We start from the raw sequence: 55,985 nt of genomic DNA on the forward strand, positions 1-55,985 counted from the left end.
GCAGCGAGGAGGCGTTGGTGCCAGCGGCGCTTTGCACGGGCGCAAACCCGGGCTTCGGCGGGCAGTTCGCGCCCCAGCCAGGCCAGCTGAATTTCGCTGATCTGCACCCAGTCGATGCCCCGTGGTGCCTGGCTGCATTGCTTGAAGGCCAGGCATTTGCCATCAGCGTCAAGGCGGGCATAAGCGTTGTGACGCGGCCGTTTGAAGAGCTGAGTCCAGAGCGAGGTCATGGCGGCGAGTCCTTTGCGTTAGGGCTTGGCGCAAGGATAAGGGTGTGGCGATGAAACGATTGTGACAAGCGGATCGGGCCGATGACTGGTCTGTGCCTGGCTAGGTATACTGTGGGCCTTTGCCGCATTTTCTGGAGAAACGCGCATGTTGCAACGTCTGTTGTTCGGTTTGATCGCCGTGGCCAGCCTTAGCCTGGTCGGTTGTGCCCACAGCCCGCAACAACTCAACCCGCAACCCACGCTCAAGGCCCAGCTGGCCCCGGTCGGCCATGGCCAGCCGGTGGTGGTCCGGGTAGTGGATGGCCGGCCTTCGCCGTCCCTGGGTACCCGCGGTGGCATGTACCCCGAGACCAGCACCATCAGTGTCAGCGGTAATGACGTGGTGCCCAAGCTGCAGGCTCAGGCTGAAGCTGCTGTGCGCCTGCTCGGCTTCACCCCGACCCCGAACGCCTACAATGCGCCGCAGCTGACCGTGACCCTGGCCGAGCTGAAGTACCAGTCGCCGAAAGACAACCTTTACGTGACCGAGGCCACCATCGGCGCCACCTTCCGCGCTGATGTGACCAATGGCGGCCGCCGTTACAGCGGCCGTTATGGCGCTTCGCTGGACCAGCGTTTCGGCATGGCGCCGAATCAGGACACCAACACCCAGCTGGTGGGCGATGTGCTGAGCGATGCCCTGACCCGCCTGTTCAAGGACCCGAGCATCGGGCAGGTGCTTGGTCAGTAAGCTTCAGGTTGTGTCAGAAAACCCGCTGCCTGAGTGACAGGCAGCGGGTTTTTTGTTGTCTGGATGGCACAGATTTACGCCGCTTCTATGTGGAAATCCAGCAAGCTGAACCCTGTGCCTGCATCCACTTCGGGCAAGTCCTCATGCACATGTCCGCCAAGCGCACAGTAGACCAGCCACTGGCGGTCCTGCACATTGATGGCAAAACCATCGATCAGCGCCTGTTGTTCATCGCTCTGGGCAACGAGGTAGAGGCGGTCCTGGTTTTCGGCGTGCAACATGAAAAAGCTCCGGGTCATCAAAAGGTCGACAGGGTCGCCTGTATGGATGACGAGCGGATGACAGATGAAATTTAACAACAGTTTGTCGCCAAGGCCGGGCGCCACGGTGCGACTTGGGTAGAATGCTGGCCTTTGCCACTGCTCACACCGAGGTTGCGTGATGTCCTTGCAAGTGCTCTGGGGGTTCCTGGCCGCCCATCCCACCAAGCTGATCAACCTGCTGGCGCTGCTGCTGACCTGCCCGGGCGGTTTGCTGCTGCACAGTGCGCGGCGGCGCGAGGCCGAAACCCGCGCGTACATGGCAGTAGACGAGGGGGTAGTGGACGCATTCGACCTTCGGGTGCCGAAATACTTCTACATCCTGGGCTTTTCGTGCCTGGCGATGGCGCTGCTGCTGTCCTGGTTCAGCACCTGGATCTAAGAACCATCGGGGCCGCGTTGCGGCCCAATCGCGACACAAGGCCGCTTGTGTCTTGATGGGGGATTAGAATCTGGAGTGAGAGCGGTGAATGGCAAGCTGAATGCCGTAGGTGCCTTGAGCACGTGTGGGAGCACAAGCTGCCATTCACCGTTCCACTTTGGCGAGAGCCCGAACAGTTGGATGCGGCTCTGATCTCGAATCACAAGCGTGGGCCAAGCCAAAGTCCTCTCACTGTGTTGAGTTTAGGAGGTTTTGGTGATGGCTTCCTTCTTGGGTATCGATGTTTCCAGTCTCTCCCTTGATGCTGCGGTGCGGCCACAGGGCATCAAAATGCATTTAAGCAATGATCCCACAGGCTTTGAGGCGCTACTGGAGAGCCTTCGCAAGCTCAGTATCAAGCGCGTCCTGTTAGAGGCGACGGGTGGCTACGAGCGAGATGTCATGCGTTTTCTACAGGACGCTGGCTACAAGGTCATACGCGTTAATCCCAGGCGAGCCAGGTCATTCGCTGACTCTCTAGGCATCAAGGCCAAGACTGACGCCATCGACGCCGAGGTTCTGGCGCACTATGCCGAAGTCATTCCAGATCAACCCTCCCTGCGAATCAGCCCCGAACGAGCGCTTCTGCGAGAGTTGCTTCAGCAACGTGATCGGTTGGTTCAACAGCGAGATGACGACCTGCGGCGCCTGAAGCAGGTGCAATCGACTGCAGTTGCTAACTACCTGAATGCCAACCTGAAACACTTCAAAGCGCAGATCAAACTGGTTGAGCGTGAGATCGAACAGCAAACCGCGATGCTGAACGACGAACGGGTTACCCAACTGATTAAAGTGAAAGGCATTGGGATGGTGACAGCGGGCAAGCTAGTAGCGCTGCTGCCGGAGCTGGGTCGGGTTGAATCCAGAGAAATTGCCTCCCTGGTCGGAGTGGCGCCCTTCAACCACGACAGCGGGAAATTCATGGGCAAGCGCTCTATCTCTGGCGGACGATTTGCGGTCAGGCGATCGCTGTACATGGCATGCCTTGTGGCGATGAGATACAACCCAGCACTCAAGGCTCGTTATCAGTCACTGCGGGAGCGCGGAAAACTTCCCAAAGTCGCTATCGTGGCCTGCATGAGAACGTTCATCGTGCGGTTAAATGCCATGCTCAGAACGGGTACATCATGGCTCGATCTAGTGCTACCGCAGCCTGAAAGTACAACGTAAATCCAGAACGCAGCGTGAGCCGCGTGGAAGCGGGCTTGCCCGCGAAGCCAACACCGTGGTGGATTGCACGGGCTTCGCCCGTGTTCGCGGGCAAGCCCGCTCCCACAGGGAAGGCGCCAGCTTTTAGAAATTGAGCAAGACAGTTGCTCCCACAAGGTGGACTGCCCCCCAAAAGTTGGACAGTTTTAAGCTGCAGCCTGAGCCCTGTACTCCACAGGGCTCAGGCCATTGAGCCTCAGCTTGATGCGATCATGGTTGTAGTAGTGAATGTACTCATCCAGACCCGCTCTCAGCTCATCAATGCTCTCGAAACGCTTCAGGTAGAAAAACTCAGATTTGAGCGTGCCGAAGAAGCTTTCCATGGCCGCGTTGTCCAGGCAATTGCCTTTTCGAGACATGCTCTGCTTTACCCCACATTCGCTTAGCTTACGGCGGTATTGCGCCTGCTGGTAATGCCATCCCTGATCCGAATGCAGCACGAGCTTCGGTTTCTCTCCCAGGCAATCGAGCGCTTTGCCAAGCATGTTCCCAACCAGGCTATAGCACGGGCGGCTGGCCATTTCGTAGGCCACGATTTCGCCGTTGTACAAATCCATCACGGGCGACAGATAGAGCTTCTGCTGAGCTACTTTGAACTCGGTTACGTCAGTCACCCACTTCTGGTTTGGGCGTTGAGCGATAAAATTTCGCTCCAGTACATTCGCTGCCACTTTGCCGACGGTACCTCGATAGGAGCGATATTTCTTGGGGCGCACTACTGATTTCAATCCCTGCTCAGCCATCAGCCGTTCAATGACCTTCTTGTTCACCCGCTTTTCCTTCCTGATTACGAGTGCGATACGGCGATAACCATAAAGCCGTTTCTGCTCGTGATAGACGCGATGCACCAATGCCTTGAGCTCAGCATGCCGGTCTGGCTTCTGCTGAGCTTTGAGCTGGTAGTAGAAGGTGCTGCGCGCCAGCTCGACCAACTGAAGGAGGTCAGGCAAAGGAAACCTGCGCTTGAGTTTGGAAACGATCAGGGCTTTTTCCCGCGTGTTCGTTCCTTTTCCTCGCGCAGAGCCTTGAGCTCCTTTAGGACAGCATTCTCCATGCGCAGGTACTCAAGTTCAGCCATCAGCTGATCTCGAGACTTCTGATCATCATTGGTATCGGTGGGTTTGGCAGGCTTGATCTTCTTCGACACGTCGATTGGCTTTCTTGGCTTGATGGCAGTAGAGGGTGCAGGACTGCCACTGTAGTACTGCCGCTGCCAAATGCCTATCTGAGAGGACTGCCCAAGACCAAAGTGGGCAGCGGTCTGGCGCAGCGAAAGCCGATGCTCGTGCATATAGCTAAGCACCTGCTGTTTGAAATCACTGGTATAGCGCCGCCCATGCGAGCCTGTAACAATGCCATTATTGGCCTGATAACTGGCCACCCAGCGTCGAAGCAGGCTGAAATCGATACCTAAGTGTTGAGCCACCTTTCGGAAACCGTTGCTGCCATCCAGGTAGGCTGTGATCGCTGTGAGCTTGAATTGCTCGGTGTACTTACCCATAGATCCCCCAAGGGTTGGATTGGTGTCCAACTTCTTGGGGGCAGTCCAAGGGTGGACGCAATTCCCTGTGGGAGCAGCCTTGTGTCGCGATTGGGCTGCAACGCAGCCCCCGGGATCGATCAGGCGACCGGTGTCTGCTGCCTGACCTGATACTGGTTGCGCACCGGCGTCGCATACTGCAACACCAGGTACGGCCGCTGCTCTTGCGGGCAGGCATCCAGACGCCGTTGCCATTCTTCCTTGGCCTTGGCCAGCTCATCCGCCGGGAACACTTTCTCGGCGCTTGGCACCTGCAGGGCTTCGTCCTTGCCTTCCCACATCGCATACGCCAGGTAATGCACCGGGAACAGTCGGTAGCCCCCCAGAATCTGCCGGTCGATCTCTGCCGCCAGCTGTTTTGTGTCTTCGTGGTACTCGGTGACCGGCGGCGCGAAGTTGATGTGGACTCGGCCCTTGTAGCCGGTAATGCCTTTGGCAATGCTGTTGTCATCTTCGCCCGGCGCCTTCTTGTAGGTGCCGGTTGTGGCGCGGATGTACAGCTCGCGGGCCTTGGCCTGGTCGCACGGGTCGTATTCGTAGCTGATCGACACCGGGGTCAGGTTCAGGCTCTGGATAACCGCACCGAACGGCTCGTCCTTGCGGCTCATGTGGAACATCTTGAGGATTGCCGAGTCGGTGCGGTCGTCACCGTCCTTGGCCCGACCTTCGGCCTGGGCAATCCAGATCGAGGTGGCATCGTTGCGGATCGAGTGGTTGATGTAGGCCGATAGCAGTTGGTAGGCAGCCAGTTTTTCGCGCCGCCCGCTGATCGAACGGTGCACGATGAAGCTCTTGTTCAGGCGCATCATGTCGCTGACAAAGGGCTTTTGCAGCAGGTTGTCGCCAATGGCGATGCGCGGCGTGGGCAGGCCGGCGTGGTACACGGCATAGTTGACGAAGGCCGGGTCCATGACGATATCACGGTGGTTGGCAAGGAACAGGTAGGCGGTGCCTGCCTTGAGCTGTTCCACACCCGAATAGGTGACGCCGTCGGTGGCGCGATCGATGGTCTGGTCGACGTAGTACTCGACTTTGTCCTGCAGGGTCGAGACACAGGTAACGCCGGCGAATTCCTTGCGCAGGCGGCGTGCGATCAAGGGCTTGAGCAACCAGCCGAGAGCACCGGCCGCACGCGGAAAGCGGAAGTGAGTGAGGATATCGAGGAATGCCGGGTCGCTGAGCAGGCGTGCCAGAACGGCAGGGACCTCAGCGTCGTCGTACGGTCGGATGGCATCGAATTCGCCCATCATGCTCTCTTGTTGGAAACGGCTAGGGTAATAAGGTAGGGGCGGGCTCCGAAAAACGGCTCGGACGCACACAGACCCTGTAAACAGACCGGCAATTATACGCATAAGTCACTGCGGAGGCCGCGATGCTGGAAACCGACTTCTATGATTGCCCTTATTGTGGCGAACGTGTGGAAACTACCGTCGATCTGTCTGCGGGCGACCAGGTTTATACCGAGGATTGTCAGGTGTGCTGCCAGCCTGTGGTGTGCATTCTTCAGGTGCATGGTGACGAATGGATGCTTGAAGTCCGCCGCGAGGACGACGCCTGATGCAGCGCATCTACGAACCGGAAAGCCTGCTCGAGGCGCAAATGCTGGTGGGCATGCTTGCCAGCGAGGGGATCAATGTGCACGTGGTCGGCCGTGACCTGCTCGGTGCCGCCGGCGAGCTGCCCTTGCAGGGCCTGCTGGGGCTTATCGTGGCTGATGAGCAGGCCGAATGCGCACGGCAGCTGATCGATGCGTACAATGATGCCCAGCCACTGGTTGGCGACGAACCGGAGCATGTCCCCGGTACCTTGATCTGCTAGGTTCTGAATTCGCCCATGTGTGGACGTTATGCCCTGTTTCGCTGGCCCCAGGCCCTTGCCAGTCTGCCGGGTTTTCCCGTCGGCCAGCCGGCCCAATGGAATATATCGCCAGGGGCGTCGGTGCTGATCCAGCGCCAGCTTGATGGCCAGCAGCAACTGGCCAAGGCGCGCTGGGGGTTGACCCCGGCCTGGCTCACCGACCTGTCCCGTACCCCCGCCCATGCCCGGGCCGAAACGCTGGCCGAGCAACCGATGTTTCGCGATGCATTTCGCCAGCGTCGCTGCCTGATGCCAGCCAACGGCTTTTACGAATGGCGTGGCAACGTGCGCAAACGCCCGTTCTGGTTGACCCCGGGGGAGGGCGCGTCGCTGTATTTTGCGGCGGTGTGGGAGGCCTACCCGGTGCAGGACCAGGTATGGCTGAGTTGCGCGGTGGTGACCCAGGCGGCCATGAACCAGCGTCGGCCGCTGATACTGGACGAGGCCGGGCAGGCGGCCTGGCTCGACCCGGACACGCCGGTTACCCGCTTGCACGAGCTGCTGGCCAGCCCACCTGCGACGTTGCGTGAGCGGGCCCTGGCCAACTTCGTCAATGACCCGAAGCTGGATGCGCCGGAGTGTTTGACCCCGGCTTGATGGGGGGATGTGCCGGCCCTTTCGCGGGCAAGCCCGCTCCTACAATGATCGCGTTACCCCTGCGGTAGGAGCGGGCAAGCCCGCGCCTACCCACGGTTGTGTTACCCCTGTAGGAGCGGGCTTGCCCGCGAAGAGGCCGGTACAGGCGACGAAAATCTTCCCTGCGGCTATGGCAGCCACTGGCGACTCGGCCTAGGATACGCCGCATGTGGATAGGGAGTGTTTTCATGCGTAAGTCTTTTGTCGTCAGCCTACTGAGTGCTGGCATCCTGCTGGCCGGCTGCCAGGCGGTGAATACCACCAGCGGCGGTGCTGTTGGCGTCGAGCGCCAGCAGTACATGTTCAGCATGCTCTCGACCGATGAGGTCAACCAGATGTACGCCCAGTCGTATCAGCAGACCTTGGGTGAAGCATCGAGCAAGGGTGTGCTCGACAAGTCCAGCGCCGATGCCAAGCGTGTGCAGGCCATTGCCAACCGCCTGATCGCCCAGGCGCCCAAATTCCGCCCGGATGCCGCGCAGTGGGACTGGCAAGTCAACGTGATCAAGAGTGATGAACTGAACGCCAACTGCGGCCCGGGCGGCAAGATCATCGTCTACACCGGGCTGATCGATCAGCTCAAGCTCACCGATGCGGAAATTGCCGCAGTGGTGGGGCACGAGATTGCTCACGCCTTGCGCGAGCATAGCCGCGAGGCCATGTCCAAGGCATACGGTGTGGAAATGGCTCGTCAGGGTGCCGGTGCCATCTTCGGCCTCGGCCAGAGCAGCATGGCCATGGCCGACACGGTGGTGAACTACGCCATGACCTTGCCCAACAGCCGGGCCAACGAAAACGAGGCCGACCTGATTGGCCTGGAGCTGTCGGCCCGTGCCGGCTACGACCCGAATGCCGCGATCACCTTGTGGAACAAGATGAGCAAGGCTTCCGAAGGTGCACCGCCTGAGTTCATGAGTACTCACCCGGCGTCCGCGAGCCGTATTGCTTCGCTGCAGGCGGCGATTCCGAAGGTGATGCCGCTGTATCAGGCTGCAGCCAAGCAATAAATGCCTGAATCCTGGGGCTGCATGGCAGCCCCCGGTTTTCCCTTTATCCAATCCAGCCACTGGTCTTCATTGCCGAATAGACGGCCACGATCGCCAGCACGAAGAACGCCGTTGCCGCCAGGCGGCGAATCAGCGTCAACGGCAGTTTGTCAGCCGCGAAGTTACCCGCCAGTACCACCGGCACGTTGGCAATCAACATACCCAGGGTAGTGCCGATAATGACCATGATCAGGTGCGGATACTGCGCAGCCAGCATCACGGTGGCGACCTGGGTCTTGTCACCGATTTCGGCCAGGAAGAACGCAATCAGTGTCGTCAGGAACGGCCCGAAACGGCGAGCCGGGTTCTCGTCGTCATCCATCTTGTCCGGTACCAGGGTCCACAGTGCGGTGGCGGTAAAGCTCGCGGCCAGGATCCAGTGCAGTGCCGAATCGCTGAAGAAGCTGCCGACCCAAGCCCCCACGGCACCGGCTGCGGCATGGTTGGCCAAGGTGGCGGCGATGATGCCGGCGATGATCGGCCAGGGTTTGCGGAAGCGGGCAGCGAGAATGAGTGCGAGCAGTTGCGTCTTGTCGCCGATCTCGGCCAGGGCAACGATAGCGGTGGGGACCAACAGTGATTCCAGCATCAGGATTCCTACGGGGGCGGGTCGACACGGCTATGACACGTACAGCCTCCCCGCCCCGGGTAAGGTGTGCGTGTCATAGGTCTTGTCAAACCCTCGATCCGTCTATGCGGATCTCGCCATGCAGGCGTGCATGGTGGGTCGCACGCGCCATGGTCTGTGGACCAAGTATGTTGACGCGTACCGGGCGAGCTGGGTGCTCGCGGGAGACTACTCCCCTAGGACGGTGCGGATTCTGCCTAGACAAAACGCTTTCGGCAAGCGCTGTTTTTATCCGTGAGTGGCCTGGTAGATGCGGAAACCGTCGGCCTCGTCACGTACCTGGCAGTTGCCCAATGCCCCTTCGATCAGTGGCTGGTAACGCAGGAAACTGTTGGCCACCAAGCGTATTTCGCCACCTTTTCGCAGATGAACGGCGGATTTTTTCAGCAAGCTTTCCGAAGCCTGATAGTTGGTATGAACGCCGGTGTGGAATGGCGGGTTGCTCAGGATAAGGCTCAGTTCGGTAGGGGCGGCGTCGATGCCATCGCCACTGATCACTTCGCCTTCCAGGCCGTTGGCAGCCAGCGTCAGGCGGCTGGCGGCCACGGCGAAGGCATCCACGTCCAGCAAGGTCACCCGGCTTTGTGGGTAACGGCGTTTGAGCGTGGCCCCCAGTACCCCGGCACCGCAGCCAAAGTCCAGCATGTGACCACCGGGCAGGCCGTCAAGATGCTTCAGGAGCAGGGCCGTACCTCGGTCGAGTCGGCCATGGCTGAATACCCCAGGCAGGCTGACCACCTGCAGCGGGCCGTCTTCCAGGGCCAGCTCGAAGCGCTCGGCCAGGCTTTCCAGCGGTTTTGCCTGCGGCGCCTGGTCGATGGTCACTTGCCACAGCTGGCAGTGCCGGGCGCTGTCGAGCTTGCGTGGCTTGCCAAAGGCCGCCAACTGCTTGGCCGCGCCCTCGATGCCACCGCGCTTCTCACCGACCAGGTACAGCTCGCGGCCAGCCAGGCGCGACGCCAGGGTGTTGAGCAGATAGGCGGCCAGCTCGCGGGATTTGGGCAGGAACAGCACGGCGCTTTCGAATGCTGCGGCAGGGGCCTCGACGCCGTAATGGCTGCGGCCTGCGAAGCGGCTTTCGAGCATGGCCTGATCGCCGGCATGCCAAGTCCAGGCCTGGGCCTGAGGCAACTGGCCGAGCAGGTCGTCGGCGGGGGCGCCGGCGATCAGCAGCGGCCCCTGAAACAGCTCTGCCTGGCGGAGCAACACTTCACTGCGCGGGTCCATGGACGACGTCTCCTGGAAAAAAGTGGCGCAGTGTAGCAGAGGCGGGCGCCTGGCTCAGCTGACCACGCGGCGTGGCTGCCCGGCGAAGAAGGCCTGGGCGTTCTCGCTGAGCTGGCCGACGATGCGCTGGCGCGACTCCACGGCACCCCAGGCGCTGTGCGGGGTGATGATCAGGCGTGGGATGCCGGGCTCCAGCAGCGGGTTACCGTTGACCGGCGGTTCCACGCTCAGCACGTCGGTGGCCACGCCGCCCAAGTGACCATCGCGCAGGGCATCGGCCAACGCCTGTTCGTCGATCAGGCCGCCGCGGGCGGTGTTGACCACCAGTGCATTGGGCTTGAGCAGGGCCAGTTCGCGGGCGCCGAGCATATGCCGGGTGTGCTCGTTCAGCGGGCAGTGCAGGGTCAGGGCGTCGATTTGCGGCAGCAACTCGTCCAGCGGCAGCCGGTCGGCGCGCTCCGGGCGGCCAGGGATCTGCCCGCTCAATACGCGCATGCCGAAGGCTTCGGCCAGCCTCGCCACTGCGCTGCCCAGTTCGCCGTGGCCGAGCAGGCCGAGGGTTTTGCCCTCCAGTTCGACGATAGGAAAGTCCAGCAGGCAGAACTGGCTGGCCTTGGCCCACTGGCCATCGGCCACCGCCTGGTTGTAGTCGCACAGCCGGGTGGCCAGGGCCAGCAGCAGGGCCAGGGTATGCTGGGCGACAGACGGCGTGCCGTAGCCCTGGCAGTTACACACGGTGATGCCCTGGGCGCGGGCGGCGGCCAGGTCGACATTGTTGGTGCCGGTGGCGGCCACCAGGATCAGCTTCAGTTGCGGGTTGGCGGCCAGGGTAGCGGCGTCGAGCATGACTTTGTTGCTGACCACTGCCACGGCGCCCTGCAAGCGTTCCGCGACCTGGTCCGGGCGGGTGGCGGCGAACAGTTCGAACTGGTCGAACTGCTGCTTCAGGGGCGAAAGGTCGAGGTCGCCAAGGTCCAGGGACTGGTGATCGAGAAACACGGCGCGACGCGGGCTGGGCATGAAGATCTCCGGTGGCAGGCGGGATAAGGGTGTTGTGGCCATTCGCGGGCATGCCCGCACCCGCAAGGTCACCACAACCCTTGCAGGAGCGGGCTTGCCGGCGAAGAGGCCCTCGGCTTCAGCACCAACCTGAAGCCGCCGCCGCAGTGTCTAGCTCAACCTTGCTGCCCGTCAACGCCCGCCACTCATACCTCTGCCACGCAAATCATTCCTTCGGCTGATTTGGCCGTCACATTGGCGAACTACAGTAAACCCAGACTTGTCCGGCCCGCTTTTCAGAAAAGGGATCCCCATGTTGCAGACTCGCATCATCAAGCCCGCCGAGGGCGCCTATGCCTATCCATTGCTGATCAAGCGCCTGCTGATGTCCGGCAGTCGCTATGAAAAGACCCGCGAAATCGTCTACCGCGACCAGATGCGGCTGACGTATCCACAGCTCAACGAGCGCATTGCACGCCTGGCCAATGTGCTGACCGAGGCCGGGGTCAAGGCCGGTGATACCGTGGCGGTGATGGACTGGGACAGCCATCGCTACCTGGAATGCATGTTCGCCATCCCGATGATCGGCGCTGTGGTGCACACCATCAACGTGCGCCTGTCGCCGGAGCAGATCCTCTACACCATGAACCACGCCGAAGACCGCGTGGTGCTGGTCAACAGCGACTTCGTGGGCTTGTACCAGGCCATCGCCGGGCAGCTGACCACTGTCGACAAGACCTTGCTGCTGACCGATGGCCCGGACAAGACTGCCGACCTGCCCGACCTGGTCGGGGAGTATGAGCAGCTGCTGGCGGCGGCCAGCCCGCGCTACGACTTCCCGGACTTCGACGAGAACTCGGTGGCCACTACCTTCTACACCACTGGCACCACCGGTAACCCCAAGGGCGTGTATTTCAGCCACCGCCAGCTGGTGCTGCACACGCTGGCCGAGGCCTCGGTCACCGGCAGTATCGACAGCGTGCGCCTGTTGGGCAGCAACGACGTGTACATGCCCATCACCCCGATGTTCCACGTGCATGCCTGGGGCATCCCCTACGCCGCCACCATGCTTGGCATGAAGCAGGTGTACCCGGGCCGCTACGAGCCGGACATGCTGGTCAAGCTGTGGCGTGAAGAGAAGGTCACCTTCTCCCACTGCGTACCGACCATCCTGCAGATGCTGCTCAACTGCCCGAACGCACAGGGGCAGGACTTCGGCGGCTGGAAGATCATCATCGGCGGCAGTTCGCTCAACCGTTCGCTGTACCAGGCCGCCCTGGCGCGCGGCATTCAGCTGACCGCCGCGTATGGCATGTCGGAAACCTGCCCGCTGATCTCCGCAGCACACCTGAACGATGAACTGCAGGCCGGCAGCGAGGATGAGCGCGTCACCTACCGAATCAAGGCCGGTGTGCCGGTGCCGTTGGTCGAAGCGGCCATCGTCGATGGCGAAGGCAACTTCCTGCCCGCCGATGGTGAAACCCAGGGTGAGCTGGTACTGCGTGCGCCGTGGCTGACCATGGGCTACTTCAAGGAACCGGAGAAGAGCGAGGAGCTGTGGCTGGGTGGCTGGCTGCACACCGGTGACGTCGCCACCCTCGACGGCATGGGCTACATCGACATCCGCGACCGCATCAAGGATGTGATCAAGACCGGCGGCGAGTGGGTTTCCTCGCTCGACCTGGAAGACCTGATCAGCCGCCACCCGGCCGTGCGCGAAGTGGCGGTGGTGGGGGTGGCGGACCCGCAGTGGGGTGAGCGCCCGTTTGCCCTGCTGGTGGTACGTGACGGCCACGCTATCGACGCCAAGGCACTGAAGGAACACCTCAAGCCGTTCGTCGAGCAAGGTCATATCAACAAGTGGGCGATTCCAAGCCAGATCGCCGTTGTTACTGAAATTCCCAAGACCAGTGTCGGCAAGCTCGACAAGAAACGCATCCGCCAGGACATCGTCCAGTGGCAGGCCAGCAACAGCGCGTTCCTTTCCACGTTGTAACCGTTGTGCGGGTCGTGCACGTCAGAGCGTGACCCGCATGCTAGAGAGCCCGCCGCCTTGCCAAACGACAGAAATGCGCCATCCTTGAGCACTGCCAGCCCGCAACCGGAGCAAAACTGCAGCGAGTTGGTGGCATGGAGCGCAAATCACACTTTAGAGGGATCAAGCGCCTGTGCCTGCTGGCTATAGTCGGGGCCAGGGGATTTTCAGGAATGGGGGAGGGCGACATGCGCAAGCCGTGTCGCCGCAGGTGCAAGCCTGTAAACCGGTCGCTCGGGCCGTTCTTGAAAGGACTCACTGCCATAACAAAAAAGTACATGGAGTAGCGTCGATGAAATCTGCAAACCTGTTCTGGCGCCGGGCCAAGCTGCCCTTGGCCGTCAGCCTTGCTTCCACGCTCGCAAGTCCTGCTTTCGCTGTCAGCTTCAACATTGGTGAAATCGAAGGCCAGTTCGACTCGTCGCTCTCCATCGGCGCCAGCTGGTCGACGGCCAACCCCAACAAGAACCTGATAGGGGTGAACAACGGCGGCAAGGGCCTTTCACAGACATCCGACGATGGCCACCTGAACTTCAAGAAGGGCGAAACCTTCTCCAAGATCTTCAAAGGCATTCATGACCTGGAGCTCAAGTACGGCGACACCGGTGTGTTCGTGCGCGGCAAGTACTGGTACGACTTCGAGCTGAAGGACGAACACCGCGAGTTCAAGGACATCAGCGACTCCAATCGCAAGGAAGGCGCCAAGTCGTCCGGCGCAGAGCTGCTCGACGCCTTTGTCTACCACAACTACTCCATCGGCGATCAGCCTGGCTCGGTGCGGTTTGGCAAGCAGGTAGTAAGCTGGGGTGAAAGTACCTTCATCGGCGGCGGCATCAACTCGATCAACCCCATCGACGTGTCGGCGTTCCGCCGCCCCGGGGCCGAGATCAAGGAAGGCCTGATTCCCGTCAACATGTTCTACATCTCGCAGAGCCTGACCGACAACCTGTCGGCCGAGGCCTTCTACCAGCTCGAGTGGGACCAGACGGTCGTCGACAACTGCGGCACCTTCTTCTCCCAGCCGGACATCATTGCCGATGGTTGTACCGACAACTTGCGCGTGCTCAATAGCAGCCGCACGGTGCCGGGCGCTGCGCAGCAGTTCCTCGCCTCGCGGGGCGTGAACATCAACGAAGAGGGTGTGATGGTGCGCCGTGGTGCCGACCGCGATGCGCGTGACAGCGGCCAGTTCGGTGTGGCCATGCGCTATATGTTCGAGCCGTTGGACACGGAGTTCGGCGCCTACTTCATGAACTACCACAGCCGTGCACCCATCTTCAGTGCCACAGGGGCTCCGCCGTCCGTGTTCGCCGGGCTGAGCGCCCTGCCTGCACAGCTGCGCGCATTGGCGCCTCTGATTGTGGCGGGGAATTCCGAGTACTTTGTGGAATACCCCGAGGATATCCGCCTCTATGGCTTGAGTTTCTCCACCACGTTACCCACTGGCACCGCCTGGAGCGGCGAAGTCAGCTACCGCCCTAACGCGCCAGTGCAGCTCAATACCACGGATATCCTGTTCGCCGGTGTCCGTCCGATTGGCGGCGCGTTGAGCAACGCATCGTTGCTGACCGGTACGCCGGGGCAAGACCTGCATGGGTATCGCCGCAAGGAGATCACCCAGTTCCAGACCACCCTGACCCATTTCTTCGACCAGGTGATGGGCGCCAGCCGGATGACAGTAGTCGGTGAAGTAGGTGTCACCCATGTCGGCGGCCTGGAGAATGCCCACGATACCCGCTACGGTCGCGACCCGGTGTTCGGCCCAGGTCCATTGCCATCCACCGGTGGCGCCGATACCTGTCAGGCGCTCAATGGCAGCACCATCGCTGGCGCGGGTGCGGGGACATCCACCACCAACCTGAACCGCAAATGCGAGAACGACGGCTACACCACCAGCACTTCCTGGGGTTACCGCACGCGGGTCATCTGGGACTACAACGATGTCTTTGCCGGCGTAAACCTCAAGCCCAGCGTGGCCTGGTCGCATGACGTTTCTGGCTACTCGCCTGGCCCTGGTGCCAACTTCGAGGAAGGCCGCAAGGCAGTCAGCCTGGGCCTGGACGCCGAGTACCAGAACACCTACACGGCGAGCCTGTCGTACACCAACTTCTTCGATGGCAAGTACAGCACCGTGGATGACCGTGACTTCGTCGCGCTCAGCTTCGGCGTGAACTTCTAAGCATACAGATCCAGGACGACACGACATGAACAAGACCAGAAGTCTGCTGCAAGCCGGTGTACTGGGCCTGTCCCTGCTGGCGACCAGCGTCATGGCTGCGGTATCCGCCGACGAGGCGGCCAAGTTGGGCAGTACCCTGACTCCGATGGGGGCTGAAAAGGCCGGCAACGCCGATGGCTCGATCGGCCCTTGGGAGCCGCTGTCGAAGAGTGCGGGCAGCGTCGACGGCAAGGGCTTCCTGTCCGACCCGTACGGCAGTGAAAAGCCGCTGTTCACCATCACTGCGCAAAACGCCGAGCAGTACAAGGACAAGCTTTCGCCGGGCCAGCTGGCCATGCTCAAGCGCTATCCGGACACCTTCAAGATCCCAGTATTCAAAACCCATCGCGGCTCCACGGTACCTGCGGACGTGTTCGCCGCCATCAAGAAAAACGCCACCCAGACCACGCTGACGGAAGGCGGCAACGGTTTGAACAACTTCAACACGGCGGTGCCGTTCCCGATCCCGAAAAGCGGCCTGGAAGTGATCTGGAACCACATCACCCGTTACCGAGGGGGCAGTGTCAGCCGCCTGGTGATCCAGGCCACGCCACAGCAGAACGGCTCTTTCAGCCCGGTTTACTTCTCCGACCAGTTCGTCTTCCGCGACAAGATGAAGGATTACGACCCGAACAACCCAGGCAACATCCTGTTCTACTTCAAGCAGGAAGTGACCGCGCCAGCGCGCCTGGCCGGGACCGTGCTGCTGGTGCACGAAACCCTCGACCAGGTGAAGGAGCCGCGCAAGGCGTGGATCTACAACGCCGGCCAGCGTCGCGTGCGCCAGGCGCCGCAAGTGTCGTATGACGGCCCGGGTACCGCCGCCGACGGCCTGCGTACCTCGGACAACCTGGACATGTTCAACGGTGCGCCAGACCGCTACGACTGGAAGCTGGAAGGCAAGAAGGAGCTGTACATCGCATCGAACGCCTTCAAACTGGATGATCCGAAGCTCAAGTATGCCGACATCATCAAGGCTGGGCACATCAACCAGGACCTGGCCCGTTACGAGTTGCGCCGCGTCTGGCACGTAGTCGCAACCCTCAAGCCAGGCCAGCGGCACATCTACGCCAAGCGTGATTTCTACATCGATGAGGACACCTGGCAGGCCGCAGTGATCGACCAGTACGACGGCCGTGGCCAACTGTGGCGCGTGTCCGAGGCCCATGCTCAGCCTTATTACAACGTGGAAGTACCTTGGTACACCCTGGAAACCATCTACGACCTGCAGTCCGGTCGTTACCTGGCCCTGGGCATGAAGAACGAAGAGAAGCGCGCTTACGACTTTGGCTTCAGTGCCAGCAAGGCCGATTTCCAGCCTGCAGCGCTGCGTCAGTCGGGTATTCGCTAAGCTGAAATCACTGAACGCCGTGTGATCCCCAGAACGCCCCGGCTCGCCGGGGCGTTTCTATTTCCTGAACCGGCCTCTTCGCGGGCGAACCCGCTCCTACAGGCTCCGCGCAGCCCTGTAGAAGCGGGTTCACCCACGAAGAGGCCGGACAACGCAATAAGCCGCCTGAATACCTCCCCAAACCCCCGCCCCAGCCCCTGTCCATCAGCCATGTTGCTTTTTGTCGCAGTCTTTTCCATGCCAATTGCGTCCATCATCTTCAAATGCGCAGCGTTAACGGCTAGTCTCGCAAACATCCATACCGCCGTTGTCTTCCAACCAGAACGAGCCGGCCATGACAGATCTGTCCCGTACGCATGGATTCGCGAGTCAGGCCCTTGGCCTGCGGGACGGGCGTTTCTTCCGGCCGCCGCTGCCGGATGGCCATGTGCAGCGCCTGCGTTTGTGCCAGCGGTTGGAAGCCGGTTTGGGCGGGCGGCTGCTGCTGGTCAATGCCCCGGCGGGTTTCGGCAAAAGCTCCCTGGCCATCGAGTTTTGCGAAACACTGCCCGAGCACTGGCGTAGCCTGTGGCTTGGCCTGAGCCAGCGGGACGCCGACCCTGGCCGCTTCCTTGAGCGCTTGCTTGAAGGCCTGCAGCAATACTGCCCGGCACTGGGCGGCCAGGCCATGGGCCTGCTGAAAATGCGCCAGCGCCATCAGCCGTTTGCCTTTGAAGAGTGGCTCGACGGCCTGCTCGATGAGCTGGCGCTGTACCTGCAAGCTGATACGCCGCTGCTGCTGGTACTGGACGACTATCACCTGGCCCAAGGGCCGGTGCTTGACCGTTGCCTGCAGTTCTTCCTCAATCATCTGCCACCCGGCCTGGTGTTGCTGGTGACCAGCCGCCAGCGGCCAGACTGGCACCTGGCGCGGCTGCGCCTGTCCCGGCAGTTGGTCGAGCTTAACGAACAGGACCTGCGCCTCACTGCGGATGAGTCGTTGGCAGTGATCGGTCGCCAACCTACCGGCCTGCGCGGCCAGGCACTGGACAACCTGATCCAGCGCAGCGACGGCTGGGTCGCCGGGCTGCGTTTCTGGCAGCTGGCGGCCAGCGACAGCGCCGACGAGCAAGCCTTGCCCCAGGCGCTGCATGGTGGCGAGGGACTGATCCGCGACTACCTGCTTGAAGAAGTCATCGATAGGCTACCTGCAGACGTGCAGGCTTTCTTGTACGAAACCGCCTGCCAGGAGCGTTTCTGCGCTCCGCTTTGCGATGCGATGCGTGGCCGCCACGACAGTGCCGCCGTCCTGAGCTTCCTGCAGGCGCATCAGGTGTTCCTTGTGCCGCTGGACGAGCATGGGCACTGGTTCCGCTATCACCATTTGTTCTCCGACCTGTTGCGTAGCCGACAGGCGAGCGAATCGCAGGTCGCTCTGCATTTGCGGGCCTGCCGCTGGTTTGAAGCTCAGGACCTGCTGGACGAGGCGGTGGAGCAGGCTTTGCGTGCCGGCCACCTCGATGTTGCCGCCGACCTGGTGCAAAGTCTGTCCGAGGAGCAACTGCTGGCCGAGCAGAACGTCGGCATGTTGCTGCGTTGGAAGATGGACCTGCCCGACAGTCTGTTGATCAGCACGCCGCGGCTGATCGTGCTGTACAGCTGGGCGTTGGGCCTGGCTTGCCAGCTGGATGCTGCCGAGGAACTGGCCGGCTACCTCAGTCGCTTTCTGCCCGCGCCTTCGGCGACCGCGCAAAAGTCGATGCTGGCGCAATGGCTGGCGCTCAGTGGGGTCATTGCCCGTGGCCGTGGCGACCGCGAGCGCACCCTGGCCTATTGCGGCGAAGCGCTGCAGAGCCTGCCGAGCAAGCGCTACGGCCAACGCCTGGTGTGTTTGTCGACGCTGTCCAACCTGGCCATTGCCGATGGCGACTTCTGGCGGGCCCGAGGCTGGAACCGCGAGGCCCTGGAGCTGGCCCAGCGGGTCGGTAACCCCTTGTTCGAGGCGCTGGCGCATTACGACCGGGCGCGGGTGCTGCATGCCCGTGGCGAGGTGCTGCGCGCGCTGGACGAAGTGCGCCAGGGCCTGCAACGTCTGCAAGGGCTTTCGGCGCAGCGACTGTATGCCGTGCGTGCGCGGTTGACGCTTTACGAAGGTTACCTGCTGGTCTCGCGTCTGCAGCCAGCTCAGGGCCGCGCGCGTTTGCGCGCCGGGCTGGGTGAGGCGCGAGCGTGCCGGGACATCAGTGTGCTCATCGGTCATTGCGTGATTGCCACGCTCGATGGCCGGGAAGGTCACTTTGCCGAGGCCTTTGCCGAACTGGCCGAGGCCGAGCGCTTGATGCACATCTGGGATGTGCCCCCGGTCTACTACCTGGCCATGATTACCCTGGTCAAATGCGAACTGTGGCTGGCCCAGGGGCGAATCGACCTGGCGGAGTCCTGGCTGCAGCGCCTGGGCCAGACCTATGGCGGCGAGCAGCCGGCGGCGGCACCGGAATTCCATCCGCTGCTGCCGTTGCACATTGCGTTGCAGCAGGCATTGCTTGATCGCATCCAGTTGCGTAGCGACGATGCCGTGCAACGCCTGGCATGCCTGGTAAAGCGCGGCCAGGCCAGTGGCGGCATGATGCTCGCCGTCAACGCCTTGAGCCAATGGCTTTCCCTGCTGTTGGACGAAGGCAAGGAAGGGCAGGCCGCACAGTTGCTGCCAAGCTTGCTGGAAGCGGCGCATGGCGGTGTGATGCAGCCGATGCAGCCACTGCTGGAAAAACACCCGCAATGGCTTCATGAACAACTGCAGGCAGGTGCCGCTTGCCCGGTTCAGGCGGAACTGCTCAAGCACCTGCCGCCAGTGTCAATCGCCAGTACGGGCAACGGCGAAGCGCTGAGTGGCCGCGAAATGGCTGTGCTCGAACTGATTGCCCAAGGCTGTTCCAATCAGCAGATCAGCGAGCGGCTGTTCATTTCCCTGCACACGGTGAAGACCCACGCCAGCCACATCAACAGCAAGTTGGGCGTGGAGCGGCGCACCCAGGCGGTGGCCAAGGCCAAATCCCTGGGGTTGCTGGCGTGATACTGGCCCTGCAGGTCATTGCTCGTTAAAGTGATGGCCTGACGCCATGGTTTTTGGCCGACAATGCTCTACCCTCATCTTTCCCGACCAGCTGCCGATACAGCGATCGGTGGCATCGCCTCGCGCGATTTTTCAATCATTCCAAGGCAGGTCGTGTTGATGCTGCAGTACGGGCAAAAGAGCTTTCTGATCGTCGACGACTTTACCGACTTTCGTACGTCGACCCGTTCCATGTTGCGCGAGTTGGGCGTGCGCGACGTGGACACCGCTGACAGCGGCGAGCAGGCGCTGCGCATGTGCGCGCAGAAGCGCTATGACTTCATCCTGCAGGACTTCCATCTGGGCGATGGCAAGAAGAACGGGCAGCAGGTGCTTGAAGACCTGATCATCGACAAGCACATCAGCCATGAGTGCGTGTTCATCATGGTCACTGCCGAGAGCAGTCAGGCGATTGTCCTTAGCGCCATCGAGCACGAGCCCGATGCCTACCTGACCAAACCGTTCAACCGGGTTGGCCTGGCCCAGCGCGTCGAGAAACTGTTCCAGCGCAAGACGTTGCTAAAGCCGATCCTGCAGGCGCTGGACCGCAACCGTCCGGCCGAAGTACTGGCGGCCTGCGCCGAGCTGTGCAAGAAGGATCCGCGCCTGGCGCCCTTGTGCTTGCGCTACCGGGCCGATGCCCTGCGCAACCTCAACCGTTTCGAGGAACTGGAAAAATTCCTCAAGGCCATCCTGGCCAGCCGTCCGCAGCCGTGGGTATATGCCGCGTTGGGCGCACTGATGCACAAGCGTGGTCAGAATGCCCAGGCCCAGGGTGTATACGAGCAGGCGCTCAAGGCGTTCCCGATCATGCCAGGCCTTTACGATGGCATGGCCGAGGTGCTGGTGGCGCAGGGTGATACCCGGCGCGCGCAGAACTTGCTTGAAGAAGCCGTGCGCCTGTCGCCTTTGTCGGTGCGTCGGCAGTCGACGTTGGGCAAGCTGGCGCTGGAGAACGAAGACTTCGAGAGCGCATCGAAGGCGTTCCGCCATGCGGTGAACCAGGGGCAGAGTTCGCGCTACAAGGATGCCGAAAACAACCTTGGCCTGGTGCAGGCGCTGATGAGCAAGAATGCAGGCTTCGGCCTGGACGCCCGCACCCGGGTCGAGATCAACACCACGCTCAGCGAAGTGGCCAAGGAAAACCCCGAGGACCAAGGCCTGCAGGTACGTGCGCGGATGATGAAGGCTGCCAGCCTGCAGCAGGCCGGCGACCCGGAAACGGCCGGCAAGCTGACAGAACAGGCGATTCAGCGCCTGGACAAGATGAACCAGTTCTTCTCTGTCGATTCGGCCCTGACTGTCGCTGCGCAACTGCAGGCGATGGGGCAGGAAGCCGCCGCCATCGGCGTGCTGAAGAACTGCGTGGAAAGTTATGGCGATGACCCCAAGGTCATGGAGAAAGTGGGCAAGCTGACGGATGACCCCAGCGTGCTCAACGCCATTACCGAAGCGGTCACCCTCAATCGGCAGGGTGTGCGCAGTTACCAGGGAGGGCAGCTTGGCGAGGCGTTGCAACTGTTCCGAAAGGCATTGGGTTTACAGCCGAAGAACATCAGCATCGCCCTCAATACCGCCCAGGCGCTGCTGCGCATCGGCGGTGACAACCCTCAGCCTGCGATCATGCAGGAGTGCCGCGACGCCTTGACCAGCGTGGCCGGTATCCCTGCCAGCGACAATCGCTATGACCGTTACCGCAAACTGCACATCCGAGTGTTCGGCGCATGAATCAAGACAATCAGGGGCTGGATTTTTCCACGGTGATCGCCTCCACCGTGCACGACCTCAAAAGTTCGTTGTCGGCGCTGATCCAGTCCCACAGCCAGTGGGTGGAACGCTTGCCCGAGGAACTGCGCGGCGGTGCCGAACAGGGGATCATGGAGCATGAATTTCGTCACCTCAACGGCATGCTGGTGCAGTTGCTGGGCTTGTACAAACTGGGTGTGAACCAGTTGCCGGTATGCCCGGACTACCATGAGCTGGATGATTTCATCGAAGCTCAGCTGGCGGCGCACGAGGAAGTACTCAAGCACAACGACATTCTCGCCACTTGGCGCATCGACACCGACAACCCGCTGGGTTTCTTCGACCGCGAACTGGTGGCCTCGGTAATCGCCAACGTCATCACCAACGCCACCCGCTTTGCCGGGCACGCCTTGCTGATCACCATCGAAGAGGCCGACAACCAGTTGGCCATTTGCGTCAACGATGACGGCCCGGGTTATCCAAAGCACATGCTCGAGCGCCAGGAGGATTACATCCAGGGCATCGACTCGACCAGCGGCAGTACCGGCCTTGGGTTGTATTTTGCGGCGCGGATCGCCGCGTTGCATGAAAGCGGCGGGGTGCGCGGGCGGATCGAGATCTCCAACGGCGGGGCGCTTGGGGGCGGGTTGTTCAGGTTGTTTTTGCCTTGAGGTATTGGGTGCCTGGGCGATCGAGCGCCGCCCGCGCGGCGCATCGCGAGCAAGCTCGCTCCTACATTTGTTTCGGGCCAGTTATTCCTGAGGCGGAGGTGCGCGCCACCTTGGTGCCCACCTCGATATTGCGTGGAACAAACAAGGCGGTCGCGCGCGAGGGTGCAGGCAATACTGGCCCGAAACAAATGTAGGAGCGAGCTTGCTCGCGATGCGCCGCGCGGGCGGCGCTCGAGCTCACAGGCGCCACTTCGCTCAAGACATGAACCTCGTGCACCCACCCCATTTTCCTGTCAGGCTCCCAGTAGAACCCAGCTTCACCTGCGAGAACACCATGACCCAAGCCCCGCCTGCTCTCATCCGCGAAACCTTCCCCGTCGGCCCCTTGCAGTGCAACTGCACGCTGATCGGCGACCCCCTGACCAAGAAAGCCATGGTCGTCGACCCGGGTGGTGATGTGGACAAGATCCTTGCCCGCCTGCAGGTCCACGGCCTGACGCTGGTGAGCATCATCCACACCCATGCGCACTTCGACCACTTCCTCGCGTCAGGCAAGCTCAAGGAGCTGACGGGTGCCACGCTGCACCTGCACAAGGACGACCAGATGCTGTGGGACAACCTTGAGATGCAGTGCCAGATGTTCGGCGTACCTTACACCCCGGTACCGGCACCGGACCGCTGGCTGGGCGATGACGAAGAACTGGCCTGCGGCTGCGGTGTGGCGTTGCACACGCCAGGCCATACCCCGGGCTCGATGAGCTTCTGGTTCGCCGACGCCAAGTTGTTGATTGCCGGTGACACCCTGTTCCGCCGGGGGATTGGCCGCACCGATTTGTGGGGTGGTGACCAGCGGGCAATCGTGCGTTCCATCAAGGAGCGGCTGTACCGGCTGGACGAAGAGGCCATCGTGGTGACCGGCCACGGGCCCGACACCCGTTTGGGCGACGAGATGCGGGAAAACCCATTCGTGCGTGCCTGATGGCACATGAAGGCACTTTCATGGAATTTTTCGTTGCCGATGCGTTCCAAGGCTGGCATAGAACCCTTTGGGATCTGCCGCAATTATGAATTTCAGTAGGAGCTTGTCCATGTTCACCATGCGTCGTCTGATTATCGTCGCAACCGCCGCTGCACTGATGACCGGCTGTGCCGGCCAGAACCCCTACGACAACCAGGGTCAGGCGCAGGGCTCCACAGGGATGAGCAAGACCGCCAAGTACGGCGGCCTGGGGGCGCTGGCCGGTGCCATCGCCGGCGCTGCCATCGACCACAACAACCGTGGCAAGGGTGCACTGATCGGTGCTGCCGCTGTGGGTGCCGCTGCAGCCGGTTATGGCTATTACGCCGACAAGCAGGAAGCCGAGCTGCGCGCGCAAATGGCCAACACAGGTGTGGAAGTGCAGCGTCAGGGTGACCAGATCAAGCTGATCATGCCGGGCAACATCACCTTCGCCACCGACTCGGCCAACATCGCCCCAAGCTTCTACTCGCCGCTGAACAACCTGGCTGGCTCGTTCAAGCAATTCAACCAGAACACCATCGAAGTGGTTGGCTTCACCGACAGCACGGGCAGCCGCCAGCACAACATGGACCTGTCCCAGCGCCGTGCGCAGGCGGTCAGTACCTACCTGACTTCGCAGGGTGTGGATGCCTCGCGTATCTCTGTCCGTGGCATGGGCCCGGACCAGCCGATCGCCAGCAATGCTGACGCCAATGGTCGTGCGCAGAACCGCCGTGTGGAAGTGAACCTGAAGCCGATTCCGGGTCAGCAGTATGAGCAGCAAGGTCAGGTTCAGCAGTATCCCTGATTGACCTTCAGGGCTGCTTTGCGGCTCTGTGGGAGCGGGCAATCCCGCTCCCACAAAGCTTGCAAAGAAGCCTCTGCTTTTAGCGCGCCACGCTGGCCTGAATCGCCGTCAGGGCAATGGTATGCACGATATCGTCAACCTGCGCCCCACGCGGCAAGTCGTTCACCGGCTTGCGCAAACCCTGCAGCATCGGCCCCAGGCTGACCCCGTCGGCACTGCGCTGTACCGCCTTGTGCGTGGTATTGCCGGTATTCAGGTCGGGGAACACGAACACCGTGGCGCGCCCGGCCACCGGGCTCGCCGGCGCCAGCTCTCGGGCGATCGCCGGGTTGGCCGCTGCGTCATACTGCAACGGCCCATCGATCAGTAGCTCCTGGGCCGCGTCCTGTGCCAGGCGTGTCGCTTCGCGCACTTTCTCGACTTCTTCATCGCTGGCCGAATCGCTTGAATAACTGATCATCGCCACCCGTGGCGCGATGCCGAAGGCCTGCGCCGAGGCGGCACTCTGTTGGGCAATCTCCGCCAGCTCGGCAGCGCTTGGGTGCGGGTTCATCACGCAGTCGCCGTACACCAGCACCTGCTCGGGGAACAGCATGAAGAACACCGATGAGACCAGGCTCGAGCCGGGTGCGGTCTTGATCAACTGCAGGGCCGGGCGGATGGTGTTGGCCGTGGAGTGCACCAGGCCCGAGACCAGGCCGTCCACTTCGTCCAGGGCCAGCATCATGGTGCCGATCACCACCGGGTCTTCCAGCTGCTGCTCGGCCATCGGTGCGTTGAGGTTCTTGCTTTTGCGCAGCTCGACCATGGGTTCCACGTAGCGCCCGCGAATCAGTTCGGGGTCGAGAATCTCCAGCCCTGGCGGCAACGTGATGCCCTGGGCGCGGGCCACGGCGTCAACATCTTCGGGTTTGGCCAGCAGCACGCAGCGGGCGATGCCGCGGGCCTGGCAGATGGCTGCAGCCTGCACCAACAGTGGCTCGGCGCCTTCTGGCAGGACGATGCGCTTGTTGGCTTGCTGCGCACGCTGGATCAGCTGGTAGCGGAACACTGCCGGCGACAGGCGCAGTTCGCGCGGCGTGCCGCAGCGTTGGTGCAGCCAGGCCGCGTCGAGGTGGCTGGCGACGAAGTCGGTGATGAACTCGGCACGCTCGCGGTCGTCCACCGGGATTTCGCGGTTCAGCGAGTTGAGCTGGTTGGCGGTGTCGTACGAGCCGGTGCTGACCGAAAGGATCGGCAGGCCGGCCTGCAGTGCACCGCGGCACAGGCCAAGGATACGCACGTCAGGCTTGCTGTCGCTGGTCAGCAGCAAGCCGGCCAGGGGCACGCCATTGATCGCTGCCAGGCTGACAGCGAGGATGATGTCGTCGCGGTCGCCGGGGGTTACCACCAGGGTACCCGAGGTCAGTAGCGGGACTGTGTTGGCCACCGTGCGTGCACAGATGATGATCTTGCTCATGCGCCGCTGCTCGTAATCGCCTGCATTGAGCACCTGGGCGCCGAGCAGCTCGGCCACATCGCGTGTCCGCGGTGCGTTCAGCTCGGGCTGGTAGGGGATGCAGCCAAGCAGGCGGAAGTCATTGCCACGCAGCAATGGCGAGTGCTCGCGCAGGCGGGTGGCGAAGTCCGCCATGCTCTCGTCGGTACGCACCTTGTTGAGGATCACCCCGAGCACTTTCGGGTCGCGTGGGCCGCCAAACAGTTGGGCCTGCAGTTCGACCCGCCCAGACAGCTCGCTGAGCACTTCGTTTTCCGGGGCCGATACCAGGATTACCTCGGCATCCAGGCTCTTGGCCAGGTGCAGGTTGACCCGCGCTGCGTAGCTGGCGTGGCGCGTGGGCACCATTCCCTCGACCACAACCACGTCATTGCCGACGCAGGCTTGCTGGTAGAGGCGGATGATTTCTTCAAGCAGCTCGTCCAGCTGGCCATCGCCGAGCATGCGCTCGACGTGGGCCAGGCTCAGTGGGACCGGTGGCTTGATACCGTGGGTGCGGGCGACCAGTTCGGTGGAGCGCTCGGGGCCGGTGTCACCCGGGTGGGGCTGGGCGATAGGCTTGAAGAAGCCGACCTTCAGGCCGGCACGCTCCAAGGTGCGCACCAGGCCCAGGCTGATCGAAGTCAGGCCGACACCAAAGTCGGTCGGCGCAATGAAAAATGTCTGCATGCGTGCTTCTCGAAATAAGCGGTGCAAGAAATTAACGGTCAAGGGTAGCGCTATCGGCCCCTTGTGCGCACCAGCCGCAAGCGAAAGGCTGGCCGATGTGCTGCGCACGTTGTGCCGGGTCGAGCACCCAGGGGCGTGCTTGCCACGGCGGCTGGTGGCGCAGGTGCTGGGTATGGCCGCACGAAAGTTCCGCCACCCAGTGGCCTTCTTCGTCCTGATGAAAGCCGTTGATCCGACTGATGGGCCGTTGCTCGTCTGCACCACGTTCGCAATCGGACGATGGCAAGGTTACACTTGTCCGCTCTACATTCTTTTGCAAAAGGTCTTGCCCCATGCTGATCGCCGCCAACAAGGCTGTCTCCATCGACTATACCCTGACCAACGACGCCGGGGAGACCATCGACAGCTCCGCCGGTGGCGCGCCGCTGGTTTACCTGCACGGTGCCGGCAACATCATCCCGGGCCTGGAAAAAGCCCTGGAAGGCAAGCAGGCTGGTGACGAGCTGAACGTTTCCATTGAACCTGAAGAGGCCTACGGCGAGTACCTGGCCGAACTGGTCAGCACCCTGAACCGTAGCCTGTTCGAAGGTGTCGACGAGCTGGAAGTGGGCATGCAGTTCCACGCTTCGGCGCCGGACGGCCAGATGCAGATCGTCACCATCCGCGACATCGACGGCGACGACGTCACCGTTGATGGCAACCACCCGCTGGCCGGTCAGCGCCTGACCTTCCAGGTCAAGGTTGTGAACGTGCGTGACGCCAGCGACGAAGAAATCGCTCACCGTCACATCCACGGTGAAGGTGGCCATCACCACTGATTTTCTGCGCTAAGCTCAGAAAGTCGCCAGGCGCTCGGGCAAGCCGATTTGCCTTCCTACGGGAGGTGAACGGTTTGGACGAGCGCCTTTTTAGTGGGCGAAATTCGCCTGCACGGCAACCGGGAACCTGAGAGGGGATTTCATCATGAGTGCATTTCACGACCTGAAACTGGAAGCGCTGAACGGCGGAGAGCTGCCCCTCGCACCCTTCAAGGGCCAAGTGGTGCTGGTGGTCAACGTCGCCTCCAAATGTGGCCTGACGCCGCAATACAAGGCCCTGGAAAACCTCTACCAGATCTACAAGGACAAGGGCTTCAATGTGCTTGGCCTGCCGTGCAACCAGTTTGCCGGGCAGGAGCCGGGTAGCGAAAAGGAAATCCAGGACTTCTGCAGCCTCAACTACGGGGTCAGCTTCCCGCTGGGGGGCAAGCTGGAGGTCAACGGGCCGCAGCGCCATTCGTTGTACCGCCTGCTGGCAGGCGAGGGGGCCGAGTTCCCCGGTGACATTACCTGGAATTTCGAGAAGTTTCTGGTAGGCAAGGATGGCCGGGTGCTGGCGCGTTTCTCACCCCGCACGGCGCCGGATGACCCAGCAGTGGTGCAGGCCATTGAAAAAGCACTGGTCTGAATAGTGCCGTGCGCGATCATTGTGGCACCTGCGAAGCCGAGCGCCGCCTGCGCGGCGCTCGCTTTCACAGGCGCTGCACATACTGCGTCGAACGCCCAGCCGCAGCACTGACATTGCGACAAGCGCTATCCAGATACCCCTCGAACTGCTCGACAATCGCCGGCCAACCTTGGCGGCTGGCATGCTGTCGCGCATTCAGGCGCACCCTGCGCAACGTCTCCACTTCTTCCAGCAACCAGCACGCTGCATCGACAAACGCCGCCTGGTCCCCCGGCATGGCCAGCGCGCCACTGTGGCCATGGCGAATATGCTGCGCTGCGGCCGCCTCGTCATAAGCAACCACCGCCAACCCTGAGGCCATGGCTTCGAGCACCACATTGCCGAAGGTTTCGGTCAGGCTCGGGAACAGGAACAGGTCGCCGCTGGCATAGTGCTCGGCCAGTCGTTCACCGCGCTGGGCGCCGCAAAACACGGCATCTGGAACCTGTTGTTCAAGACTGGCGCGCTGAGGCCCGTCGCCGACCATGATCAGGCGCAGGCGCTTCTGTGGATAGGTCGTGCGTAATGCCTCAAAGCAAGGCCTTAGGAGGCCTAGGTTCTTTTCCGCCGCCAGTCGCCCGACATGCAGTACGGCGATATCCTCCGGGCCTAGCCCCCAGCTTTCGCGCAGGGCCTGGCTGCGCCGGGCTGGATTGAACAGGCAGGCATCGACCCCTCGGGCCAGCAGCTCCAGGCGTTCGAAGCCGCGACGCTCCAGCTCCAGGCGCTGGCTGGCACTTGGCACCAAGGTGATTGCCGTGCGCCGATGGAACCAGCGCAAGTAGTGAGTGAGCAGGCGCGCCAGCAGGCCAAGGCCGTACTGGCCGGAATACTGCGGGAAGTTGGTGTGAAAGCCACTGACCACTGCCACCCCCAGGCGTCGGGCCGCGCGTAGGGCGCTGAGCCCCAGCGGCCCTTCGGTGGCGATGTACAGTACATCCGGGCGCTGCCGGCGCCAGCGGCGCAACAGCTTGTGCATCGACACCTCGCCCCACTGCAAACCCGGGTAGCCAGGCAGCGCCCAGCCACGGCACAGCATCAGGTGCGGGTCGTTGTGCGCGTGCCCTTCGCCTGCCTGGCGTGGGCGCACCACCTCGACCTCATGGCCGCGTTGGCGCAACCCTTCACTGAGGCGGCCAAGGGTGTTGGCCACGCCATTGATCTCGGGTGGGAAGGTTTCGCTGACCAAGGTAATGCGTAGGGCGGGTGTATTCATGACAAAAAGTTTCCGCCTGCCGGGTTGCGCTAATGTGACCGCCTTGTGACGTAAAGATGACGCCTGACCGCTGGCACGTTTGCCTTCATGAATATTTCCTCGCACAGCACTCAAGAAGGTGTCCCCGGCAGCCGATGAAGATGCATTCGACTACGTGATGCGCTCCAGGAGAGCGGTGATGTTCAACAACAAGCTCAAGCAAGAAATCCGGCAACTGCGCGAAGACCTGATGTCCATCGAACAGGTCAAGAGTAGTCTCGACAGCGAGATGCTGGTGCTGCAGCTCGATCCTCAGGGACGGATCGAGATGGTCAACGGCAACTTCGAGAGCGAGATGCTCTACCGTGCCGAACAATTGCTTGGACGCAATATCGAGGACATCGTCCCTGCCCACGTAAAGTCGCTGGACTTCTACCAGCGCATGAAAAGCGCGATCAGCCGTGGCGAACACCTGAACGGTGCGTTCCGTCTTCTGCGGGGCAATGGTCAGGAAGCCTGGCTGCGCTCGATCCTGCAGCCGGTGAAGAACAGCGAGGGGCGCATCAAGTACTTCACCCTGCATTCCAGCGACCTCACCCGAACCATCGAGACCTCACGCGAGCACGAAAGCCTGATCAAGGCGTTGATGCGCTCTACTGCGGTGATCGAGTTCGACCTCGACGGCATCATTCTCACTGCCAACGATCGTTTCCTGGCCACCGTCGGCTATCGCCTGGAGCAGATTCGCGGTAAGCACCACCGCATGTTCTGCGAACCGCAGGAGGCCAACTCGGCCGGCTACCAAGCGTTCTGGGACCGGCTGCGCCGTGGCGAATATGTTGCCGAGCGCTTCAAGCGCATCGATGCCCATGGCCGGGTGATCTGGCTGGAGGCCTCGTACAACCCGATCTTCGATGCCCACGATGTGCTGTACAAGGTGGTCAAGTTCGCCACCGTGATCACCGATCAGGTCAACCAGGAGCTGGCAGTGGCCGAGGCGGCAGATGTCGCCTACAACACCTCGCTGGGTACCGATGTCAGTGCTCGCAAGGCCACCGAAGTGGTCACCCAGACTGTCACCGTGATGCGTGGACTGGAGGCTTCGATGCAAGAGGCGGCCGACGGGATCCAGGCGCTGGATACCCAGTCGCGGGTGATCGGTTCGATCATCAAGACCATCAGCGACATTGCCGGGCAGACCAACCTGTTGGCCCTTAACGCGGCCATCGAAGCCGCCCGTGCCGGTGAGCAAGGGCGGGGCTTTGCCGTCGTTGCCGACGAAGTGCGCCAACTGGCCTCTCGCACCAGCACCGCCACCGAAGAAATCGCCCGGGTGGTACAGCAGAACGAACAACTGGCGCAGGCGGCAGTGTCGATCATCGACACCAGCAAGCGCCAGGCCGAACAGGGGCTGGCGCTGGCGGATGAGACGGGCAGCGTGATTGTCGAGATCCAGGACGGGGCGAAGCGGGTAGTGGACGTAGTGGGGCAGTTTTCCAGCCGGCTGAGTCTTTGATATGGCTTGGGGTTTGTAATGGCCATGGGATCGAGCTTCGTCTGCGCGGCGCTCGATCTCAAGAAAGCCTTACCCACAGCAACAACTGAACAGCTGAACTTCGCCGAGCATGCCGGGAACGAAGTCGCATTTTCCTACAACTGACTCAGAAACCTCCGATCCGAATCCATGATGGGATTTCCCCCTGCACACGTTGTCAGGGAGACACCTCATGTACCTGGATTACCTCGTGCCCTCCTGGCACGAGATCGAGTCACGTGTCATCGCCATGGTGGGCTACCCAAGCGGTGGCCAGTTCCGCACCAGCCTCAATGAAGAGGTCGCCTCACTGGGCCTCAACCTGCGCCGGATCGAAGCTGTCCGCACAGCCTTCTACCACGCCGAATGGCAGGCGGCGCACCTGCTACGCCAGCGCTTCGCCGACCTCGACATCAACAGCATCGTCGACGAACTGCTGAGGGTCGTGCAGCAGATGGCGATGATCGTCGTCGGCAGCACCGTTACCGGTGGCCTGCTTGGCGCAGGGGTAGGCGCATTCGCCGGCGGCGCCGGAACCATTCCGTTCGCTGGCGCTGGCGCGGCCATGGGCCTCAAGGTCAGTGGTTGGATCCTTGGCGCGCTGGGGCTGGCTTGCATTGCCGAGTTCTTCATCGAGGGCTTGCCCAGAGAGCGAGAAAAAAGGAGCAAGAATTTATCAAGGAAAGATTGAAAAAGAGCTCAGGAAAACCATGGGCCCATTTGAAGCGCAACGGGTTGCAATAGAAAAAGCCAGAAACCGGATGTCAATTACAGCAGCACTGCACAATCCGGATCTCGTCGCCGGAGGTAGAGACGTCATATCGGACTTTGGGGACCGCCAGGTGAACTCAGTGATAGGCGCCCAATAGAAAACCAGGATACCCAACTTAAAGAAAGCGGCCGAAAGGGTACCCCTGGAGTCCAGAGGCTCAATTCGCATGAATGTCACATTACATAAGTGCTAAGTGAGACGGTTGAAATGGATAAAGTATTTGCCAATTTGATTGAGAATTTCGGTCCGCCGATTGACCGCCGGGAAGTACCTGGCTCCACAATCGAAAGATACAGAGACAAGCTTCCTCACAAGCTTTTGGAATATTGGTCCGAGCATGGGTGGGGGGCTACGGTGAGGGCATATTCTGGCTAGTCAATCCGCAAGAATATGACGCCGTAGTTTCCTGCTGGATTGCAGGCACGGCACTTGCTTCGCACGACAGCTATCATTTGGTTGCAAGAAGTGCCTTCGGAGACTTGTACCTTTGGGGAGAAAAAACTGGATTTTCATTGGAAATAACAAGCGTTGGGTCTCAGTACATATTTTATCGAACTGAATTCACAAAGGAACAACTAAATACTGAGCTTCAAGGCTTTATTTTGTCAAGAGAAGTGGAGTCAATGGATTTCAATGGTCTCTTCAATCCTGCCAAGGAAAAACTGGGTAGACTTAAACATGACGAGATGTACGGCTTTTTCCCCGCGCTCATGCTGGGCGGGGCTGACTCCCTGCAACATCTTAAAAATTCAGCGCTGTTGAACACTTGATCTTTCTGGCGCAATTGACAGATCTTCAACCTTACTCCTTTTCCGAGCAGCCAGATTAATGCCGCAGTCAACCGCCAGGCTGAGCAAAGGCTGGCGCTGGCCGACGAGACTGGCAGCGTGATTATAGGGATTCAGGACGGGGCGCAGCCGGTGGTGGATGTGGTGGGGCAGTTTTGCAGCCAGTGGGGCAGTGAACCAGGCCAGGCACGCTCTGCTTTTTTGTGGGAGCGGCCTTGTGTCGCGATAGGGCCGCAGAGCGGCCCCGGATTTCAGCGCCACTGCACAGATTGCCGGGGCCGCTTTGCGGCCCTATCGCGACACAAGGCCGCTCCCACAGGGGCCCGCGCCATTCATGTCAATCGCACACGGCCCAGGAATCAGCTCCGCTCCCGCACCCAGAACAACGTAGCCCCGGCCACTGCCGCCGGCATCATCAGCACGTTCACGCCTGGAATCATCAGCGCCAGGTAGGTGATGCCGCCAAAGCCCAGGCTCTGCCAGCGCTTCTGCCGTAGCCAGGCCAGCATGTCCTGCCAGCTCATCTTGTTGTTGTCCGCCGGGTAGTCGATGTACTGGATGGCCATCATCCACACGCCAAAGATCAGCCACAGCGGCGCAGCCACCACGTTGACCACCGGGATCAGCGACAGGATGAACAGGCCGATGGCGCGTGGCATGAAGTAGCCCAGCTTGCGCATTTCGCGGCTGAAGGTGCGCGGTACCATGGCTGCCAGCTCGCCCCAGCTGAAGGCTGGGAAGGTGTCTTCGCCACGCACTACCACCTCGACCTTTTCCGCCAGAAAACCGTTGAACGGCGCGGCAATGATGTTGGCCACCAAGGTGAAGGTGAAGAACACCATCAGCACCAGCAAGGCAACGAACAGCGGCCAGAGGATGTAGCTGAGGAAGCTAAGCCAGTCAGGCAGCGTGGGCATCAGGGCATCGAGCCACAGGCCGAACTGGTGGCCGGCGAAGTAGCTCAGGCCACCGAACAGCAACAGGTTGACCGCCAGAGGCAGCAGCACGAACAACCGCAGGTTGGGGCTCAGCACCAGTTTCAGGCCTTCGCGCAGGTATTGGGGGCCAGAGAGGACAGGGGCTTGCATCTAGAGACTCCGCAGAGAAGGAAAACGCGCTGACCTTACCGAGTTTGCCGCGCCGACGAAAGGCGCGCCGTGGGCGGGAAACGGGATGTAACAAAAGCGCCCGGCGCGTGTTTATCGATGAAATCGCAGCATAGGCGATGCCTATGAGGTGGATTGTCTAAGGATATTTCCTTAATCTTTGCGACCTCGCTACAGTGCGCTCAACTTTTCGCTTTGCGGGCCTGCGCGTTTTAGCCTTCCCCAAGTGCTGCGTGGGTCCTTTTTAATTTCTTGGCTGGCGCAGCCGGTACACCGATGCCGGCCCTGCGGCCCGCTCGACAGGAGTTCGACATGTCTGAAGTACGTCATTCGCGCGTCATCATTCTCGGTTCCGGCCCTGCCGGTTACAGCGCTGCGGTGTATGCCGCCCGTGCCAACCTCAAGCCGCTGCTGATCACCGGCATGCAGGCGGGTGGCCAGTTGACCACCACCACCGAAGTCGACAACTGGCCGGGCGACCCCCACGGCCTGACCGGCCCGGCTCTGATGCAGCGTATGCAAGAGCACGCCGAGCGTTTTGAAACCGAAATCGTCTTCGACCACATCAACGCTGTCGACCTGGCCAACAAGCCGTTCACCCTGCAGGGTGACAGCGGCAAGTACACCTGTGATGCGCTGATCATCGCCACTGGCGCCAGCGCTCGCTACCTGGGCCTGCCGTCGGAAGAAACCTTCATGGGCAAGGGTGTTTCGGCCTGTGCCACCTGTGACGGTTTCTTCTACCGCAACAAGCCGGTCGCCGTGGTCGGTGGTGGTAACACTGCCGTGGAAGAGGCACTGTACCTGGCCAACATCGCCAGCAAAGTGACCCTGGTACACCGTCGCGAAACCTTCCGCGCCGAGAAGATCCTGGTCGACAAGCTGAACGCCCGTGTGGCCGAAGGCAAGATCGAGCTCAAGCTCAACGCCACCCTGGACGAAGTGCTGGGTGACAACATGGGTGTAACCGGTGCGCGCCTGAAGAACAACGACGGCAGCAGCGACGAAATCAAGGTCGACGGCGTGTTCATCGCCATTGGCCACACCCCGAACACTTCGCTGTTCGAAGGCCAGCTGACCCTGAAAGACGGCTACCTGGTAGTCAACGGCGGCCGCGAAGGCAACGCCACCGCGACCAACGTCGAGGGTGTGTTTGCCGCTGGCGACGTGGCTGACCACGTTTACCGCCAGGCCATCACGTCGGCCGGTGCGGGCTGCATGGCAGCGCTGGATGTCGAGCGCTACCTGGACGGTTTGGCCAACGCCTCGTTCTGATCTGAGAAAAAGGGGTGCAAAGCGCCCCCAATAAAAAACCGGCCAAGCGCCGGTTTTTTATTGCCTGCAATCAGCTCACAGGCTCAGTCGCATCGACAGGTCCACCGCTTTCACATCCTTGGTCATGGCACCAATCGAGATGTAGTCCACCCCTGTCTCGGCGATCACCCGCAGGGTCGTTTCGTTGACCCCGCCGCTGGCTTCAAGTTTGGCTTTGCCCGCGGTAATGCGCACGGCTTCGCGCATTTCGTCCAGGTTCAGCTCGTCGAGCATGATGATGTCCGCGCCAGCGGCCAGCGCCTGGCGCAGTTCGTCCAGGCTTTCGACCTCGATTTCCACCGGCTTGCCCGGCGCAATGCGGTGTGCTGCGGCCACCGCCTCGGCTACGCCGCCGCTGGCGGCGATGTGGTTTTCCTTGATCAGGAAGGCGTCGTACAGGCCTATGCGGTGGTTGTCGCACCCACCGCAGGTCACTGCGTATTTTTGCGCCAGGCGCAGGCCCGGCAGGGTTTTGCGGGTGTCCAGCAGGCGCACCTGAGTGCCTGCAACCAAGTCGGCGAGGAAGCGCGCACGGGTGGCGACCCCCGACAGCATCTGCAGGAAGTTCAGTGCGCTGCGCTCCCCACTGAGCAGCGAACGGGCCGGGCCTTCCAGGTGGAACAACGGCTGATTGGCAGTGGCCTGCTCACCGTCGGCCACCTGCCAGTGCACAGCAACGCGCGGGTCGAGCTGGCGGAATACGGCATCGACCCAAGCGGTACCGGCGACCACGCAGTTTTCACGGGTGATGATGGTCGCTTTGGCCAGGCGCTCGGCCGGAATCAGTTGCGCGGTGATATCGCCACTGCCGATGTCCTCCAACAGCGCGCGGCGCACGTTGGCTTCAATTTCAGCGGTCAGGTCGGCAAGGCGTAGGTTCGGCATGGTCGGCTCCACAAGCTAGGTGCCCGCGATTATAGGGCAGGGGGCCGGTGTGTACAGCCGCCTTGGCGCTGACCTTTGGTCGGGCGTTGTGAGTAATCGGAGCCGATCAGGGTCATTAGCCAGCCAGCGAAACGGCGCTGGTAGCTATACGGTTTTTTACCGATAATGGCGACTGGTATTTGGCGCCATGGCTTTGACGATTTTCAGCCCTTTCGGGCAAGACACCCTGCAAGGAGTCCAGGATGCAAAAAGAAGGCAAGGTGGTGCCCTTGGCGGCAGCCATCGACCGAGGGGGGCGCACGCCTCATCCTTGCCTTCCGGTCGTGTTGCTGCAGGTGCGCGACAAGGCCGCGTTGCAGTTGCGTCAGGGCCTGCAGGACTTGTTCGACAATGCCGATGACATGCTCTTCGAAATGGCCGACAAGGCCTCGGACCGCGGTGACCAGAACCTGTACTTCGAGGCCATGCGTGACCTGCGCCTGAAGCGCAAGAGCATCGAGCGTGGTTTTCTGGATACGTTCCATGATGCTTTCCTCCGAGCCGGCCAGGTCGACTTGCTGGCAAACCTGGTCGAGACGGGCAACCCGCGCAGCAAGGCTCAAATGGAGCGGGCCGCCGCCATCGAGGGCATGGTGGCGCGGGTGCTGTCACGCGATGGCATTGCCCTGCAGCAACTGGGTCTGCGCCTGCAGGCATTGCTCGACCGCCCCCTGTACGAGCAGCACAACCCATTGGGGCCAGCCGCGCTGTGTCGTTACTTCCTCGAGGCCGGGCGTAATCTGGGCGTTGGCCTGCGGGTCAAGCTGGTGCTGCTGAAGCTGTTCGAGCGTTATGTGCTACGTGATGCCGATGTGATCTATGGCGAAGCCAACCAGTTGCTGGCCGCTGCCGGCGTACTGCCCGAGCTGCAACCGGCGCCGCGCCGGCGTGCCGAAGACCGGCGCATGCGTGCGCGACCCGGGCCGGCGAACCTTGGCCAGGAGGAGGGGGCGGACGCCGCAGGGCAGGCGTTGTTTGCCTCGTTGCAGGCACTGCTGGCGCCGGTGCGCGGGCAGTTCGCTCCGCGCTTGCACGCGGTGGCTGCCGCCCAGCCGATCAGTACCGCCGACCTGCTCCGGCTACTGTCGCATTTGCAGCGCTATGTGCCCGCCACGTACGAGGCCGATGACTTCGAGCTCGGCCAGCAGCTTGAGCAGCTGCTGTTGCGGGTCAGCGTGCGCAGCGGCACGCGCCGGCGCCTTCACGTGGCTGATGAAGACATGATCAACCTGGTTGGCCTGCTGTTCGCGTTCATCCACAACGATGACAACCTGCCGGCCAGCCTGCGGGCGCTGATTGCGCGCCTTCATATTCCCCTGCTCAAGGTGGCATTACTGGACAAGGGGCTGTTCAGCCGGAGTAGCCACCCGGCGCGCCGTTTGCTCAACGAAATCGCCGGCGCCGCGATTGGCTGGGAGTGCGGCAGCGAAGGCCAGCGTGACAGCCTGCATGTGCGGGTAGAGCGTATCGTCCAGCGTTTGCTCAATGATTTTGCCGACGATGCTAGCCTGTTCGCCGAGTTGCTCGACGACTTCCTGGCATTCAATCAGGACGAACGGCGACGTAACGAGTTGCTGGAGCAACGCACTCGCGACGCCGAAGAAGGCCGTGCCCGGGCAATGCAAGCCAGGCAGCAGGTGCAGCACGTGCTCAACCAGCGCCTGCGTGGCCGGGTACTGCCGCAGGTGGTGGTGCAAATGCTGGTGCAGGCCTGGAGCCAGGTACTGCTGCTGGCTTGGCTGAAACAGGGCGAGGGCTCACAGGCCTGGCACGACGCAGTGCAGACGATGGACATGCTGCTGGCCAGCATCACGCCGCCACATGAGCCACAAGCCTTGCTGCAGCAAGTGCCAGGCCTGCTCAAGGCGCTGCGCGATGGCCTGGCCAGTGTAGCCCTGGACGCGGTGGCGACCCGCGAGTTCTTCCTGCAACTGGAACAGTTGCATCTGCGGGCCTGCGCAGGTAATGAGGCGCTGCCGGGCAGGGAGGGCCAATCCTTGGGCGATGTGCGGGTGGCCGAAGAGATTGTGCTGGCTATTGCCGAAGAGCCCGCCTGCGTGCCCCTGCACGCTGCCGACGGGCAGGCTGCAGCGCTGCGCCAGGCGCAACGCCTGCGCATCGGCACCTGGGTCGAGGTGCTCGACGAGGATGAACCACTGCGCTGCAAGCTGGTCGCGCGCATTGACAGCAGTGACAGGCTGGTGTTTGCCAACCGCACCGGCATGAAAGTGCGCGAGTGGAGCAGCGCCAGCCTGGCCCAGGCACTGCAGCGGCACGAAGTGCGCGTACTGGATGACCGTCTGTTATTCGAACGGGCGCTGGAGGCGGTACTTGAGAGCTTGCGGCAAGGGCAGGCGCAATAGGCAGACACATTACAATCATTCACATGCACACGGTGTTGGCCACAGGGCATACTGTGGGCATGTTCACGGCGTTTTTCAGGATCTGCCCATGCAATTGGACCGTGCCACTGGCTGGTTCCACGGAATCGGAATCACCCACTGCCCCTCGCCGAACTTCAATGCGCGCCCCGAAGGCGAATCGATTTCCCTGCTGGTGATCCACAACATCAGCCTGCCCCCGGCCTGTTTCGGCACGGGCAAGGTGCAGCAATTCTTCCAGAACCGCCTGGCCCCTGATGAACACCCGTATTTTGCCAGCATCAACCACTTGACTGTGTCGGCGCACCTGTTTGTCGAGCGTGACGGCGCGGTGACGCAGTTCGTGTCGTTGCATGACCGTGCCTGGCATGCGGGTGTGTCGAGCTTTGACGGGCGCGAAGGCTGTAACGACTTTTCCATCGGCATCGAGCTGGAAGGCACCGACGACCTGCCCTATACCGATGCCCAGTATGCGGTGCTGGAGCAACTCACCCGGCACATCCGCAGTGCCTGGCCGGCCATCGACCTGAACCGCATTCAGGGCCACAGCGACATTGCCCCGCAGCGCAAGACCGACCCCGGCCCGGCCTTCGACTGGCCGCGCTACCGCCAGGCGCTGCAGCACAACGAGGACAAGGCATGAGTTTTCTGGTGTTGGTGCTGGCGCTGTGGGTCGAGAAGTTTTCGGCGCTGCGCCATAAGGTGCAGCGTGACGGGTTCTTTCTTGGTGAACTGGTGCGCCTGGAACGCAGCGGCAAGGTGCACCCGTGGTGGACGTTGGCCATCCTGGTGTTGGCGCCGGTAGCGCTGCTGGTGTTGCTGCTGCATGTGCTGGAGCCTGTGGCGTATGGTTTGCTGGCGTTGCCGGTGCACCTGCTGGTGCTGATCTACAGCCTGGGCCGCGGCGATGCCAAGGCATCGTTGGGGGCGTTTCGTGATGCCTGGCGGCGGGGGGACGATCAGGCGGCGCTGCACGTAGCCGAGCGTGACCTGGGCCTGGTGGCCGATGAACCCCACAGCCTGCTGGTACGGGTGCAGGGTAACTTGCTGTGGCAGGTGTACCAGGGCTTTTTTGCGGTGATCTTCTGGTATTTCGTATTGGGCCCTGGCGCTGCGCTGGCTTATCGATTGTTGGCGCTGTGTAGTGAGCACAGCAAGCAGCCGGCTTTGAAGGCGCGTGCCGAGCAGTTGCGGCACATCATGGACTGGTTGCCGGTGCGGGCGCTGGCGTTGAGCTTTGCCCTGGTGGGCAACTTCCTCGCGGTGACACGGGTGATGCTGCACGAGGTGCTCAACTGGCACATCAGCGCCGGGCACCTGGTGGCTCGGGTGGGGCGGATTGCCGATGACATTCCCGAAGAAGAGGACAGCCAGCGCGGTTTGGGGCGGCTGGACAGTCTGTGGGAATTGCTGTTGCGCTGTGCAGTGCTGTGGTATGCCGGGTTCGCGCTGTGGACCGTGCTGGTCTGATTCGGGGCCAATCGCATCCCACGCGAATCTCGGTCACCCGAGTTTCACCAGCCGAACAACGTGCAAGCATTGCGGGTGCTGGCCTGTGCCAGCACCTCGACATCCAGCCCCATCACGTGCGCCAGCGCCGTGGCAATTTCCGGCAGATGCTCCGGGCTGTTGCGTACCCCCGGGTACATCGCCGGTGCCATGTCCGGTGCGTCAGTCTCCAGCACCACACTGTCCAGTGGCAGCCGCGCCAGAGTCTTGCGCAGCCGCAGCGCCTGCGGCCAGGTACCCGCACCGCCCAACCCCAGCAGGAAGCCCAGCTTGATGTACTCGCGGGCCTCTTCGTAGCTGCCGGCAAACGCATGAATCACCCCCGCCCGCGCTGGCTTGTAGCGCTTGAGTGTGGCAATCACCTGGGCATGGCTGCGGCGCACGTGCAGCAGGGCCGGTAGTTCGAAGTCGCAAGCCATCTGCAGTTGCGCTTCGAACAGCGCCTGCTGGCGGGTCTTGTCAAGGTCTGCGAGGTAATAGTCCAGGCCAAACTCACCTACGGCACATAGCCGCGGGTTGTCGCGCAGGCGCTCCAGCCACTCGCGCAACTGCACCAGGTGCTCAGGGCGATGCTGGTCGAGGTAGACCGGGTGCAGGCCAAGCGCGGCGAACAGGCGCGGCTCGGCGCAGGCCAGCTCCCACACGCGCTGGAAATTCGCCTGGTACACCCCCAGCACCACCATCCGCTCCAGCCCACGGGCCGCCGCGTTGGCCAGCAGGCGCGGACGGTCGGCGTCGAAGTCGGGGAAGTCCAGGTGGGTGTGGGTGTCGATCAGGCGCATGTTCAGGCCGCTGAGATGCGTTGCTTGAAGGTGCGGCCAACGGCGTGCACGCCGGGTTCATAGCGTTTTTCCTCGATGGCGGCCAGTGCCAGTTCAAGCGCAGTGGCGGCAATCTGGCCATGCTGCTGGGCCATGGCATTGACCGGCAGCGGCAGGAAGTCGAGCAACTGGTTGTCGCCAAAGGTACCCAGCTGCAGTTGGCGCGAGTCGACCGGGCGCGCCTGGAGGGTGTCGAACACGCCCTGCAACAGCACGTACGAAGTGGTCACCAGAGCATCCGGCAGGCCCCCCAGGTCGTCGATCAGTTGCTGCATCAGGCGTTGGCCGCACTCACGGCTGAACGCTTCGCCCTGATAGCGGCGCACTTCGCCGGTATAGCCTTGCAGGGCTTCGTCGAATCCGCCGGCACGCGCCTGGCTAACCGACAGCTCGGGGCGCGCGCCTATCAGGGCGATGCTGCGTGGGGCCGAGCTGAGCAGGCTGGCGGCCAGCTGGCGGCTGGCATCGCGGTCGTCGCTGATCACCGAGCAGAAGTGTGCGGGGTCCAGGCGGCGGTCGATGGCAATCACCGGCAGGCCTTTGTCCTGCAGCTCGCGGTAGCTGTCATCTTCTGGCGGCAGGCAACTGGCAACGAACAGCGCATCGCATCGGCGCGCACGGAACAGTTGCTGCAGTTGGCGCTCGCTGTCTGGCTGGTCGTCGCTGCTGGCGATCAGCAGCTGGTAGCCGCGGGCGCGGGCGCCTTGCTCCAGTTGCTTGGCAATGCGGGCGTAGCTGGGGTTCTCCAGATCCGGGAGAATGAAGCCCAGGGTGCGGGTATGCCGGCTGCGCAGCCCAGCAGCCTGCGGGTTGGGGGTGAAGCCGTGGGCTTCGACCACCGCGCGTACCCGCTCGACAGTACTGTTACTGATGCGCTGCTGTTCAGCCTTGCCATTGATGACGTAGCTGGCAGTGGTCACGGACACACCGGCCAGACGGGCGATATCGCTGAGTTTCACCGAATTTTCCTTGTTATTACCGGGGCTGGCTGTAAGGCCGGACCGGGTAGTTTGACCCGGTACAGGCATCACGCGCAGACGACCATTGTCGCAATTGTCCGACAGGATGGGGCTTTTTACTGGGCAGATTATCGAGTAACGTGGCCGTCTGGTCAGATTAAACGTTTCAGCTGCCGAATTTTCTGCCTCGGCTGCCACCTGCGCAAGGCTGCTGAACTGGCCCTTTATGTGAATTTCACAACAATACTCCAGTACCCGAACGGGAACTGCAAAAGGAGAAGGTCATGCTCGAGCTCGCCAATGAGCAGATAGCCATGGGCCAGAAGGCCGCCGACAAGGCCGAGGCATTGCGCCTTCTGGCGGATCGGCTGGTTGCGGACGGCCTGGTTGCCGACGGTTACCTGCAAGGGCTGCAGGCCCGGGAGGCACAAGGCTCCACGTTTCTTGGCCAGGGCATCGCCATTCCCCATGGTACGCCGCAAACACGTGACCTGGTGTATGCCACTGGCGTACGCCTGCTGCAGTTCCCCGAGGGAGTAGACTGGGGTGACGGGCAAATGGTCTACCTGGCCATTGGTATTGCCGCCCGCTCCGACGAACACCTGCGCCTGCTGCAGCTGTTGACCCGGGCGCTGGGCGAGACCGACCTGGCCGAAGCCTTGCGCCGTGCCAGCTCTGCCGAAGCGCTGCTCAAGCTGCTGCAGGGCGCGCCCCAGGCGCTGGCGCTGGATGCGCAGCTGGTCGGCCTGAACGTGCCGGCAGAAGACTTCGACGAACTGGCCTGGCGCGGTGCCCGCCTGCTGCAACGTGCCGACTGTGTCGACAGTGGCTTTGCCGCCGTGCTGCAGCAGGCCGAGCCGCTGCCGCTGGGTGAGGGCCTGTGGTGGCTGCACAGCGAGCGCCAGGTTCGTCAACCGGGCCTCGCCTTCATCACCCCGCAGCAGCCGCTGCGTTACCGCGACCAACCGCTCAACGGTCTGTTCTGCCTGGCCAGCCTTGGCGCCGCTCACGAGGCCCTGCTCGAGCGGCTGTGCGAAGTGTTGATCGAAGGCCGCGGGCAGATGCTCTACCAGGCCACCAGCAGCCGTGCGGTACTGGAAGTGTTGGGCGGTGAAGCGCCGGCGGACTGGCCTAGCGCACGTGTCGTGCTGGCCAATCCACATGGCTTGCATGCGCGCCCGGCCAAGGTGCTTGCACAACTGGCCAAAGGCTTTGAAGGGGAAATCCGTGTGCGCCTGGTCGATAGCGCGCAGCCAGCCGTATCGGTGAAGAGCCTGAGCAAGCTGCTCAGCCTCGGCGCACGCCGTGGTCAGGCACTGGAACTGGTCGCCGAACCGAGCATCGCTGCCGATGCCTTGCCGGTGCTGCTGGCGGCTATCGAGCAAGGCTTGGGTGAAGAGGTAGAACCGCTACCGCAGAGCGTCGCGCCCATTGCCGATGACGTACCCGAAGTCCTGCAAGCGCCAGCGGCCGGCAGCCGTATCCAGGGTGTGGGCGCCGCCCCCGGCATTGCCAGCGGCCCGGCGCATGTCTGTGTCGAGCGTGAGTTCGACTATCCCTTGCGGGGTGAATCGTGCGCCCTGGAGCGGCAGAAACTGCGCGAAGCCTTGGCTACCGTCAATGGCGAACTGCAGGCTTTGGTCCTGCGCAGCGACAAGGCCATTGGCGAAATTTTCGTCACCCACCAGGAAATGCTTGCCGACCCGGCCCTGAGCGACGACGTCGAACAGCGCCTGGCCCAGGGCGAAAGCGCTGCGGCCGCGTGGATGGCCGTGATCGAAGCTGCGGCCCGTCAGCAAGAGGCGTTGCACGATGCGCTGCTCGCCGAGCGCGCCGCCGACCTGCGCGATATTGGCCGCCGCGTGCTGGCGCAGTTGTGTGGTGTGCAGGCGCAGGCTGAACCCGAGCAACCCTATGTGCTGGTGATGACCGAAGTCGGTCCATCCGATGTTGCCCGCCTGGACCCCAACCGGGTTGCCGGCATTGTCACCGCCCAGGGCGGCGCCACGGCCCACAGTGCCATCGTCGCCCGTGCGTTGGGCATACCAGCAGTGGTCGGCGCGGGTGCATCGATACTGCTGTTGGAGAGTGGTACGCCGCTGCTGCTCGATGGCCAGCGTGGTGTGGTCAGCGTCGCACCGCCAGCGGATGAACTGCAGCGGGCGCTGGCCGAGCGTGACCTGCGCGAGCAACGCCTGCAGGCCGCCTGGGCCAACCGCTTCGAGCCGGCTATCACCCTTGATGGGCATGCCGTCGAGGTGTTTGCCAACATCGGCGATAGCAACGGCATCGCCAAGGTGGTGGAGCAGGGCGCCGAAGGTGTCGGCCTGCTGCGCACTGAACTGATTTTCATGGCCCACCCTCAAGCGCCGGATGTGGCTACCCAGGAAGCCGAGTACCGCCGCGTGCTCGATGGCCTCGATGGGCGCCCGCTGGTGGTGCGCACCCTGGATGTTGGCGGCGACAAACCGTTGCCTTACTGGCCGATCGCTGCCGAGGAAAATCCCTTCCTCGGCGTGCGCGGCGTGCGTTTGACCCTGCAGCGCCCGCAAGTGATGGAAGATCAGTTGCGCGCGTTGCTGCGGGCCGCCGACCAGCGCCCGTTGCGTATCATGTTCCCGATGGTTGGCCAGGTGCACGAGTGGCGTGAGGCTCGGGCCATGGTAGAGCGCCTGCGTGCAGAAATCCCGGTAGCCGACCTGCAACTGGGCATTATGGTCGAGGTGCCTTCAGCGGCCCTGCTGGCAGCGCAATTGGCGCGCGAGGTGGACTTCTTCAGCATCGGCACCAACGACCTGACTCAATACACCTTGGCCATCGACCGTGGCCACCCCAGCCTCTCGGCACAGGCCGATGGCCTGCACCCGGCGGTATTGAGCCTGATCGACATGACCGTGCGCGCCGCCCATGCCCACGGCAAGTGGGTGGGCGTGTGTGGCGAGCTGGCGGCCGACCCGCAGGCGGTGGCCGTGCTGCTGGGGCTGGACGTGGACGAACTCAGCGTCTCCGCGCGCAGCATCGCCGAAGTCAAGGCACTGGTTCGCCAGGCCGATCATCAGACAGCCCGCGCCCTGGCGCGCGAGGCCCTGCAACAGGACAGCGCCGCAGCAGTTCGCGCGCTGGTGGAGCGTTACTGAATGGCCAAGATCCTCACTCTTACCCTGAACCCTGCGCTGGATATCACCATCGGCCTGGACACTCTGCGCCCAGGGCAGGTCAACCGTAGCCAGGCGCAGCACAGTCACGCCGCAGGCAAGGGGCTGAACGTTGCCCAGGTACTGGCCGACCTGGGGCACAGCGTAACCGTGGGCGGTTTCCTCGGGCGCGACAATCTGCAGCCCTTCGAGGCGCTGATCGACGGCCGCGGTTTTACCGACTGCTTTGTCCGTGTGCCGGGCGAAACCCGCAGCAATATCAAGCTGGTCGAGGCCGATGGCCGCGTGACCGACATCAACGGGCAGGGCCCGGAGGTCGACGAGGCGGCACGCAGTGCCTTGCTGCACAGGCTGGAACAGATTGCCCCCGGTCACGATGCCGTGGTGGTGGCCGGTAGCCTGCCGCGTGGAATCAGTGCCGACTGGTTCCGCCAGTTGCTCGAACGGTTGAAGGCCCAAGGCCTCAAGGTAGTCCTGGACAGCAGTGGTGAAGCCCTGCGTGTCGGCTTGCAAAGCGCGCCCTGGTTGGTCAAGCCCAATACCGAAGAACTGGGCGAAGTGCTAGGCCTGGCTGTGGATAACCTGGCGCAACAGCGCGCCGCCGCCAAGCGCCTGCTGGACAGTGGCGTTGAACACGTGGTGGTGTCTGCGGGCGAGCAGGGCGTCACTTGGTTCAGTCGCGATCTGGCCCTGCAGGCCCGCCCACCCAAGGTGCGGGTGGCCAGCACGGTGGGGGCGGGGGATTCGCTGGTGGCCGGCATGGTCCACGGCCTGCTGCTGGCCGAGGCGCCTGCACAGACGTTGACCCGGGCCACTGCCATCGCCGCCCAGGCCGTTACCCAGGTTGGCTTCGGCATCCATGACCGCGAGCACCTGGCGCAGTTGGAAGCGGCCGTGCAACTGACAGAACAACAAGAGGGTTGCCGATGAACATTGCCATAGTCACCGCCTGCCCCAACGGCCAGGTATCGAGTGTACTGAGCGCACGCTTGCTGTCCGCCGCTGCCCAGCGGCGCGGCTGGAGCACCAGCGTCGAAGTGCAGAATACTGAACACCCCGAGCGGCAACTGAGCGCTGCACAGATCGCCGAGGCTGACTGGGTGCTTGTGGTCAGCACCGGGCCGGTGGACCTGGCCCGCTTCGTCGGCAAGCGCCTGTACCAAAGCACGCCGTCCCAGGCGCTGGCTGATCGCGAAGGCTTTCTCGACGAAGCGGCGGCCAACGCCGAACTGCTGGCCGCTGTGACAGACACCCCCGCCGCAGTTGGCAGTGCTGGCGCCCGCATCGTTGCCGTCACGGCATGCCCGACCGGCGTAGCCCATACCTTCATGGCCGCTGAAGCCTTGCAGCAAGCCGCACAACAACTGGGCTACCAGCTTACCGTCGAGACCCAGGGCTCGGTCGGTGCGCGCAACCCCTTGTCCGCTGACGCCATCGCTGCGGCCGATGTGGTGCTGCTGGCCGCCGACATTGAAGTACCCACTGCACGTTTCGCCGGTAAACGTATTTACCGTTGTGGTACCGGCATTGCCCTCAAGCAGGCCCGCGCTACCCTGGACAAAGCCTTGGCGCAGGCCACGGTGGAAAACGCTGCCGACGCTGCAGCGGCGACCACGCCGGCCAAGGGCGAGAAAACCGGCGTGTACAAGCACTTGCTGACCGGTGTGTCGTTCATGCTGCCGATGGTGGTGGCCGGCGGTCTGCTGATTGCCCTGTCGTTCGTGTTCGGTATCGAGGCCTACAAAGAGGCGGGCACCTTGCCGGCGGCGTTGATGCAGATTGGCGGTGAAGCCGCCTTCAAACTGATGGTTCCGCTACTGGCAGGCTATATCGCCTGGTCCATCGCCGACCGCCCCGGGCTGGCCCCGGGCATGATTGGCGGCCTGTTGGCCAGCACCTTGGGGGCCGGCTTTATCGGTGGCATCGTCGCCGGTTTCCTCGCCGGTTACAGTGCCAAGGCCATTGCCCGATGGGCGCGCTTGCCCAGCAGCCTGGAGGCGCTCAAGCCGATCCTTATCATTCCATTGCTGGCCAGTCTGTTCACCGGGCTGGTGATGATCTACGTGGTCGGCCAGCCGGTAGCGGCGATGCTCGAAGGCCTGACGCACTTCCTCGACAGCATGGGCACCACCAATGCCATCCTGCTGGGGCTGTTGCTGGGCGGCATGATGTGCGTCGACCTTGGCGGGCCGATCAACAAGGCCGCCTATGCGTTCTCGGTGGGGCTGCTGGCCTCATCGAGCTACGCGCCAATGGCGGCGACCATGGCCGCCGGCATGGTGCCGCCGATTGGCTTGGGCATTGCCACCTTCCTGGCCCGGCGCAAGTTCGCCCAGAGCGAGCGCGAGGCGGGCAAGGCGGCGCTGGCGCTGGGGCTGTGCTTCATCTCCGAGGGGGCGATTCCGTTTGCCGCCAAGGACCCTTTACGGGTGATTCCGGCCAGTATCGCCGGTGGTGCGTTGACCGGGGCATTGTCGATGTATTTTGGCTGCAAGCTGATGGCGCCGCATGGCGGCTTGTTCGTGTTGTTGATCCCCAACGCGATCAACCATGCGTTGCTGTATTTGCTGGCGATTGTGGCGGGTAGCCTGGTGACAGCGGTGGTGTATGCGGTTATCAAGAAGAGCGAGGGTGTGGAGTTGGCCGTGGCGCCTGCTAAAAGTGTATGAGCAGACCTCGTTCTGTGGGAGCGGCCTTGTGTCGCGAAAGGGCCGCAAAGCGGCCCCGGCAATCTAAGTTGCGAAGCTGAAAATCTGGGGCTGCTTCGCAGCCCTTTCGCGACACAAGGCCGCTCCCACAAGGACTGCGCCAGGCTTTAGATGTGTACGGCGACCTTCAGGGCTTCCAGCGCCGGCTAGGCCTTGATGCCCAGCGCTGCACCCAGCTCCATTACCCAGGGTTGATGGGCGGTTTTGCGGTGATGAGGTTTCTCGATACCGCGCTGGGCTGAGGCTGAACACCGGCCTGTGGGAGCGGCCTTGTGTCGCGAAAGGGCCGCGAAGCGGCCCCGGCATTGTTTGCATCGACGCTGAAATCCCGGGGCTGCTGTGCAGCCCTTTCGCGACGCAAGGCCGCTCCCACACGGATCGCGCCAGCTTTCAGAAATTGAGCAAGACAGTTGCTCCCACAGAGCCCGTGTTGGCCTTTCAACGGCGATGCTTCTGCCGCAACGGCACCAGTAGATCACCCAGCCCGTTGTGATCGATCTCATGCATCAACGCCAGCAACCCGCCCAGTTCCCCTGCCGGGAAGCCCTTGCGCGCAAACCACGCCAGGTAGTCCCCGGGCAGGTCGGCAATGATCCTGCCCTGGTACTTGCCGAACGGCATGCTGCGGGTCACCAGTAGTTCGAGGGTTTCCGGCTTCATCTTCGCGCACCTGGCTGTGGAAAGGCGCCGACCATACTGCAATCTGCACGAAGCCCCAAGCGGCAATCATGCAGAACGCCGTAAACAGTAGTCTCCCATCAAGCTATAAGTTATTGAATAATAAGGGATTCGCGTTTTTTAAAAGCGTGGCACGAACACTGCAATTCTCTAGAGGACTATCACCTGCCAAGGAGTTCGACCATGAGCAACCCCAACAAAGACGTGATCGACGTACTCAACGACCTGATCGAGTACAGCAAGGATGGCGAGAAAGGTTTCAAGGCCTCGGCCGATGATGTAAAGAACCCCGAACTGAAAGCGTTCTTCGTCCAGCGTGCGGGCGAGTGCGCCAACGCTGCCAGTGAATTGCAGGGCGAAGTGCGCCGCCTGGGTGGTGATCCGGAAACCTCTACCAGCATCAGTGGCGACCTGCACCGCGGCTGGGTCAACCTCAAGTCGATGGTCACCGGCAAGGACGAAGAAGCCGTGCTGAACGAGGTGGAGCGTGGCGAGGACCACGCCCTCAAGGCCTACAAGGAAGCCCGCGAAAAGCTGGTGAAACTGGGCCGCACTGCCAGCGACATGACCTACAGCCTGGTGGAAAAGCAGCTGCAAGGCGTGCAGCGCAACCATGACCAGGTCAAGGCCCTGCGCAACGCTGCTCGCGCCCGCTCCTAATCGAGCGGGCCCTCTACCCGATTTCGGCCATTGGCCTTGGCGCGGTAGAGCGCTTCGTCCGCAGCACCCAGCACCCTGCCAAGGTCATGCTGGGTGCCGGACAGACCGATACCGATGCTCACGGTCACTGCGTGGGCATCATCCGCAAACGGCGCCAGCGCCTCGACGCTGGCGCGGATGCGTTCAGCCAGTAGCTGGGCCCCGGCCAGATCGGTTTCCGGCAGCACTACCTGAAACTCCTCCCCACCATAGCGCGCAGCCAGGTCTGCGGGGCGACGAATGCAGGCCTCGATGGCCTTCGCCACTTCGCGCAAGGCATGGTCGCCACCGGCATGGCCATGGCGCTGGTTGAATGCCTTGAAGTGGTCCACGTCCACCATCAGTATCGCCAGCGGCTTACGGCTGCGTTGGGCGCGGGCCCATTCCTGGCGCAGCACATGGTCCAGCCTGCGGCGGTTAGCCAGGCCAGTCAGGCTATCGGTGGAAGCGAGCATGGCCAGGTCTTCTTCGGCTTCGTGGCGGCGGCGCAGTTCGCGGCCAAGCAGCAACGTCAGCCACAGAATGCCCACGCACAGACCGCCGGTGGCGACGCTGACCAGAGTGGCGGTGCGGCGCCAGGACTGAAACACCTCGTCGGCCGAATCCACCACCAGTACGATCAGGGGCAATTGCGCGACCCGGGCGAAGGTGAATATGCGCGGCTTGCCGCTGCTGTGGGAGCGGGCGGTGAAGTTACCGCTTTGTTCACTGAGGATGCGCTTGAAATTGGGCCGTTCGGTGTAGTAAGTGCCAATCAGCGGGTCTTGCGCGGGGGAGGGCTGGCGGACGAGCAACTGCCCGTCGGTATTGAACAGGTTGATGCTGCTGTCGTGGCCAATGTCCAGGCGCTGGAACAACTCATTGAAGTACGACAGGCGCAGCGCACCCGCTGCCAACCCGGCGAACTCGCCATTGGGGCCCGAGATGCGTCGGCTGAAACTGATACACCAGTCCAGGTCGCCAAGCTTGGCCTTGAACGGGGGGCCCACCAGCAAGCCGAGGTTGGCATTGTGCTGGTGGGCCTTGAACACCCCGGTGTCGCCGAAGTTGGCCTTGCGTGGCACGCTGCTGGTGGAGTCGCCGACGACATTGCCTTGCTTGTCCAGCCACAGCACGTCACCGCGCTTGCGGTCGACGAAGGCTTCATTGAACAGCAGGCGCTGGCGTATCGGGCCGGGGACTTCCGGCAGTTCCTTGCGCCCGACGGCCCAGATCAGGCCTTGCAGTGATTGGTCGTAGAGTTCGACGTTGCGCAGAATGTCGCTTTCGATCAGCTGGACGATGTTGTTCGACGAGCGCACCGCCGACTGCTCGACACTCTCGCGCTCGCGGGCAAGCAGGTAGCTGACGATGGCCACGATGGCGAGCACGGCAAGGCAACTGCCCAGATTGAGGATCAGCTCGGGGTGCGACCTGTAGATTGCGAAACGCGGGGATTGGGTGGGCATGCTCGCTACTGCGTGGGCAGGGCCATTCGCGGCGGCGGTATTCTAGGGAAGCAGGGATTGTCGGACAAGATTTGTCCGACGGAAGCACGGTGTACTGTTCTTTTCGAGTTGCCGTGTGCCCCTGTAGGAGCGGATTTACCCGCGAACATCGGCGAAGCCTTCTTCGCGGGTGAACCCGCTCCTACACTGGCAGCAAAAGATCAGAACACGTTCAGTGGGTAGTCGACGATGACCCGCACTTCATCGTTGTCGCTGTTGCTGTCGATCGACGCATAACCCTGGCTGCCGCGGTGGGTGGCATAACGCACCAGCACCGACAGGTCCTTGAGGTCACCTTCCTGGAACACGTATTTCACGTCCAGGTCGCGTTCCCAGTGCATGGCGTTCTTGCCATCTTCACGGTAGTAGTCGTAGTGAGTGGTGTCCTGAGTGGCCTTGGTCAGGTCAGCCTCGCCGCGCGAGTAGGACAGCGAGGTAGACAAACCAGGCACGCCGACACCGGCGAAGTCATAGCCGTACTGCAGTTTCCACGAACGCTCGTTCGGCGCGTTGAAGTCCGAGTACATGCGCGAGTTGTCCAGGTACACGCTGTCGCCCAGGTTGATGTAGTCGAATGGCGTGTTGCCGTTCACTCGCTGGTAGGCGGCGGTGACGCTGTGGAAGCCAGCGTTGACGGTGAAGTGCACGCTGTAGGTGTTGTTGTCGATCTTGCCTAGCAGGGCCTGACCGGTGTCCTGGGTGTGATAGAAGTGCACGCCTGGGTTCAGGCTGACCAGGTCATTGACCACATAGGTGTAGTCGAAGTCCGCGTAGTACTGGTTCCAGATGTCCTTCAGCTCGGCGGCGTACAGGTTGGCGGTGATGTGCTCGGTACCGCTCCACGACGCGCCGGCCCAGTTCAGGTGCTTGCTCTTGTCGTGCTCGTCCAGTGACCCGTAGTAGGTGTCGATGCGGCGGTGGCCGCTCTGGTTGTACGGGTGGGTGAAGCTGACCTGGCCGCCTTCGAGCAACAGGCCATCAATGCTGGTGTTGGTCAGGCTTACACCGCGGAAAGTTTGCGGCAGCATGCGCGTTTCACCGCCGGCGATCACCGGGTTGGTGAGGAACAGGTCACCGGCTTTCAGTTCGGTGTCGAAGGCCTTGAGCTTGACCGCAGCACCGGCAGTGGAGAACGAATGCGGGGCAGCGCCCAGTTCGCCGTCGTCCTTGATGTGTTCGGGCAGGATGCTGGTGCCGGCATGGCCGCCACCGCCGTCGAGCTTCAGGCCCAGCATGGCATGAGCATCCAGGCCAAAGCCGACCACACCTGGGGTGTAGCCCGACTCGAAACGCGCTACCGTGCCTTGGCCCCACTCGCGGGTGTCGCGCACGCCGGCGTTGTGGTTGTCGCGGTTGAAGTAGGCATTACGAAAATGCAGGTTGAAGGACGAACCTTCGATGAAGCCATCAGCCTTGTCTTCATCTGCCTGGGCGGCGAAAGGGATCGTTGCAGTCAACGCAATGAAAAGCGGGGTAAAACGAAACGCGGAAGGCACCGGTACTAGCTCCTTTGGTCTGACGGTGGGGCAGTTTTTATATTTGAATGTGCGTCTTTTTATAGGTACACGTTACAGCCGGGCTGAGTGTTAAAGCACATAAAAAAAGCCGCTGATCGGCAGCGGCTTTAAAAGGCTAACATATCGGCACCGGAGGTGCCCATGGCGTAGCCAAGGGAAAGAAGGAACAGCGACAGCGTTTGATCAGCTGTCGGCATTGGCATCGACGTTCACTTTGGAAGCTGTCTGTTTCGCGTCTTTTGCGGTATCTGCCTTGTTTGCGGCAACAGCCTCACGGGCCTCTTGATGGACCGCCGCGAACGCTGCATTACGGGTAACGAAAGCCGGGGATTCTTCGGCTATGGCCAGGGGCGACAACAACAGGGAAGACAGGACGAAGACGCTGGCAATACCCATACTGTTGGACATTTGAAACTACCTTCTTGCGGTGCAAGTGCTAATGAGGACAGGGGTAAAGTTAGTCCTTTCAGTGCACTCGAAACAGAGCGAAGTGCGATAAGCACTGTTGCGCAAAAGGTAACGATCCTTGCGAAAATTAATAGGACTTTCGGCGAAAGTCCCGTGCTAGAGCACCTGCACAGGGTGCCGCCTTGGGCAAAATGGTCAGGCTAGAAACCGATAAAGGCGTAATAAACCGGGGTTTCATGGGTTGTGCGCAAACCCAGTGCCTGCAAGCTTGCCGTCAGCGCTTCATCCTGCACATGCAAGGTCCACTGTGCCGCTTCATTCCCCTGTACCTGCGCCAGTGCTGCAGCAAAGGCCCCCATATCCGGCAAGTAGGCGGTAAACCCATTCCCCTTGAGCGCACTGGTCGTCATGCCCAATGCCTGGCACACCGCCACCTTGGCGGCAATGTCATCGCGGTCGGCCTGGCGCGAAGCCTGTACCAGTGCCTGCAGTTCCACATCGACCAGTTGCGCGCCATGAATCAGCTCCGGCCCCTGTTGCCAAGCCTCAGGCGGGCAGTCTTTGCTGTCTGGCCGCAGCGGGATATGCGGGTTGATTTCTACCGGATAGATGCGACACACCAGCGGGCGCTGCTCATAGATGGTGCAGAGGTCGTTGGCGTCGAGGTTACGGCAACGTCCGGGGTTGAATGCAGCAAAGGTCACCGAGACGCGTGCCTCGCCCTCGCCACAATGCACTGGATGGGAGCGTCGCAGCACATGGTCACGCTGCTCCAGCGGCATGCCGGGGCCGTCCACGACGAAGGCCTCGATCAGTACCACCACCTGGCCGGCATCGTCCGCCCAGCGACGCGCTTCGGCCAGCGTCAGTGGCACATGGTGGCCGGTGCAGCATTTGCCGCAGCCGGTACAGCCGAAACGTAAGCGGTCGGTCACTTGGCCTCCGGGCTCCATTCACTGACGAAAGCACGCTGGTGCTGGCGGTCGTACAGGCACAGTTCGGTGCCGGTGCGCTGCTGCATGTGCTTCTGTGGGTAGACGCCTTCGATCAGCAGGGCACTCATGCCGACCTGGTCATCAAACTCGGCGGGCTTGCCGCGGGCATGGGCGTCCTTGAACTGGCTGGCGGTCAGGCAAGCCTTGAGCATCTGCTGGCGTTGCTCGTTCCAGGCCTGGCTACTGGAGGCCTGGGCAATACCGCTGAAGAGGGCGCAGCTGATCAAGATAGAGCTGAGAAGCTTCATACGCGATTCCGGCAATTTTCTTGCGAGGGGCGCGAATTATGCCCGAGTCACCCCCGGCGGCAAGCCGGGGAGTTTGTCGCTGAATATATCAGTGCTCGGCGAACACCACGGTACGCGCAGCCACCACCAGACAATCGGTCAGCTCTGGCGAGGAGAACTTGGTAAGGATGGCATTGGCCCCGGCCTGGGTCGCCTTTTCACTGCTCATGGCACTGTCCAGCGAGGTGTGCAGCAGCACATACAGGTGCTGGAAGTCGGGGGTTTCACGCAGCGTGCGGGTGAAGGCGTAGCCGTCCATTTCGCTCATTTCGATGTCGGAGACGATGATGTTGATCTCCTGCGCGGTGCCTTGCAGCTCCAGTAGCACGTTGATGGCGTCTTTGGCGCTGCGCGCGGTGTGGCATTCGATACCGAGGTTGCGCAGGGTGTGCACTGACTGCTGCAGGGCCACCTGGCTGTCGTCCACCACCAGGATGTTGGCGGCGGCCAGCAGGCTGGCGTCTTCTTCGTTCAAGGTGCCGTGCGCTGGTTCGGCGACGGGCGGGGCGATGGCGTGTATGACTTTTTCGATGTCCAGCACCTGCACCAGGGTGTTGTCCACGCGCGTCACACCGGTAATGAACGAGCGGGTGCCCGAGGCGTAGGGCGGCGGTTTGATGTCGGTGCTCAGGCAATGCACGATGCGGCTGACTGCCTGTACATGCAGGCCTTGGCGCGAGCGGCTGATCTCGGTAACGATCAGGCAGCCACCCTGCGGGTCGACCAGTGGCTGTTCGCCAATGGCGCGAGACAAGTCGATGACCGACAGCGAGTGGCCCCGCAGGGTTGCCACACCTTTTACGTGGGGGTGTGACTCGGGCAGCTTGGTCAGCGGCGGGCAGGGGATGATCTCGCTGACCTTGAGCAGGTTGATTGCCATCAGCTTGCCGCTGCGCAGGGTGAACAGCAGCAGGGATAGCGAATCCGCGCGGGCATTTTGCGTGGCCATGGTGACCTTCGGTGGGGAGCAGGGGATATCCGGTTATCGGCCTGTTTTGGTCGGGCTTTAGGCAATTTGCACAGAACTCAGGAGTGCTTGGGCCCCTTGTGGAAGCGGGTATGCCCGCGAAACGTGCGTCGCGGTGCATGGCACCGGCTTCGCCGGTGTTCGCAGGCATGCCCGCGCGCACAGGGATGTGTGTAAACAACTGGATCAGCGTTCGCGCAGGGCCTCCTTGGCCCGGTTCAGCGGCTTGATCAGGTAATCGAGGATGGTTTTCTCGCCCGTTCGGATATCCACCGTGGCAATCATCCCTGGCACGATCGCAAAACGCTTGCCGGCCTTGTTTTGCAAGCTGTCCTGTTCGGTGCGGATGAACACGCGGTAGTAGTAGATTTCCGGTTTGACCTCGTCCTGCAGGGTGTCCGGCGAAATGCCCACCACCTTGCCGTCCAGCCCGCCGTACACCGAGTAGTCATAGGCGCTGATCTTGACCTTGGCCGCCTGGTCGGGGTGAATGAAGGCGATGTCCCGTGGCGCGATGCGGGTTTCGATCAGCAGGCGTTCGTCCATCGGCACGATCTTCATCACCTGGCCACCGGGCTGCACCACGCCACCCAGGGTGTTGACCTCGATGTCCTTCACGATGCCGCGCACCGGCGAGCGCAGGGTCAGGCGGGTGAGCGAGTCGCTGCGCCCACGGATCACTTCCGACAGGGCGTCCGCTTCGGCGCTGGCCTTGGCCAGTTCTTCCCGGGCGCGCACCAGATAGTCTGAGCGCGCCTCGTTGGCTTTGAGTTCCAGCTCGGAACGCTGGCGGTTCAGGCGGATCACTTCAACCCGGCTGGAGGCCCCCATCTTTGCCAGGTTCTCGGTGATTTTCAGCTCGCTGCGCACCAGCTGCAACGAGTCCTGAATGCCCGCCAGGGTCTGTTCCAGGCCGCGACGGCGGGTCTGGTACAACGCGGTTTCGGCATCGATCAGGTCGGGAGAGTCGCGCAGGCTCGCCGGGAAGGTCAGGGGCTTGCCGGTCACCTCTGCCTGCAAGCGAGCCTGGCTGGCTTTGGCAGCCCGGTACTTGGCCTCGCTTTCACCCACGCTGGAAGCCGTCTTGGTCGGGTCGAGCTGGGCCAGCACTTGGCCGCGCTCGACCAGGTCGCCTTCGGCCACGCTCATCTGCGCGACGATACCGCCCTCGAACGACTGAATGACCTGCTCTCGCGAACTTGGGATGACCTTGCCTGTGCCGGTGGACACCTCGGTCACCTCGAACCAGGCCGCCCAGGCCAGGAACGCCGCCAGCATCAGCGCGCAGAGGGTGATGATGCGGCCGGCGCGGAACACCGCCTGGTCGTCCTGCCCGTCCAGGTAGGAAGCCGGGAGTTCATGGTTGCTCATGCCTGGGCTCCCTGCAGTTTGGCCAGCGCGGCATCGCGCGCGTCATCGATGACGATGCGCCCGGCGTCCAGCACCAGGATGCGGTCGACCCGCTGCAGAACACTCAGGCGATGGGTTGCGATCACCAGTGTACGGCCCTCACAGAAGCGCTCCAGGTTATCCAGCAGCTTGCGCTCGGTCATGTCGTCCAGCGACGCGGTCGGCTCGTCCAGCAGCAGCACCTGCGGCTGGCGTACCAGCAGGCGCGACAGCACCAGGGCTTGGCGCTGGCCGCCAGACAAGCCCAGGCCTCCTTCGAGGATCAAGTGGTCCATGCCCTTGGGCAGGCGGCGGACGAAGTCCAGTGCGCCAGTGGCGGCCAGCGCGGCCACCAGTTCTTGGTCGCTGGCCTGGCCGGCGCCGAGGGTGAGGTTTTCCCGCAGGGTGCCGTGGAACAGCCTCGCGTACTGCGGCAGCAGGCCGACGTCACGGCGCAGGTCAGCAGGGTCGAGGTGGGCCATGGCGATGCCGTCCAGGCTGATCTCGCCCTGTACCAGGTCCATGGCCCCACCCAGCGCCTGCAGCAAGGTTGATTTGCCGGCGCCGTTGCGGCCCAGCACGGCAATGCGCTCGCCCGGCTGGATGTCCAGCCGGCCAATGTTCAGCACTGGCGGGTAGTCTTCGCTGTAGCGGAAGTTGGCCTGGCGCAGGCGGTACTCGCCGTGAATGGCTGGCAGGTGCACGCGGGCTTCGCCTTCGGGGTGGTCGACTGGCGACTGCATCAGCTTGTCCAGGCCTTGCAGCGCGACCTTGGCCTGCTGCCAGCGGGTCAGCACATGGGTCAGCTGGGCGAGCGGTGCCATCATCCGCGACGAAAGCATGGATGCCGCCACCAGGCTACCCGTGGTGAGGTCGCCGGCGATGACCATGGGTGCGCCGATCACGATGACCACGGCAAACACGGCACCCTGCACGTTCTGCGTCCAGGTCACCAGGCCGTTGGTGAGGGTGCGCAG

At 62.3% G+C, this 55,985-nt stretch carries 50 protein-coding genes, 4 pseudogenes and 1 riboswitch (2 of these 55 running past the window's edge); of the genes and pseudogenes, 31 read left to right on the forward strand and 23 right to left on the reverse strand.

Annotated features, from left to right (window positions below; all coding sequences use genetic code 11):
* A protein-coding gene (locus tag LMH93_RS04090; RefSeq protein ID WP_003247356.1) for a hypothetical protein crosses the window boundary here: on the reverse strand, positions 1–230 show its 5' portion. It extends 4 nt beyond the left edge of the window; only the first 230 of its 234 coding nucleotides appear in the window; the start codon lies at positions 228–230; its stop codon lies beyond the left edge, outside the window.
* Positions 231–375: 145 nt separating this feature from the next.
* On the opposite strand from LMH93_RS04090, the gene LMH93_RS04095 reads away from it, so the two are divergent.
* A complete protein-coding gene (locus LMH93_RS04095) occupies positions 376–960 on the forward strand; it encodes a YajG family lipoprotein (protein WP_003247354.1) in 585 nt (194 codons plus the stop codon).
* A gap of 74 nt (positions 961–1,034) precedes the next feature.
* On the opposite strand, the gene LMH93_RS04100 is transcribed toward LMH93_RS04095, so the two are convergent.
* The gene (locus LMH93_RS04100; RefSeq protein WP_003247353.1) at positions 1,035–1,241 is read right to left on the reverse strand and encodes a hypothetical protein; all 207 of its coding nucleotides are present in this window, start codon (positions 1,239–1,241) and stop codon (positions 1,035–1,037) included.
* Between the two features lie 160 nt (positions 1,242–1,401).
* Between LMH93_RS04100 and LMH93_RS04105 the strand changes: the two genes are divergently transcribed.
* Both LMH93_RS04105 and LMH93_RS04110 read left to right on the forward strand, forming a co-directional pair.
* On the forward strand, positions 1,402–1,662 hold the full coding sequence (locus tag LMH93_RS04105) for a hypothetical protein (RefSeq protein ID WP_108192141.1): 261 nt from the start codon (positions 1,402–1,404) through the stop codon (positions 1,660–1,662).
* Positions 1,663–1,920: 258 nt separating this feature from the next.
* The gene (locus tag LMH93_RS04110) at positions 1,921–2,871 is read left to right on the forward strand and encodes an IS110 family transposase (RefSeq protein WP_004577666.1); all 951 of its coding nucleotides are present in this window, start codon (positions 1,921–1,923) and stop codon (positions 2,869–2,871) included.
* Positions 2,872–3,056: 185 nt separating this feature from the next.
* Here LMH93_RS04110 and LMH93_RS04115 read toward each other — a convergent pair.
* Both LMH93_RS04115 and LMH93_RS04120 read right to left on the reverse strand, forming a co-directional pair.
* A protein-coding gene (locus tag LMH93_RS04115; protein WP_230064330.1) for an IS3 family transposase occupies positions 3,057–4,411 on the reverse strand; the annotation gives its coding sequence in 2 pieces (ribosomal slippage) (positions 3,057–3,935 and positions 3,938–4,411; 1,353 coding nt in all).
* Between the two features lie 119 nt (positions 4,412–4,530).
* Positions 4,531–5,700 carry a 1-acyl-sn-glycerol-3-phosphate acyltransferase gene (locus tag LMH93_RS04120; protein ID WP_003247351.1) on the reverse strand — a complete coding sequence of 390 codons (1,170 nt, stop codon included), beginning with the start codon at positions 5,698–5,700 and terminating at the stop codon, positions 4,531–4,533.
* A gap of 122 nt (positions 5,701–5,822) precedes the next feature.
* On the opposite strand from LMH93_RS04120, the gene LMH93_RS04125 reads away from it, so the two are divergent.
* The 4 genes from LMH93_RS04125 to LMH93_RS04140 all read left to right on the forward strand — a co-directional run bounded on the left by LMH93_RS04125 (position 5,823) and on the right by LMH93_RS04140 (position 7,950).
* Positions 5,823–6,008: a CPXCG motif-containing cysteine-rich protein gene (locus tag LMH93_RS04125; protein WP_003247349.1), complete on the forward strand. Its 186-nt coding sequence runs from the start codon at positions 5,823–5,825 to the stop codon at positions 6,006–6,008.
* A complete protein-coding gene (locus LMH93_RS04130) occupies positions 6,008–6,268 on the forward strand; it encodes a putative signal transducing protein (protein ID WP_019750456.1) in 261 nt (86 codons plus the stop codon). Before LMH93_RS04125 ends, LMH93_RS04130 begins: the two co-directional genes overlap by 1 nt.
* Before the next feature lie 15 nt (positions 6,269–6,283).
* Positions 6,284–6,904, forward strand: a complete 621-nt coding sequence (locus LMH93_RS04135) for an SOS response-associated peptidase (protein WP_003247346.1) — start codon at positions 6,284–6,286, stop codon at positions 6,902–6,904.
* A gap of 227 nt (positions 6,905–7,131) precedes the next feature.
* Positions 7,132–7,950 carry a M48 family metallopeptidase gene (locus LMH93_RS04140; RefSeq protein WP_003247344.1) on the forward strand — a complete coding sequence of 273 codons (819 nt, stop codon included), beginning with the start codon at positions 7,132–7,134 and terminating at the stop codon, positions 7,948–7,950.
* Positions 7,951–7,993: 43 nt separating this feature from the next.
* Here LMH93_RS04140 and LMH93_RS04145 read toward each other — a convergent pair whose 3' ends face one another.
* The 3 genes from LMH93_RS04145 to LMH93_RS04155 form a co-directional block, all read right to left on the reverse strand.
* A complete protein-coding gene (locus LMH93_RS04145) occupies positions 7,994–8,578 on the reverse strand; it encodes a TMEM165/GDT1 family protein (RefSeq protein ID WP_012051194.1) in 585 nt (194 codons plus the stop codon).
* Positions 8,579–8,665: 87 nt separating this feature from the next.
* Positions 8,666–8,806: riboswitch (yybP-ykoY riboswitch) on the reverse strand.
* 39 nt (positions 8,807–8,845) lie between these two features.
* Complete coding sequence (locus LMH93_RS04150; RefSeq protein ID WP_185279709.1) at positions 8,846–9,844, reverse strand: class I SAM-dependent methyltransferase; 999 nt, start codon at positions 9,842–9,844, stop codon at positions 8,846–8,848.
* Positions 9,845–9,898: 54 nt separating this feature from the next.
* Positions 9,899–10,864, reverse strand: coding sequence for a 2-hydroxyacid dehydrogenase (locus LMH93_RS04155; RefSeq protein WP_179052914.1), 966 nt, complete (start codon positions 10,862–10,864; stop codon positions 9,899–9,901).
* Between the two features lie 292 nt (positions 10,865–11,156).
* Here LMH93_RS04155 and LMH93_RS04160 point away from each other — a divergent pair, with 292 nt between their 5' ends.
* The 8 genes from LMH93_RS04160 (at position 11,157) to LMH93_RS04195 (ending at position 23,763) form a co-directional block, all read left to right on the forward strand.
* The gene (locus tag LMH93_RS04160; RefSeq protein WP_070096876.1) at positions 11,157–12,839 is read left to right on the forward strand and encodes a fatty acid--CoA ligase; all 1,683 of its coding nucleotides are present in this window, start codon (positions 11,157–11,159) and stop codon (positions 12,837–12,839) included.
* A 331-nt stretch (positions 12,840–13,170) separates the two neighbouring features.
* Positions 13,171–15,057, forward strand: a complete 1,887-nt coding sequence (locus tag LMH93_RS04165; protein ID WP_019750459.1) for a DUF1302 domain-containing protein — start codon at positions 13,171–13,173, stop codon at positions 15,055–15,057.
* A 25-nt stretch (positions 15,058–15,082) separates the two neighbouring features.
* A complete protein-coding gene (locus LMH93_RS04170; RefSeq protein ID WP_070096875.1) occupies positions 15,083–16,447 on the forward strand; it encodes a DUF1329 domain-containing protein in 1,365 nt (454 codons plus the stop codon).
* A gap of 334 nt (positions 16,448–16,781) precedes the next feature.
* A complete protein-coding gene (locus tag LMH93_RS04175; RefSeq protein WP_003247331.1) occupies positions 16,782–19,499 on the forward strand; it encodes a LuxR C-terminal-related transcriptional regulator in 2,718 nt (905 codons plus the stop codon).
* 159 nt (positions 19,500–19,658) lie between these two features.
* Positions 19,659–21,266: a tetratricopeptide repeat-containing response regulator gene (locus LMH93_RS04180; RefSeq protein ID WP_003247330.1), complete on the forward strand. Its 1,608-nt coding sequence runs from the start codon at positions 19,659–19,661 to the stop codon at positions 21,264–21,266.
* On the forward strand, positions 21,263–21,955 hold the full coding sequence (locus LMH93_RS04185; RefSeq protein ID WP_010952009.1) for a sensor histidine kinase: 693 nt from the start codon (positions 21,263–21,265) through the stop codon (positions 21,953–21,955). Before LMH93_RS04180 ends, LMH93_RS04185 begins: the two co-directional genes overlap by 4 nt.
* Positions 21,956–22,289: 334 nt before the next feature.
* Positions 22,290–22,934, forward strand: coding sequence for an MBL fold metallo-hydrolase (locus LMH93_RS04190; RefSeq protein ID WP_004575872.1), 645 nt, complete (start codon positions 22,290–22,292; stop codon positions 22,932–22,934).
* Between the two features lie 109 nt (positions 22,935–23,043).
* Positions 23,044–23,763, forward strand: coding sequence for an OmpA family protein (locus LMH93_RS04195; RefSeq protein ID WP_003247328.1), 720 nt, complete (start codon positions 23,044–23,046; stop codon positions 23,761–23,763).
* 79 nt (positions 23,764–23,842) lie between these two features.
* Here the strand turns inward: LMH93_RS04195 and pta are convergent, their stop codons facing one another.
* Both pta and LMH93_RS04205 read right to left on the reverse strand, forming a co-directional pair.
* Entirely contained in the window at positions 23,843–25,930 is a 2,088-nt protein-coding gene (gene pta / locus LMH93_RS04200) for a phosphate acetyltransferase (RefSeq protein WP_010952014.1), read from the reverse strand.
* A gap of 31 nt (positions 25,931–25,961) precedes the next feature.
* Positions 25,962–26,264, reverse strand: a complete 303-nt coding sequence (locus LMH93_RS04205) for a DUF3565 domain-containing protein (RefSeq protein ID WP_010952015.1) — start codon at positions 26,262–26,264, stop codon at positions 25,962–25,964.
* Here LMH93_RS04205 and LMH93_RS04210 point away from each other — a divergent pair.
* On the forward strand, positions 26,263–26,748 hold the full coding sequence (locus LMH93_RS04210) for an FKBP-type peptidyl-prolyl cis-trans isomerase (protein WP_003247325.1): 486 nt from the start codon (positions 26,263–26,265) through the stop codon (positions 26,746–26,748). The two genes, LMH93_RS04205 and LMH93_RS04210, sit on opposite strands and share 2 nt — an antisense overlap.
* 145 nt (positions 26,749–26,893) lie before the next feature.
* The gene (locus LMH93_RS04215) at positions 26,894–27,376 is read left to right on the forward strand and encodes a glutathione peroxidase (protein ID WP_003247324.1); all 483 of its coding nucleotides are present in this window, start codon (positions 26,894–26,896) and stop codon (positions 27,374–27,376) included.
* A gap of 64 nt (positions 27,377–27,440) precedes the next feature.
* On the opposite strand, the gene LMH93_RS04220 is transcribed toward LMH93_RS04215, so the two are convergent.
* A complete protein-coding gene (locus tag LMH93_RS04220; protein ID WP_212628292.1) occupies positions 27,441–28,631 on the reverse strand; it encodes a glycosyltransferase family 4 protein in 1,191 nt (396 codons plus the stop codon).
* Positions 28,632–28,938: 307 nt separating this feature from the next.
* On the opposite strand from LMH93_RS04220, the pseudogene LMH93_RS29780 reads away from it, so the two are divergent.
* The 6 genes and pseudogenes from LMH93_RS29780 to LMH93_RS04235 all read left to right on the forward strand — a co-directional run.
* A pseudogene (locus LMH93_RS29780) lies at positions 28,939–29,532 on the forward strand (PAS domain-containing protein); the annotation flags it as partial.
* Positions 29,533–29,712: 180 nt separating this feature from the next.
* Positions 29,713–30,126 (forward strand): annotated as a pseudogene (locus tag LMH93_RS29785) (methyl-accepting chemotaxis protein); the annotation flags it as partial.
* Between the two features lie 18 nt (positions 30,127–30,144).
* The gene (locus LMH93_RS29615; protein ID WP_256817577.1) at positions 30,145–30,270 is read left to right on the forward strand and encodes a hypothetical protein; all 126 of its coding nucleotides are present in this window, start codon (positions 30,145–30,147) and stop codon (positions 30,268–30,270) included.
* Between the two features lie 67 nt (positions 30,271–30,337).
* A pseudogene (locus LMH93_RS29790) lies at positions 30,338–30,793 on the forward strand (DUF6861 domain-containing protein); the annotation flags it as partial.
* A gap of 61 nt (positions 30,794–30,854) precedes the next feature.
* Positions 30,855–31,013 (forward strand): polymorphic toxin type 15 domain-containing protein, encoded by a 159-nt coding sequence (locus LMH93_RS29795; protein WP_442800193.1) that lies wholly within the window; start codon positions 30,855–30,857, stop codon positions 31,011–31,013.
* 110 nt (positions 31,014–31,123) lie between these two features.
* Positions 31,124–31,745, forward strand: a pseudogene (locus tag LMH93_RS04235) (GAD-like domain-containing protein).
* Positions 31,746–32,063: 318 nt separating this feature from the next.
* Here LMH93_RS04235 and cysZ read toward each other — a convergent pair.
* The gene (cysZ, locus tag LMH93_RS04240; protein WP_230064852.1) at positions 32,064–32,792 is read right to left on the reverse strand and encodes a sulfate transporter CysZ; all 729 of its coding nucleotides are present in this window, start codon (positions 32,790–32,792) and stop codon (positions 32,064–32,066) included.
* A gap of 330 nt (positions 32,793–33,122) precedes the next feature.
* Between cysZ and trxB the strand changes: the two genes are divergently transcribed.
* Positions 33,123–34,085, forward strand: coding sequence for a thioredoxin-disulfide reductase (gene trxB / locus LMH93_RS04245; protein WP_003247318.1), 963 nt, complete (start codon positions 33,123–33,125; stop codon positions 34,083–34,085).
* Between the two features lie 75 nt (positions 34,086–34,160).
* Here the strand turns inward: trxB and nadC are convergent, their stop codons facing one another.
* Positions 34,161–35,009: a carboxylating nicotinate-nucleotide diphosphorylase gene (gene nadC, locus LMH93_RS04250; RefSeq protein WP_003247317.1), complete on the reverse strand. Its 849-nt coding sequence runs from the start codon at positions 35,007–35,009 to the stop codon at positions 34,161–34,163.
* A gap of 242 nt (positions 35,010–35,251) precedes the next feature.
* On the opposite strand from nadC, the gene LMH93_RS04255 reads away from it, so the two are divergent.
* The 3 genes from LMH93_RS04255 to ampE all read left to right on the forward strand — a co-directional run bounded on the left by LMH93_RS04255 (position 35,252) and on the right by ampE (position 38,899).
* Positions 35,252–37,411, forward strand: a complete 2,160-nt coding sequence (locus LMH93_RS04255) for a DUF1631 domain-containing protein (RefSeq protein WP_230064853.1) — start codon at positions 35,252–35,254, stop codon at positions 37,409–37,411.
* 88 nt (positions 37,412–37,499) lie between these two features.
* The gene (gene ampD, locus LMH93_RS04260) at positions 37,500–38,072 is read left to right on the forward strand and encodes a 1,6-anhydro-N-acetylmuramyl-L-alanine amidase AmpD (RefSeq protein WP_004575862.1); all 573 of its coding nucleotides are present in this window, start codon (positions 37,500–37,502) and stop codon (positions 38,070–38,072) included.
* The gene (gene ampE, locus LMH93_RS04265) at positions 38,069–38,899 is read left to right on the forward strand and encodes a regulatory signaling modulator protein AmpE (protein ID WP_003247314.1); all 831 of its coding nucleotides are present in this window, start codon (positions 38,069–38,071) and stop codon (positions 38,897–38,899) included. The genes ampD and ampE overlap by 4 nt, the downstream gene beginning before the upstream one ends.
* A 44-nt stretch (positions 38,900–38,943) precedes the next feature.
* Here ampE and LMH93_RS04270 read toward each other — a convergent pair whose 3' ends face one another.
* Positions 38,944–39,720, reverse strand: coding sequence for a TatD family hydrolase (locus tag LMH93_RS04270; protein ID WP_019750469.1), 777 nt, complete (start codon positions 39,718–39,720; stop codon positions 38,944–38,946).
* Positions 39,721–39,722: 2 nt separating this feature from the next.
* Positions 39,723–40,718 (reverse strand): catabolite repressor/activator, encoded by a 996-nt coding sequence (gene cra / locus LMH93_RS04275; RefSeq protein ID WP_003247312.1) that lies wholly within the window; start codon positions 40,716–40,718, stop codon positions 39,723–39,725.
* Positions 40,719–41,002: 284 nt separating this feature from the next.
* Here cra and ptsP point away from each other — a divergent pair, with 284 nt between their 5' ends.
* The 3 genes from ptsP to LMH93_RS04290 are packed head-to-tail and all read left to right on the forward strand — an operon-like array spanning position 41,003 to position 46,542.
* Positions 41,003–43,855 carry a phosphoenolpyruvate--protein phosphotransferase gene (gene ptsP / locus LMH93_RS04280; protein WP_230064854.1) on the forward strand — a complete coding sequence of 951 codons (2,853 nt, stop codon included), beginning with the start codon at positions 41,003–41,005 and terminating at the stop codon, positions 43,853–43,855.
* A complete protein-coding gene (pfkB, locus tag LMH93_RS04285; RefSeq protein ID WP_100773942.1) occupies positions 43,856–44,803 on the forward strand; it encodes a 1-phosphofructokinase in 948 nt (315 codons plus the stop codon).
* A complete protein-coding gene (locus LMH93_RS04290; RefSeq protein WP_230064855.1) occupies positions 44,800–46,542 on the forward strand; it encodes a PTS fructose-like transporter subunit IIB in 1,743 nt (580 codons plus the stop codon). The genes pfkB and LMH93_RS04290 overlap by 4 nt, the downstream gene beginning before the upstream one ends.
* 477 nt (positions 46,543–47,019) lie before the next feature.
* Here the strand turns inward: LMH93_RS04290 and LMH93_RS04295 are convergent, their stop codons facing one another.
* Positions 47,020–47,241 (reverse strand): DUF3820 family protein, encoded by a 222-nt coding sequence (locus tag LMH93_RS04295; protein WP_003247308.1) that lies wholly within the window; start codon positions 47,239–47,241, stop codon positions 47,020–47,022.
* Positions 47,242–47,442: 201 nt separating this feature from the next.
* On the opposite strand from LMH93_RS04295, the gene LMH93_RS04300 reads away from it, so the two are divergent.
* Complete coding sequence (locus LMH93_RS04300) at positions 47,443–47,919, forward strand: ferritin-like domain-containing protein (protein WP_003247307.1); 477 nt, start codon at positions 47,443–47,445, stop codon at positions 47,917–47,919.
* Here LMH93_RS04300 and LMH93_RS04305 read toward each other — a convergent pair.
* The 8 genes from LMH93_RS04305 to LMH93_RS04340 form a co-directional block, all read right to left on the reverse strand.
* Positions 47,916–49,406, reverse strand: coding sequence for a sensor domain-containing diguanylate cyclase (locus LMH93_RS04305; protein WP_230064856.1), 1,491 nt, complete (start codon positions 49,404–49,406; stop codon positions 47,916–47,918). The genes LMH93_RS04300 and LMH93_RS04305 overlap by 4 nt on opposite strands.
* A gap of 200 nt (positions 49,407–49,606) precedes the next feature.
* Positions 49,607–50,941 carry an OprD family porin gene (locus LMH93_RS04310; protein ID WP_230064857.1) on the reverse strand — a complete coding sequence of 445 codons (1,335 nt, stop codon included), beginning with the start codon at positions 50,939–50,941 and terminating at the stop codon, positions 49,607–49,609.
* A gap of 204 nt (positions 50,942–51,145) precedes the next feature.
* Positions 51,146–51,370, reverse strand: a complete 225-nt coding sequence (locus LMH93_RS04315) for a hypothetical protein (protein ID WP_230064858.1) — start codon at positions 51,368–51,370, stop codon at positions 51,146–51,148.
* Positions 51,371–51,570: 200 nt separating this feature from the next.
* Positions 51,571–52,305: a YkgJ family cysteine cluster protein gene (locus LMH93_RS04320; RefSeq protein WP_014860791.1), complete on the reverse strand. Its 735-nt coding sequence runs from the start codon at positions 52,303–52,305 to the stop codon at positions 51,571–51,573.
* The gene (locus LMH93_RS04325; protein ID WP_003247302.1) at positions 52,302–52,613 is read right to left on the reverse strand and encodes a hypothetical protein; all 312 of its coding nucleotides are present in this window, start codon (positions 52,611–52,613) and stop codon (positions 52,302–52,304) included. The genes LMH93_RS04320 and LMH93_RS04325 overlap by 4 nt, the downstream gene beginning before the upstream one ends.
* An 88-nt stretch (positions 52,614–52,701) precedes the next feature.
* Positions 52,702–53,601 carry a chemotaxis protein gene (locus LMH93_RS04330; protein WP_003247301.1) on the reverse strand — a complete coding sequence of 300 codons (900 nt, stop codon included), beginning with the start codon at positions 53,599–53,601 and terminating at the stop codon, positions 52,702–52,704.
* A 204-nt stretch (positions 53,602–53,805) separates the two neighbouring features.
* Positions 53,806–54,990, reverse strand: coding sequence for an HlyD family type I secretion periplasmic adaptor subunit (locus tag LMH93_RS04335; protein ID WP_003247300.1), 1,185 nt, complete (start codon positions 54,988–54,990; stop codon positions 53,806–53,808).
* Positions 54,987–55,985 carry the final stretch of a type I secretion system permease/ATPase gene (locus LMH93_RS04340; RefSeq protein ID WP_102885859.1) on the reverse strand. The gene runs 1,170 nt beyond the window's last position, so 999 of the gene's 2,169 nt are visible here — the last part of the coding sequence; its start codon lies off the right edge, out of view — the gene reads right to left on this strand; the stop codon is at positions 54,987–54,989. The genes LMH93_RS04335 and LMH93_RS04340 overlap by 4 nt, the downstream gene beginning before the upstream one ends.

The organism is Pseudomonas sp. CIP-10 (genome assembly GCF_020911845.1).
Classification (GTDB): Bacteria; Pseudomonadota; Gammaproteobacteria; order Pseudomonadales; family Pseudomonadaceae; genus Aquipseudomonas; species Aquipseudomonas alloputida.

What these genes read in the sequence shown, in the direction of transcription:
- LMH93_RS04095 (WP_003247354.1), top strand. Translation starts at nt 376, where the DNA reads ATGTTGCAACGTCTGTTGTTCGGTTTGATCGCCGTGGCCAGCCTTAGC.
- LMH93_RS04110 (WP_004577666.1), top strand. Translation starts at nt 1,921, where the DNA reads ATGGCTTCCTTCTTGGGTATCGATGTTTCCAGTCTCTCCCTTGATGCT.
- LMH93_RS04255 (WP_230064853.1), top strand. Translation starts at nt 35,252, where the DNA reads ATGCAAAAAGAAGGCAAGGTGGTGCCCTTGGCGGCAGCCATCGACCGA.
- pta (WP_010952014.1), bottom strand. Translation starts at nt 25,930, where the DNA reads ATGCAGACATTTTTCATTGCGCCGACCGACTTTGGTGTCGGCCTGACT.
- LMH93_RS04135 (WP_003247346.1), top strand. Translation starts at nt 6,284, where the DNA reads ATGTGTGGACGTTATGCCCTGTTTCGCTGGCCCCAGGCCCTTGCCAGT.
- ampE (WP_003247314.1), top strand. Translation starts at nt 38,069, where the DNA reads ATGAGTTTTCTGGTGTTGGTGCTGGCGCTGTGGGTCGAGAAGTTTTCG.
- LMH93_RS04325 (WP_003247302.1), bottom strand. Translation starts at nt 52,613, where the DNA reads ATGAAGCTTCTCAGCTCTATCTTGATCAGCTGCGCCCTCTTCAGCGGT.
- LMH93_RS04335 (WP_003247300.1), bottom strand. Translation starts at nt 54,990, where the DNA reads ATGAGCAACCATGAACTCCCGGCTTCCTACCTGGACGGGCAGGACGAC.
- LMH93_RS04315 (WP_230064858.1), bottom strand. Translation starts at nt 51,370, where the DNA reads ATGTCCAACAGTATGGGTATTGCCAGCGTCTTCGTCCTGTCTTCCCTG.
- LMH93_RS04175 (WP_003247331.1), top strand. Translation starts at nt 16,782, where the DNA reads ATGACAGATCTGTCCCGTACGCATGGATTCGCGAGTCAGGCCCTTGGC.
- LMH93_RS04220 (WP_212628292.1), bottom strand. Translation starts at nt 28,631, where the DNA reads ATGAATACACCCGCCCTACGCATTACCTTGGTCAGCGAAACCTTCCCA.
- LMH93_RS04205 (WP_010952015.1), bottom strand. Translation starts at nt 26,264, where the DNA reads ATGGGGCAAGACCTTTTGCAAAAGAATGTAGAGCGGACAAGTGTAACC.
- LMH93_RS04165 (WP_019750459.1), top strand. Translation starts at nt 13,171, where the DNA reads ATGAAATCTGCAAACCTGTTCTGGCGCCGGGCCAAGCTGCCCTTGGCC.
- LMH93_RS04170 (WP_070096875.1), top strand. Translation starts at nt 15,083, where the DNA reads ATGAACAAGACCAGAAGTCTGCTGCAAGCCGGTGTACTGGGCCTGTCC.
- LMH93_RS04105 (WP_108192141.1), top strand. Translation starts at nt 1,402, where the DNA reads ATGTCCTTGCAAGTGCTCTGGGGGTTCCTGGCCGCCCATCCCACCAAG.
- LMH93_RS29795 (WP_442800193.1), top strand. Translation starts at nt 30,855, where the DNA reads ATGGGCCCATTTGAAGCGCAACGGGTTGCAATAGAAAAAGCCAGAAAC.
- LMH93_RS04210 (WP_003247325.1), top strand. Translation starts at nt 26,263, where the DNA reads ATGCTGATCGCCGCCAACAAGGCTGTCTCCATCGACTATACCCTGACC.
- LMH93_RS04150 (WP_185279709.1), bottom strand. Translation starts at nt 9,844, where the DNA reads ATGGACCCGCGCAGTGAAGTGTTGCTCCGCCAGGCAGAGCTGTTTCAG.
- LMH93_RS04305 (WP_230064856.1), bottom strand. Translation starts at nt 49,406, where the DNA reads ATGCCCACCCAATCCCCGCGTTTCGCAATCTACAGGTCGCACCCCGAG.
- LMH93_RS04120 (WP_003247351.1), bottom strand. Translation starts at nt 5,700, where the DNA reads ATGATGGGCGAATTCGATGCCATCCGACCGTACGACGACGCTGAGGTC.
- LMH93_RS04130 (WP_019750456.1), top strand. Translation starts at nt 6,008, where the DNA reads ATGCAGCGCATCTACGAACCGGAAAGCCTGCTCGAGGCGCAAATGCTG.
- nadC (WP_003247317.1), bottom strand. Translation starts at nt 35,009, where the DNA reads ATGCCGAACCTACGCCTTGCCGACCTGACCGCTGAAATTGAAGCCAAC.
- LMH93_RS04155 (WP_179052914.1), bottom strand. Translation starts at nt 10,864, where the DNA reads ATGCCCAGCCCGCGTCGCGCCGTGTTTCTCGATCACCAGTCCCTGGAC.
- LMH93_RS04125 (WP_003247349.1), top strand. Translation starts at nt 5,823, where the DNA reads ATGCTGGAAACCGACTTCTATGATTGCCCTTATTGTGGCGAACGTGTG.
- LMH93_RS04160 (WP_070096876.1), top strand. Translation starts at nt 11,157, where the DNA reads ATGTTGCAGACTCGCATCATCAAGCCCGCCGAGGGCGCCTATGCCTAT.
- LMH93_RS04330 (WP_003247301.1), bottom strand. Translation starts at nt 53,601, where the DNA reads ATGGCCACGCAAAATGCCCGCGCGGATTCGCTATCCCTGCTGCTGTTC.
- LMH93_RS04290 (WP_230064855.1), top strand. Translation starts at nt 44,800, where the DNA reads ATGAACATTGCCATAGTCACCGCCTGCCCCAACGGCCAGGTATCGAGT.
- LMH93_RS04300 (WP_003247307.1), top strand. Translation starts at nt 47,443, where the DNA reads ATGAGCAACCCCAACAAAGACGTGATCGACGTACTCAACGACCTGATC.
- ampD (WP_004575862.1), top strand. Translation starts at nt 37,500, where the DNA reads ATGCAATTGGACCGTGCCACTGGCTGGTTCCACGGAATCGGAATCACC.
- LMH93_RS04195 (WP_003247328.1), top strand. Translation starts at nt 23,044, where the DNA reads ATGTTCACCATGCGTCGTCTGATTATCGTCGCAACCGCCGCTGCACTG.
- LMH93_RS04180 (WP_003247330.1), top strand. Translation starts at nt 19,659, where the DNA reads ATGCTGCAGTACGGGCAAAAGAGCTTTCTGATCGTCGACGACTTTACC.
- LMH93_RS04100 (WP_003247353.1), bottom strand. Translation starts at nt 1,241, where the DNA reads ATGTTGCACGCCGAAAACCAGGACCGCCTCTACCTCGTTGCCCAGAGC.
- LMH93_RS04145 (WP_012051194.1), bottom strand. Translation starts at nt 8,578, where the DNA reads ATGCTGGAATCACTGTTGGTCCCCACCGCTATCGTTGCCCTGGCCGAG.
- LMH93_RS04190 (WP_004575872.1), top strand. Translation starts at nt 22,290, where the DNA reads ATGACCCAAGCCCCGCCTGCTCTCATCCGCGAAACCTTCCCCGTCGGC.
- LMH93_RS04215 (WP_003247324.1), top strand. Translation starts at nt 26,894, where the DNA reads ATGAGTGCATTTCACGACCTGAAACTGGAAGCGCTGAACGGCGGAGAG.
- ptsP (WP_230064854.1), top strand. Translation starts at nt 41,003, where the DNA reads ATGCTCGAGCTCGCCAATGAGCAGATAGCCATGGGCCAGAAGGCCGCC.
- LMH93_RS04140 (WP_003247344.1), top strand. Translation starts at nt 7,132, where the DNA reads ATGCGTAAGTCTTTTGTCGTCAGCCTACTGAGTGCTGGCATCCTGCTG.
- LMH93_RS04295 (WP_003247308.1), bottom strand. Translation starts at nt 47,241, where the DNA reads ATGAAGCCGGAAACCCTCGAACTACTGGTGACCCGCAGCATGCCGTTC.
- LMH93_RS29615 (WP_256817577.1), top strand. Translation starts at nt 30,145, where the DNA reads ATGGCCATGGGATCGAGCTTCGTCTGCGCGGCGCTCGATCTCAAGAAA.
- trxB (WP_003247318.1), top strand. Translation starts at nt 33,123, where the DNA reads ATGTCTGAAGTACGTCATTCGCGCGTCATCATTCTCGGTTCCGGCCCT.
- LMH93_RS04270 (WP_019750469.1), bottom strand. Translation starts at nt 39,720, where the DNA reads ATGCGCCTGATCGACACCCACACCCACCTGGACTTCCCCGACTTCGAC.
- pfkB (WP_100773942.1), top strand. Translation starts at nt 43,856, where the DNA reads ATGGCCAAGATCCTCACTCTTACCCTGAACCCTGCGCTGGATATCACC.
- cysZ (WP_230064852.1), bottom strand. Translation starts at nt 32,792, where the DNA reads ATGCAAGCCCCTGTCCTCTCTGGCCCCCAATACCTGCGCGAAGGCCTG.
- LMH93_RS04185 (WP_010952009.1), top strand. Translation starts at nt 21,263, where the DNA reads ATGAATCAAGACAATCAGGGGCTGGATTTTTCCACGGTGATCGCCTCC.